The sequence below is a fragment of the Leptospira chreensis genome (assembly GCF_016919165.1).
Taxonomy (GTDB): Bacteria; Spirochaetota; Leptospiria; order Leptospirales; family Leptospiraceae; genus Leptospira_A; species Leptospira_A chreensis.
Window position 1 is genome coordinate 1 of record NZ_JAFFPS010000011.1, and the last position, 57,671, is coordinate 57,671.

Sequence of the window (57,671 nt, forward strand, 5' to 3'; positions counted from 1 at the left end):
TGGATAACCATTGGCTTGGTTCATTCGAAACACTGGCCTTTGGATGGTATTTGCTTGAACAATATGATTCCCATACCCACTCACATCCGTCCAAGTTGCGATTCCATCTCCATCATTTAATGTTAGTTGGTCAGCCTTAAACCAAAGGCGAAGGGATCCACCACCTAGAACACGTGGCGCTACCATTTGCACAGTATATTCGTTGGTATTCCCATCCACACCTTTGACAATGTATTTTAACGGTACCGCATAAGAGTTTGAAGTAACACCGCTAATTTGTTCGATACCATTCACTGTTACAGAAATACCATTCGTTTTGAAATGAGCAGTATAAGACGCAATGGAAGTAATGGTTTCAGAAGTAATAACAATTTGATTATCACGAATCAATCCCGTGATACCAAGACTGGGAATGGAATACTCTAAAATCTCTTTTGGTGTTGAAGGTAAATAGGTTTTGCCGCAAGTTTGACTGTAATCGGAAGTTGCCCATTTTACTAGCAAGTTGTTACGGAAAGTAGCTTCGTTGGGATCACATGGATTATCGGTAAGAGTATTTTTACAGGAGATGAAAAAGAGAATTACACAAAAACAAATCGGTAATGAGGATCTAAACAAATAAACAGTTGGTTTCAATTTCAATAACTCAAAAGACAAACTAACATCGAATAATGTTGAATGATTCGGAGATTTAGGTTCTATCGTCAAGTATAAAAGAGAAAATTAAATGCCGAAATCAAAATCCTCTATTTAGATAGAAGCAAATTGATCCAAAATTTCCTTTAGTTGAAATGCTTGTTTCTCCTCAATACCAGATAAACAAAAAATTTGCTCCGGGATGGCTTTTGCTTTTTCGCGCAATTGTTTTCCATTTTTTGTGAGACTAACAATCACAACGCGTTCATCATCAGGATTTCTCTTTCGTTGGATCAACCCACTTTGTTCCAATCGTTTTAATAATGGTGTCAATGTTCCCGAATCTAATTGTAATCGCTCCCCAAGCCCGCTAACAGTGTTTTCCTCCTCTTCCCAAAGAACTAACATAACAAGGTATTGTGGATATGTGAGTCCCACCGCCGCAAGTAGCGGACGGTAGATTTTCATCAATCGATGCATCGAAGAATACAACGAAAAACAAATTTGGTTCTTCAAAAGAAGAACCTCATCTGTAGGGCTCTTAACCTTGGACAAGTTTTTCAATGTCCTTTTCGATGGCTTCTGGTTTTGTAATTGGTGCATATCGCTTAACAACGTTTCCATTCTTATCGATTAAAAATTTTGTAAAATTCCATTTGATGTCTAGGGAACCAAAAATTCCTGGAGCTTGTTTTTTGAGATGTAGATAAAGTGAGTCTGTATTGGGCCCATTCACTTCAAGTTTAGAAAAAATAGGGAACGTTGTTAAAAATGTTCGTTCGCAAAATAATTTGATTTCTGCGTCCGTTCCAGGTTCCTGTTCTCCAAATTGGTTACAAGGAAATGCCAACACTTCCAAACCTTTTCCCTTCCAACGATCATAAGTTTCCTGAAGGCCTTTGTATTGTGGAGTGAAACCACACTCACTTGCCGTGTTCACAATCAAAAGAACCTTATCCTTGAACTGCTCCATTGGAACTTCTTCGGATCCTCGTTTCACCTTGATTTTGTAAAATTCATCTGACATATTAGATCTCCCTACGTAACAATTAGATTGTGCACAATTTAATTTTGTTCAAGCTTTTTATTGAAATTTTCGGGGGAATTCTTAGGTTTTTAGTAGGTGGGAGGTGAATTTATATATCCCCGCCCTGATTTGGGTGGGGAACTGGACCCGCCACCCAATACCTTCGCCTTACCACAACCAAACGAATCTGACCATCACCTTCGGGGTTCCTTCAGATTTTTTACAAAAAAGTTCTTAGTTTTGCAGAATTTACTAGCTTTCAGAGACAAATCGTTCGTAATGATACGAATTTTATTTCTCATTTCAAAAAAGATATTTGGAGCAAACAATGAAAATACAATTGGTCTTACGACCTTTGTTGGTATGCCTACTCTTCCTTTTACCGGGATTCCTAGCTGCAGAAGGGGAAATTCCAACACCCGCTGTCATCGATAAATCAGACACTGCATGGATGTTGGTTTCGTCTGCATTTGTGTTTTTTATGATCCCTGGACTTGCCTTGTTCTATGGTGGTATCGTCCGATCCAAAAACGTCCTTTCGACAATGATGCATAGTTTTGTCGCCATCATTGTAATGACATTACAATGGACAATCTTTGGATATAGTTTTGCTTTTTCTGGAGATAATCCTTATATCGGGAATTTTGATTTAGCGTTCCTAAATGGAATTGATATCGATTCGGTAAAAGGTTCTATCCCTACCTATGTGCACTTCCTATTCCAAGGTATGTTTGCAATCATCACACCAGCGCTTATCTCTGGTGCGATTGCAGAAAGAATCAAACTCTCCGCTTATGTAGTTTTCATTCTCGTTTGGTCCACGTTAGTTTATGATCCAGTGGCACATTGGGTCTGGTCTGATTCCGGTTGGTTATTAAAAATGAATGCTCTTGATTTTGCAGGAGGAACTGTTGTCCATTTGATCTCAGGGATTGCCGGGCTTGCGGCTGCGATCGTCATCGGAAAACGAAAAGGTGATGCCGGGTTACTGACTCATCCAAATAACATGACTTACACGCTACTTGGATCAGGTCTATTGTGGTTTGGTTGGTTTGGTTTCAATGCTGGATCTGGTCTTGCTGTCAATGGACTTGCTGCCAGAGCATTTTTAGTAACACTCATTGCACCCGCTGCTGCAGGAGCAAGTTGGTTACTCATTGAATGGTTACATACAAAAAAAGCAACGGCCCTCGGAGCAGCTTCTGGAATCGTAGCGGGGCTTGTAGTCATCACACCTGCTTCTGGTTATGTGGGAGTCCAAGGAGCCTTAATCATGGGAGCTTTGGTATCCCCTGTATGTTATCTAGCAATTTTACTTAAAGGTAAACTTCGTTATGACGATACCCTCGATGCTTTTGGTATCCATGGTGCAGGCGGTGCATTCGGCGCGATCCTTACTGGATTATTCGCATTGGAATTGGCAGAAGGAATGACTTTAGGAAATCAATTGACCGCTCAAGTAGTGAGTGTCATAGCAACGGGTATATATTCATTCGTAGTCTCTTATATACTCGCGCTCATTATCGAGAAGACAATTGGTTTTAGAATCGAAGAAGATAAAGAAATCACCGGACTCGATCAAGAAATCCACGGTGAAAAAGGATATGATATCAGGTAATCAATATGAAATTAGTCATCGCAATCATCCAACCACACAAACTGGAAGAAGTAAAAAACGAACTTACTAAAAACGAAATCTATCGATTGACCGTAAGTGATGTCCAAGGTTACGGCCAACAAAAAGGGAAAACTGAAGTATTTCGTGGACATGAATACCAAGTAAACCTACTCAGAAAGGTACGTTTGGAAATCGCAGTCAACGATGAGTTTGTAAAGCCCACTGTAGATGCCATTTTGAAAGCGGCGAAAACAGGGCCTGAAGGTAAAATTGGAGATGGAAAAATCTTTGTTATGCCTTTAGAAGAAGTGATCCGCATTCGCAGCGGAGAACGAGGAAACAAAGCCATTTAACAAATACTTGGTGATCCGAGGGAAACTTTCCCTCGGAGTCAAATTTCACGTTACGATTCTTTCTAGGATGTATTCCTGATTCGATTTTCCTCCAGGAACAAAAGGATACACCCCCCAACTCGAAGGGATTCTCACTTCAATCATAGCCGGCCCCTTGATTTCTAAAACCCTTTGTAGTTCTTCAGTTCCTAAACTCCAGTCCCATTCCGAATACCCAATTCCAAATGATTGGCATAACAACGAAAAGTCGGGATGAAAATGAAACTTGGATCCAGAGTGTTTACTTCCGTAAAACAAATCCTGTTGTTGTTTCACAAGACCCAAATGTTCATTATTGATTAAGATGATCTTAACATTAAGCTCCTGCTCTTTTAAAGTAGATAACTCTTGTAAATTCATCATTATGGAACCATCACCAGAAAAACAAAACACGTGGGCTTCTCTGTTGCTAAGTGCCACACCAATAGCCGTAGGAAGGCCAAATCCCATCGTCCCTTGCCCACCAGAAGTGATCCAAGATTTAGGATTTAAGAAAGGGAAATATTGGGCCACCCACATCTGGTGTTGGCCTACATCCGTCAGAATGTAGTGATCCCCTTCAGGCAAAACAGAAGCAAAATCTAAAAGTATATCTTTCATTGGATGTTCTACCGGGATTTCTCTCCAGGTTTCTATTTGTGCTAAAGCATTTTTGTTTTGAATGCAAAAGTCTTCTTCAATGAGAAATGGAAGAACTTCAGAGATATCTTTTTGTAAACTTAAAGAAACTGATTTATTTTTTCCAATTTCACGAGCATCAATATCGATATGAATGATCTTTGCTTGGTTACAAAACTTTTGAATGGCACCCGTGGCACGATCATCAAATCGAACTCCAATGGCAATGAGAAGGTCACAAACACCTAATGCTTCATTGGCAACAACGGTTCCGTGCATTCCCATCATTCCTAAATTCATGGGATCGTTTTTTTCAAAAATACCCAAACCCATTAAGGTGGTTACTGCAGGAATTTGAAAACGAGAAACAAAATCTCGTAAACGCAAATATTCTTTTTTAGCACCACCACCTAAATAAAGTAAGGGGAACTGAGAACCTTCAATCAGAGATTTAAATTCTTGTAAAAATAAATTCAAACTTTCATCTGTGATGTCTTCTTCTGATTCCTTACTCGCAAGTGATCCTTCCTTCTCCTGTAAGTTTATCGAAAGATGATCACTAGCTATCTCAATCCTTTGTGTTTGGATGTCTTTGGGTAAATCAATCCAAACGGGCCCCATTTTTCCAGAACCAGATAAATCATAGGCTTCGTCCAAAATTTCGATAATTTGATTTGCCTCTTCAATCTTATAAACCCTTTTCACAAGAGGAGATACGATACTCGCTGTTGGTAATTCCTGGAAGGCATCTGTCCCAGTTAAAGCCAAAGGAACTTGTCCAGAAAAAATCAAAATAGGAATGGAATCTCTTTGGGCATCGGCAACTGCAGTGATGAGATTGGCAACTCCTGGCCCCGAAGAAACAAATACAGCACTTACCTCGCCTGTACTCCTTGCTCTACCTTGTGCAATGAATCCGGCGCCTTGTTCATGCCGAGCCAACACATGTTCTATGTTAGACGCAGCCAAATTTTCGTATAATGGTAAGATAGTTCCACCTGGGACACCCGGTATCCAGTTGATTCCTTTAGATTCTAAAAAACGTATGATATATTGACTAACGGTAATTTGTTCCCGCATAAAAACCCTCTCTTATGTGGTTTCCCCGTCGACTTTGCTTTCTGTCGACCGAGGAAACGAGGGAGTATTATGACAGAAAGCTACGTATGTATGAGGAGACTACAACGACGACGAGGGTAGAGAGGACATAGCTAGACAATCCAAGAACGGGCATGGAATCCATGATCTCGTAGTTATTGCTTGTCTCTGTAGCCATCTCTCTCAAGATTTTTGGGATTTGTCATCGTCGTCAAGAATTTATTAGGAACCAGATCGAAATCTTTTTCCCGATGCGGGCGTCTTGCGAAGCCATTCGAGATGGTCACAAAAAAATACAAAGGATCTTGTTATTCGTTTTCTTTGGCTCGTTTGATGAGGGAATAGAAAGCTAAGAAAAACCCAAAGAAAAAACCAATGAGAAGCCAGAGAGGTTCTGTTTTCAAATATTCGTCAAGGTAGTATCCTCCCACCACAAAAACGGCGATGGAAGATACAAACTCAAAACCGGCGCCGGCCATAGCCATTGGCGACTTCTCCGGTTTTTTATCAGAAGGTTGTTTGGGTTCTTCCGTCATTGGAGGATGCGACCAATCCGATCCCACCTGACACTGAGTCTCCACAATCGGTAACGTAGAGTTCTTTCAATCCATCCGAATCTAGATTCATCGTCCCGATAACGAGAATTATGTGAGGAAAAAATCTCAGAATAATGGCATCGACGATCCAAAGACTCACCTTCAAAACGTTCAGCAATCTCTGGTCCTTTTTCTGCCAACTCTTGACCATCTTTGTATTCACAAGTGGAGTCTTTCCAATCAATAGAAAAATAAATGATGAGTGCCTTACCCAAAATATCTTCTCGTTTTACAAATCCCCAAGCGCGTGAATCGTGAGAGTCATCGCGATTGTCACCCATCACCATGTATTGGCCTTCCGGAATCTGACAACCATGCAAAAAATCACAATACTCGAAAATATGAGCACGACGATCATCTTCAAAACCTTCCAGAATGAAATGTTCGAACCCAGGTTTCACTTCTTTAAAAAGTGCTCTTTGTGTGGCTTCTAAGTTATCCAAATCAGAAAGTTCTTTTCCAATGGGGACTTCGTTTGGTGAATACGATTGAAAATCAGTAGCACCGACTTCTTTATACTCAACGAGTGCAAAGTGTACTCTTCCTCTATCTTTTGTATCGATATATTTTCTTGTGATTCGAATTGTATCTCCAGGAAGTCCCACAACTCGTTTTACGAATCTTTTGGCAAAAATTCCTGTTCTCGATTCTTCTTGGGCAAGGGCTGTTGCTGGTGGGATAAAGGTTACAATATCGCCACGTTTCGGATCATCAATGCGGAAGAGTTCCTTTTCCGTAAATGGCATACGGAACGAATACCGCATTTTATTGACGAATAAAAAGTCCCCAATTTTGAGTGTGGGGATCATCGAACCAGAGGGAATATTATTTGCATCTAATATAGATGATTTGAAGGCAAAAACGAGAACGACAATGATCCCGAAGGAAATTCCGGAAGCGGCCGCTCCCTCTTTTGGCAATTCTTTAGGTTCTTGTTTTGGTTTGGATCGGAAGACGGAGGAGAATATTCCCATAGGTTCGAAGCTAGGGAATTGGAATTTTCTGTCAAGAAAGGGGGAAAAAAAGCGCAAAAGACTTGTACTATTTTCGGGAATCGACGATACCATACATGGAGATCTTCTACTTATGGAAACATCAATCCACGTTTTACGAAAAACCTTACTGGAGATGAAAGAGAATTACTCTTTTGTCTGCATCAAAACAGGAACGGAAACCGAGGATATGGGAGAAGAGGAAATCTCCCTTCTAAAAACGATCACCGCCGGTATTTTACCTCTCTATGTCAAAATTGGTGGCCCGGAAGCCAGAAACGATATCCGGATTTGCCAAAGGATTGGAGTTTCAGGGATTTCTGCGCCTATGGTGGAGTCTGAGTATGCGCTGAAAAACTTCATCCAAACCATGAAGAACCTTCTCACTCCCTCCGAATACGAATCTTATAACAAATCGATCAATATGGAAACGATCACCGGATATCGAAACTTGATGGATATTTTTGATTCGGCATCTTTTCAAGCTTTAGAACAAGTAACAGCCGCTAGATCAGATCTAAGTGCTTCTATGGACAAAAAACCAGATGACAAAGAAGTCACAAGGGTTGCAAAAAAAATCATTTCGGAAGCAAAAAGCAGAGGAAAAAAAACTTCTGTTGGTGGAACCATCACCAAAACAAACTTCGACCTGATTGCGGACGAAATCCAACCAGATTTTATTAACTCACGTCATGTTATGGTAGATACAAAGGAAGCAATGTCTATCGGTGCGACGGACGTTGCCGAATGTATGTTGTTATTCGAAATGGATTTGTTTGAATTTTTCTCAAAGTCATTTCCGGAAAAAGGTTTTTACTATAGAAATCGAGTCGAAATCAATCGGGAACGGATCGGCGAGAGGAAGGTTCTCTACTTCATTCGTTAAGTGGTTTATTTATTTTTTTTATTCAGCTTAGTTTCTCCTTTTCTCTTTATTTCTCCTAAACACTTTCATGCCCCCTTCCAAAAGGGGGTATTTCTTTTTTTATTCCTACTCGCGATTGTTAGTTTCTGGAAAGAAAGGAAGTCCAAAACCAAATCATTTATTTTCGATTCGTTATCAGAAAAAAATATCTCTGCCCTCCCCTACTTACTTTGTATCAGTTGTATTTTATTTTCACTCGGAAGCACATACCACGCATTCCACCTAACTACAGCGATTGCTGAAGTCTTTTTGTTTCAGGATGCGGACTATATTGGCCTTTCAGATATTCTTCTCTCGATTGCGAGAGGCGAAGGTTTTACGAGTGCGTATTATTCAGAATCGGGACAAGGAAGTTTTCTCCCACACCACTTTGCACCCGGAATGGCGGTCTTATCTCCCTTTGTCAGTTTGATTCCGAACCGGTGGGGACTTGCCGTAGGAGTGTTTTTCATTTACCAATTAGGAACCATCCTATGGCTTCTTTGGGCGTACCGAATCACTAAAAAAAATCCCAAGGAGTTAGGAATCAAATTCTTAGTCTTCTGGGTTCTTGTGACCAACCAATTGTATCTCTACCGGATTGGATCCAGTTTTCATTATGAGATCCTTGTTATTCTTTTTGGATTCTTCTTTTTTTATATTTGGGAACAAAGAACAAAACTAGAGAACTCACCTTCTTCGATTCGTTGGATCTATTATAGTATTTTAATCTTATCACTTCTCCTTTATCTGATACAAAAGGAAGACATTGGGATTTACCTCTTTCTTTTTTTCCTTCCTGTATTGCTTAAGTTTTTATATGATTTTGGGAAATCGAAAAGACAAAATCTGCCTTTTCCGAAAGAAAACAAATTTCATTTATTAGTTTTCCTATTCGCCATCATATCTATATGGCTTGGGTTTGTTTTTGTCATTTATCCAAAGTTTGTTGATGTATCCAAATCAGTCACCTGGACCAAGGTTTTGACGCAAGAATACCATGTAGCATTCAAACAGGTTACGGGATTTCAAAAATCATTTCAAATTTTCCTTGAGTTGGTGGTCAGTGGCGGACTCGGAATCTTTCAAATGATACCAGAGCTTTTGGGCATCGGGTTTATATACTCAACGCATATAATATCCACAAGACCTTGGCACCATGAGGTATATACGTATTACAGTTATTCACTCATTCCTTTTGTTCTCTATACTGGAATTTTATGGCTCCAATCAGCGAAAAAAATTTCTCTATCCTTCGCGTTTTTGATTCTCGCTTGTCTATTCTGGAAAAACTCACTCGATCAAAATTTTCCCTTAAATACAAATATCAAAAGTCCATGGGCAAACCCCGCAATGGAAAAGGAAATCCAAGCGGACTTAGAGGTAGTCAATCCCCTCCTTCTCTCCCAGCTGCAAGAATCGATTTCTTTAGAGTCCAAGAAGGTAGAAAATTCTCTACAGAAAGCCAATTCTAATCAATCCATAGATACCATTGAAAACACTGAGAGAATTTTTGTATTCTCGCAGTACAACTTATCATTCTTTATCTCAGATAGAATCAAAACCTATCCACTAGAACAAATTAAGAATTCGGGATCGATATGTAAGACGAAAAATATTTGTTATGCGGTATTTGTCCCAGATTTTACTGATGAAATCTTATGGCCTAAGTCTAGAATTTTGACTTATAAAAAGGAATGGGAAGATCAAAAAGGATATTTGTTTTGGAAAGGAAAACAAGTGGAAGTCTGGAAATGGTAAGTTTAGTTTACAAAATGGAAAACTTCATAACCATTCTCTCGTCTTTCGATTCGAATCTGTCCTTCTAAAACTAATTTTTGGATGATACTGTATACCAGTCCGAGGGCTGTGGGTAAGTGACCACCATTATGGACTTTTTTTCCAATAGCCGCTTCCATAAGAATTTTAAGATCGGACTCACCTTCACGCAAACGACGAAGGACTCCTTTTTCCAGAATACTCAGTGTTTTTTTCACAAGAGTGATGGTTTTCTTAGGATCTTCTATTTCGCTTCCATGAGCAGGTAACATACGTTTGATGGGCTCTTCCAAAAGTTTAGATAGAGTAAAATAATAATCTCCCAAACTTCCATCCATTTCAGAATAAATAGCAGTGAGGTTCGCAATGATGAGATCTCCAGAAAAATAAATCCCGGTGGATGGATCTACGGGAGTGATATGATACAAATTATGACCCGGCGTATGCAAAAACCGAAAGAGCCTTCCTCCTAACTCCAAACTGTCATTATGGTCGATGGCTACATCAATTCGTAGAACGGGATCCCCTTTTTTTGTTTCATGAAATTTACTAAAGAACTGGCGCCAACCTTTACGTGATTCTTCCAAAATCCGATCGAGCTCTTCTTTATCACCAAATGCTTTATGAAATAGGTCTTCTGTGGCTTCTTCAAAGAGCATCATCGATTCCAAATAATTTCCCACTCCATCGGCCATCGAACGATACCCGTAGTAGGTCACATTTTTTGCATAGGACTTAAGCACCAAAGAAGAAGAGATATGATCTAAGTGGTTATGTGTATAAATGATATGGCGAATGTCTTTAAAAGAAAATCCCTTTGTTTTAAGGGAGGCTTGTAACATAGGAATGGATTCAATATAACCCGAATCAATGAGGGTAAGCCCATCGTTTCCTTGATACAAATAAATATTATTAGGAGCGTAAAATGGCTGAGGGAGAACAATTTTAAAGACACCATCCCCGATGTCTTCCATATCCGGAATTCGTTTGGGGATGGTAACTTTCATTGTTTCACCTTATGGTTGTTTTTTGATGATCAATCTTCTTTCGATTTCGAAGATTTTCTCTGGGATTTTTTCTTTGCCCAATTTCTTTTTATCATTTTCTTTAAGGAAAAGATCGGCACCGAATTTATCTAAAGCATCGTTTGCTTTGATATTTTTTAAACCAATGAACTGGATTTGGACTTCACCTGCAGGGATTCCGTATTCAGTTCCTTTGTCTTCAGTCGTTAGAATTCTAGAAATACAAGTTACTGTATCTCCAGAAAAAGCAGGTTGTGTATGGTATCCTTCAGTGAAACCAAGTTCCCAGATTGCATTTTCTGAAATATCACGTGATGCCATACCAGCTAACCAACCAAATACGAGTCCACCGTAAACCACTGGTTCTCCACCCATAGGGCCGGAAATTCCTGCGGAATACAATTTATCATAATGAAGTGGGTGAGTGTTTCCTACGCGGAATGTCCACTGAACGTGTTCATCGGTAATGGTTCTCCCATTTTGGTGAACATAAATTTGACCTGGTTTGAAATTTTCAAAGTATGTATGTCCCCAAGTGACATCTTTCATCTCTGTTGGAAACTTGAGGTTCGGAAGTTTGAGTGCTGGAGTTTTTGACTCTGGAAAATAGGCAGACGCATCACCAGGTTTTGGATTTCCTTTCGGTTTTCCATTGGACTGATAGATCATGATTTTACGTTCGTATTGTAAAACTACTTCATTTTTTTGGTTGAGGCAAAGAGTTCTGACATGAACGATTCCCGGTTTTTCAGGGCCTTTGTCATCGACTGCTAAAATTTTTGTGCGAGAAGAGAGAGTGTCTCCCGGATATACCGGTAATAAAAATTGTGCGTTGTAATAACCGAGATTGGCAAGCGCCTTCTCACTGTTATTTTGAACACCAATCGAAAGTGCCAAATTAAAAACCATGAGTGGGTGAACGAGTAAGTCAGCAAATCCATGTGCTTTTGCATATTCAGCAGAAAGATACAATGGGTTTGTATCCATAAACACAGTAGCAAATTCCTGAGCAAAACTTCTGTCTACTGTGAACTGGCGCGGGTGGACGTAAATATCACCAACGTTGAATTCTTCTAGGTATCGTCCGTAAATGTTCTTTTTGATATCAGATAGAGAGGCTGGTGTGCTGGGAGCTAACTCACCAAAGGGGGAGAGAGGTTTTTCGGCCATGGGAATTCCTTTTTCGAATGGGATAGGACTAATTTTCCAAGAGAGGTCCTGCAGAAAACGATTTTTCCAATTCAGCCGGTCGCGCGTTTGGCGTATTCCTCCTTCCAGGCACTATGCCAATGATACCATTCTTCTCGGACGGCCCGGTAACGAACAAGGTCACTCTGCACTTCTGCCATAAGTGATTCCAATTCTTCTACACGTCGGAAAAGTCGTAAGGTCAAAGCCTCCCACTCTTCTTTGTTTTGGTCCATCCATGGTTCCATATTTTTTATATCGGCCGATCTTTTCCGTAAAATGTTGCTTTTTTAGTCGGGTCACCATTCGATTCATGGATCATGAGCTTTGTTTTTCCTACTGAAGATTCCATTCCAGAAAAGTACCGCATCCAACCCATCCATCAAAAAGAATACCTTCTCGGTGGAGAAATCCGGATCTGGGAGGGAGAATCTCAAATTGTAAAATCTCCGATTTTTCTGAATCAGAATGGAAAATTGGAACAGGTGGTTTTAGGCTCCTACCCCAACTTTGATGCCAACCAAAGTCTACTCGCCTTAGATGCTGCCGTAAAAGCTTACAACCACGGAACAGGTGTTTGGCCCATTGCCACACCCAAAGAAAGAATCGATGCCGTTCGAAAGTTTATTGAACTCATGAAAGGCAAACGAAACCAAATCATTTTACTTCTTATGTGGGAAATTGGCAAAACGGAAAAAGATGCCACAAAAGAATTTGATCGAACCATCGAATATCTAGTCGACACCATCGAATCTTTACAAGAACTAGAAACAAGTTCTGCGAACTATATCAAAGAAGGTGGCCTCATCGCTCAAATCAAACGGTCCCCTTACGGAGTGGTGCTCTGTATGGGACCATTTAACTATCCGTTAAACGAAACATTTTGCACTCTTATTCCAGCCATCCTTATGGGAAATACCGTTGTTTTCAAACCAGCCAAATACGGAGTTCTCCTCCTCCAACCACTCCTCGAATGTTTTCAAAAAGCATTCCCACCGGGTGTGATCAACACTGTCTATGGCGATGGATCCAAAGTCATTTCTCCCATTATGGAATCTGGGAAAATTGATGTTTTTGCATTCATTGGATCCAGTTCCACTGCCAATCTCATAACCAAAAAACATCCTAAACTCAACCGCCTAAGGTCCGTTTTAGGACTAAACGCAAAGAATCCTGCGATTGTTTTACCTGATACAGATTTAAAAACAATGATTCCCGAAATCGTATCTGGATCACTCGCTTATAATGGGCAAAGATGTACAGCGCTAAAAATTCTTTTTGTTCACAAAGATATATTGGATGAGTTTACAAAACTTTATTTGGAAGAATTCTCCAAATGGAAAGCTGGGATGCCTTGGGATGCAGATGTAAATTTTACACCGCTCCCCGAAGAAGGAAAAACAAAATGGTTAAAGGAACTTTTGGATGATGCCACAACGCTGGGGGCAAAAATTCTAAATCCAGGTGGCGGTGCCATCAACGAATCCTTCATGTTCCCTGCGATTCTTTCCCCTGTATCACCAAACGCACGTTTGTATCACGAAGAACAGTTTGGTCCGCTGGTTCCCATTGTTCCTTTTTCTTCCGTCGATGAACCGCTAAATTATATTTTTCAATCCAATATGGGTCAACAAGCCAGTGTCTTTGGTAAAGATCCAAAAACAGTAGGCAAACTCATCGACATACTTGTAAACCAAGTGGCTCGTGTGAATTGGAACACTCAGTGCCAACGTGGGCCTGATTCCTTCCCTTTTTCCGGTCGAAAGGATTCTGCTGATGGGACGCTTTCGGTTTCTGATGCACTTCGCGTTTTTTCCATCCGCACTGTTGTGAGTTTTAAAGACAATGAAATGGGACGTAATCTTCTAGGGGAAGTACTGAGGGAACGATCCTCCAATTACTTGAGCCAAGAATTTCACTTGTAACTGCCTTTCTTTCTCCGATACTTGAAAAAGGTAAGTCGATTACTTGTTTTTGTTATTGGAGGGAGGGAAACATGCGCATTCATATATTTGTTTCCTTTCTATGTTTCGGTTGGTTCTTTTCTTGTAACCAAGTCAATCCTCGTGATGAACTCCTCTTCACTCTCATCAACGGCCTAAACCCTGTCACAACGACCACAACTGCAATTGGGGTTTCTTCTTCCGCGAAGATCAATGTTTCGGCAGCCAGCGTTTTACTGACTTATGGAACTCCACAAAATTTTGGGATCTCACTTGTGAAATTACCAACGGCAAATGTGACCATAACACTCACGTTTACTTCATCCAAATTGCAGGTCAATGGTTCAAACTCTCCACTAACAAACGTTTTAACATTTACTCCAGGAAATTATAGTGCTGTCCAAACAGTCAGTTTGGCATCCGCTACTCAAATTTTAGATACATCTTCGCTCAGCATCACTGCAAGTAGTACAGATACTTTTTATAACAGTGTCTCAGGAAGTATCCCCATCAGTCACAGAAATATAAATATTGTTTATACGGGTAGTTCCTTTATTTTTCAACAAAACGCAGCGGCCCCCACACTCACACCGACAATTAGCTTTTCGCATACTTCCTGTTCTGTGGCACCTCCATTGCCAAGTGGTCTCAATCTTAATACCAGCACTTGTGTGATCTCCGGGACGCCTACAAGTTCGCAAGCAGGAACGACTTATACCGTTACAGCAACCGATGGAACCAATTCTGATGGCGAAAATATCACCATTCGCATTGAACCAACGGTATACAAAGTTTTTATTACTGCAGCCACATTCAATGGGAATTTACAAGGAGCCGCAGCTAACGGTCCGACAGGTGCCGATTTAAAATGTAATGCAGACACCAACAAACCGGCGACAGGAACTTACAAAGCAATGTTAACCGATGGAGTCAATCGACGAGCTTGTTCTTCTTCCAATTGCGGTGGAGGAGTGAGCGAAAACATTGACTGGGTTTTTCAATCCGGTCGAATTTATATCAGAGCCGCCGATGCGGCTGCCTTATTCACAGCGAATACTGAAGGAATTGTGAATGCACCAGCAGCAAATATGTTGAGTCAATCTTTTGCTTCAGGAACTACCAGGTATTTTTGGACTGGATTTGCTCAATCAAGTTATTGGGAAAAAGCAACAGCTCAGTCTACCAATTCTTGCGATGATTGGACCAATGGTGGTAGTACACCAACAGCAAGTGAAGGTGGGCGAGTTGGTGCATCCGATAGCACTAGTTACTCAGCGTTTCGTTCAGGCGGTGGTCAAAGCTGCGATGCTACCTATTACCTCCTTTGTGTAGAACAATAAAAATTCTAAAAGCAGTCGTCACCTAGTCCGCTCAAACAACGCACTCACGATCATAATATCCTTATAACCCAAATGCTCGACGAAATAGAATCATCCTCAAGTTTCGCTTTGTTCTAGTGCGGGAAAACTAGACTGGATTTCAAAAGGAAGTCGATTCCGTTTTCCAGCGGCTAACTAGTTTTCCAAATGCGAGTTTTCCATCGACTTTCCTTATCCAGCTGCTTTCTTTTTTCGATGGTTTTCTACCTTAAGCGTCTCTCTTTTTGCAGTCGCTTTCCTTTTGCCCCGACGCGATTTCGAACCCCGCTGGAAAAGGTAACTCACTTACTTTTTTCACTCGCTTTCCAAGGAAACTGAGGTAAAATTTCCCCCCGTGATCCAAATCCTTATCAATTCCCTCGCCGGAAAAACAGTTTCCCTCACACAAAAGACAACCGATTCCCTACTCAAAGGCATTCAATTTTTAGTTAAGGGTAGCCTAACTAGTACAGGTGGAGGACTGGATTTACTTTCGAATGCTTTTTTTTATAAACCGGAATGGAGAGAGGCCTTACAAAAGGCAGGGGTTCAAGTCAAAGAAACTGGTCATAAATCCAATGATAGTTTACAAAAAACCATAGAACAAACCAACCAAGCTTTTGACAAAGCCCTCTTCAAAGTAGAACTGACTGCCAAACAAACAGATGATATGGTTTTTGATAATCGCATGGTATCGAGTATTTTAGGAAGTTCACACAACCAAAAGTTCAAACTCACAAAAATTGATATGAGCTTTCGAACCATTGGTAAAGATATTACTGCTAAGGAAACGATTGCCGCATTTAAGGATTCCAAAAAAACAAAATCAGTTTTATTTTTGCCAGGTCTCTTTACGGATGAAACAGTTTGGTTGGAACAAACGGTAGAATACAAAGAGAGAAAAATTACCTCTCCAGGCCTTGCCACCGATTTACAAGAAGAAGGATACTATCCTTTTTATTTACGATACAATCACGGACTTCCGATCCATGAAAATGGGAAAAAACTAATGCATCTACTAGATGTATTTTTTAACGAAGATCCCAATGCCAAACCAGATATTATTTGTTATAGTTTGGGTTGTCTCATTTTCAGGTCTTGTCTCTATCATGCAAAATTGGAAAACAAAGAGTGGATCCACAAGTTTGGAAAAATCGTACTCATTGCAGCACCAAACAAAGGTTCGTATTTAGAAAAAATTGGATTTTGGTTAGGGTTTTTATTTGAAAAAAGTCCGAATGTGGCTCTCAAGATCATTGGAATGATTGGTAACCTTCGCAGTGATGCCATCAAAGACTTATCATTTGGACTCATCCGTAAAGAGGAAAAAGGTTGGATGGAGACTATCTCTGGTTACTTTGGGGAAACTTATTTCGGTGAATTGGATGATATGGATGTCTACCAAGCCTATGCTCTGATGGAAGGAGCAGAAAATCCGTTACAGAATTTTCTGGGAGATGGGATTGTTGAGAAAAAAAGTCTCACTTACTTAACAGATAAAGTTTTTAACAAAAAAACAAATCCGGCCCTACGAACATTGGAACTGAACAAACAAAATCATTTTTCCATCATTAGCGCAAGACCCCTCATCCATTGGGTGAAGGTAGTCTTCGGTGTGGCATCTGCCGATTAACTTAGGTCGCCAAGGTTTCCAAGTGTAACTTCACCGACTCTGCTAAGGCTTGAAAATCATAACCTCCTTCCAAAAAGGAGATAAGTTTACCATTAGAATAAGTATATGCAATTTTCATCACTTCTTTGGTAAAGATTTCATAAGAGGAAGTGGGAAGGTTCATACCACCTAATGGATCACTGGCGTGAGCATCAAATCCTGCTGACACCAAAACAAACTCTGGTTGGAATTTTTCCATTTCGCGATGGATGGAAACAAAGTTAGGCAGGTATTCAAATTCACCAGCCCCACGGGCTAAAGGAAGATTGAGAGTGGTTCCAAGTCCCTTTCCCCTACCTCGCTCAGTCAAAGCCCCAGTTCCTGGATAAAAAGGATACTGGTGAAGGGAAACAAAATAAACCGAATCATCTTCATAAAACTGGTGTTGTGTGCCGTTTCCATGATGGACATCCCAATCCAAAATCAATATACGTTTGATTCCTTTCGATTGTAGATACTTTGCCGTCACAGCAATATTATTAAATATACAAAACCCCATAGCGTGATCCGACTCGGCGTGATGGCCGGGTGGACGAACGAGGGCCATTCCATTTTTTAGTTTCCCCGAAAGGACTTCATCAGCAAGGTAAAGACCGGCACCCACAGCAAGACTTGCCGCAAGAAAAGAATGGGGAGAAAAAACCGTATCCCCATCCAAATACCCAGATCCTTTTTCTTCGCAAGTTTTTCCCACCAAACGAACATAATTTGGATCATGAATGGAGGAAATAATGGAGAGTGGTGCTTCTTTAAAATCTTTTTCCCACAGAAAATTCTTAGAAGGCAAATCACTCAAATGATCTAATATAGATTCCAATCGCAGATGAGTTTCTGGATGCCCTGGGCCCGTATTGTGTTTTAAAAATTCTTCGTGGAAAGTAATTCCTGTTTTTAACGAATCCATTCATCCTCCAAAAATCACTTTATTGAAATAACATAAATCTTTCGATGTATACAATCATTTCCACAATCTCAGCGATGATGCGGTCTATCTGTTTTGTAATTTGGATTTTTTCATCAGGGGTAATGACCTTGTCCATTCCCGCGTTTCCATAAACCGCATAGAAGGTTTTGATTTCCGTGGAAAAGGTTGTATTGAACCATTCCTTAAATACCCGTTGTTTCATTTTGTATTCCGGTTTGATGGAACCACTCAGTTCCCATACAGATCCTTCGGTAAACCGAAGTCTTAGTTCAAATAAACCTCTGTCCTTTCGAATATAGGTTTCCTCGTCGACCGGTGTAAAATCGATTTTACGAAGCATGACAAGGACGAGTAAAATATTTTCTAAAAATTCGATGAGGTTCTTTTTTTCGGATCCACTGACTTTGGAATCATCACCTAAATGTTGTAAATAGGATTCACCCATTGCTTGGAAAAGGCGGGAAACTTCCACCATGCGGTCTTTAAAATTTTTGGGATCCGATAGTTCTTCTGGAAACCGACCGTAGGATTTTAAATTGAAGTCATTGGAAATTTCTAACATGCCCAAATTTTCTTGGACTTGCTTATTTTCGTCAATCGATTCGATTTGAATTTTCCGAACCAAATCAAAATCTTGTCATTACTACCATGAAACAACTCACCACTTCGATTCTCCTTCTATTCTTAATCTCCTGCCAATCAGCATCCAAGATCGAAAAGAGACAAAATTCCGATTCCTCTGGAATCACTCCCGATTTCATCGAAGGACTTTATATCAATACCAAAACCATAAGGGATAAAAAACGTTGGAGTCTCCTTTTCCAAGTGATGAAAGATGCAGGGATGAATGCAGCCGTAGTGGACATCCAACCACATCCGCCAACCCCTGAGCAGGTAGCAGAGGCAAAAGCACTTGGTTTTTATATGGTAGCGCGCGTCGTCAATTTTGAAGGTGGACTCATAGAAAAAACACCTAACACAAACCTTATGGCCTCCATCCAAAAATCCATCAGAAAGGCCTGTGAATTAGGATTCCCGGAAATCCAGTTGGATTATATACGTTATGCTGATGGTGGAACCAATTTCAGTATGAGTTATGAAAAACGTTACGAATCCATTCTTGGTATTATCAAAGATCATAAAGAAAAAACAAAAGACAGTTGTTCCAAAGACACTCGTTGGACTGCCGATGTATTTGGAAGAGTGCCTTTCATTGAAAACGATGTGATTGGTCAAAAGGTGGAACCATTTAGTGAAGAGCTAAATGGATTGTATCCTATGTTGTATCCTTCTCATTTTTACGGCCTAACCAAACGAGTGGCAGACCCTTATGGAACAATCAAAGACGGCCTGGATTTAACTGTCAAACGTGCCAAACAAGGAACCAAAGCCATCGCTTGGATCCAAGGCTTCAATATGATGGTAGGGCCAAGTAAATTAAGTTATACCGACTATATCAAAGTGCAAATGCAAGGGGCCAAAGATTCTTTGGGTCATGGATTTATTGTTTGGAATGCCGGAAATGAATACATCGATACAATGAATGCATACGAAAAATACAAATCGGAACCCACTCCAAACAACCAAAAACTAAGTCAAAACGACAAATAGGTTATCGTTACTGAACTAAACAATCCACGAAAAGACTAACAAGCGAGCGGGATTTTATTTTCCCGCTTCTTCTATATTCTTTCGCCTGATATAAGCATCTGCTTCTTCTTCGGAGCCAAGAAATTGAATTCGTAAATCTTTCAGTTTCTTTTCCTTATCTGCAGCCGAAAGATTGGCATTCTCTTTCAAAAATTCCTTCTCTTTCGCTTCATATTTGGATATAGACTCATGGAACTTAGATTCTTTTGCTCTTTCTTCTGCTAAATTATTAGCTCGTTCTTTTCCAAAATATTTAGTTTCGATACGATTGAGATACTTTTCTTTTTCCTTGGGATCAGTGATGGCATTCAAATCTTTATCACGAAGACTCATTTCCATTTGGTAGTGATCAAACTTATCTTCTCTGGATACGAGAGAATCGTAATAGGTTCCGTAAGTTTTTTTCTTTAAGTCTTCAAATTGTTTTACCCGTTGTTCTGTAGGTAAGTTTGCCGATTGTTTGATAAAATTTTGGCTCCCTTCTAAAAAGGAAACTTGCGATTCTTCCATTCCAAAAATCAAATCTGCTTTGTCGTTTAGGACATCCCGACGTTTGGCTTTGATTTTTTCATACAATTCCACAAAGGATAAATCTGTTGGTTGTTCCCATTTACGATATTCTTCTTCATATCGAAAGTAGGATAAAAACAAATCTTTTACCTTTTCTTTATCGGGAGATTCATATTCAGAATCGATATAGGCAAGGATGGTTGCATTACATTGGTCTGGTGTGTATTCGGCTTTGCACTTACGTCTGAGTGCCCAAACTTCCCAAACAAAGTTGACCTTACCCGATTTTAAATCATCTAACAACTCTAAGTAGGGTTTGGTTCTGTCTTCTCGGAAAGGAGAGATTGCTTCTTCCCAAAAACCTTCACCTGTTCCAAGGGGTGCGATTCGCTCCATGGCCATTTGTTCTTCAGGAGTTAGCGATTGTTTTGATTGGTTGGGGTTTGTGTCTTGTTTTAAAAAGTAAAGTATACCCAAGAAGAAAATAAGAAATATAATAACGATGATAATAATTTTTTTAAAATCCATTCTGACTGTACTTGAGACCTAATGAGGAATTTAGATTAGAAATTGTTTAGAAATAAAAAAAGCCGGATTTGGTATCCGGCTTTTGGAACTGATTTTTATAAACCAGCTTTTGCGTTTTTTGCGATATTTAGGTAATGACCTTGCACATCGAAGTAGTTTTGTCCGCTCCAAGCCAAGTTCGTTGCTTGTAAGTGGTCAATTCCAGTAGCAAACCAAAAAGAAGAAGGTGTTCCTTTCCATGTTCCCCATTTTTGAGAATTGAGTGGAACCACACCATCGTTACCACCACCTAGTCCATAGAAAATTCCACCAGCCCAAGTGATTGGGTGAGTGAGTGCCATGATAGGGTGTTGGATGAGATCAGCCCAAGCCATTTCACTTCCATAAGAGTAGTATTTGATTCCTGATTTGTTAGGTGAATTTGCGTTAAAAGTCTTCACGTAACTTACTGTCAGTGATTTTCCCATTGCGATTACATCTTGTGGACGACCGTCACGGTAAACTAACTTAGCAAGTAAACTGAGTGCTGAATTTGCGAAAGGTTGTAACCAACCAGGAATCACTCCCAGAACGATATCAGCCATTGGAGCCCCTTGGTGAAGGGAGTTGATAGTTGTAACCGTTTGTGTTTTTCCATTGAATCCGAGATTGGATACCATATAACGAATGACAAGTCCACCTTGGCTATGGCCCATCAAATGAACCTTAGAACAACCGTTTGCTGTCATCCAAGTAGTCACTGAAGACTGAATTTGGCTAGCACGAGTAGGAATGGAATTTGTAGCCGAACTTCCAGGAGTGGTGACTTTTGCACCTTGGCTACGAAGATAACCGTCAAGGCCTCCCCAATACTTTACGAGTCCACCAGCTAGACCTTGGGTATCATCAAAACCAAGGATTCCATGAACAAGTGCAATGCACTGGCCATCAAGAGGACCGGCAAACAGACCGGAGGTGGGGACGGAGAGGAGGGTCGCTAAAACCCCAATCAAGATTTTCTTTTTCATATTTCACCTGAACTTTCTATGTTTTTTACAATATAAACCCACAAGAATGACATGAGTCAATAACTTATGGCAATATTAAGTCAAATGTTTCGGAACAATGTTCTTAGTTGACACCGTATGTTCTCTCTTCCTGGGTCCGGTAGTAACCGCTCGCCTCCTCGTTTTCGATGATATCTGCCTCTTCTCCAAAGAGTTTCTTACGTAGGGAATCCAGTTCTCTTTCTTCTTCGGGGCTCATTCCCCCTTTTTTGGAAGAAAGTTGGGTGCGTTTCTCTGAATACTTTTGTTGATTTTGCCAAATCTTCTCCCTTTCTTCCTCCAAGGCGTCCCACCTGCTGAGGGCAGAATTGTCCATACCCATGGTGGCGCGGATCTCCCTAAGGGCCGATTTTCTCTCTCCAAAGGAAAGAACCTTTAAGTCTTTTTGAACCGAGACCATAAATCCTTCGGTGAGCTGGTCCCGTTTGTTTTCCATAAGGCGCGGGTATTCTTTTCCAAACTGTTCTTTCAGAGTTTGCGAATAATTACTGAGTTTGGCATCTAAATTTCCGGCGGGGCTTTCTTTGATTCGTTTCAAAGTATCACCAATGGTTGTCATTTTCTTTTCCATAGACCAAATTTGATCTGCCTTCTCTCCAAACAAACGATACCTTTCTTTCCAAATCATTTGCCTTCTGGCCTCATCAGACAAAAGACCCACCTTACTCATGTTTGATTCTCTAAATCGATTGTAGTTATAAAGATTCTCTGACATTCGCATCAGTTCCAAAACTTTATTTGGAAAAGCAAATCCAAGAATTTGATTTAACACACGAACCCAATCATTGGGATAAAGTTTGGGAAGGTCTTTCATAAGCTCTTCGATCATCGCAATTTGAGCCGCAGGGTTATCTATGTTCTTCCCATATTTTTCCTGCAAAATCCTTGCGATCTCCTCGACGGAGTATTCCATTAATTTGTGATCGGAATAATCTTCTGGTAAGGAAGGAAGTTCGCGGGAATCAAAAGTTTTCCCTTCGGATAAAATGGATTCGAAGTCTTTTTGGTTTTTATCTTTTCCAGAACGAAGGAAAAGAATACTAATGAAAAGAACAGATGCTGATATGAGAACAATGTATAAGATTTTTTTATTTTTTATCATAATGAAAAATGAATGGGTATTATTTGATTTTTTTGGATAAGACACCATTGGCGGCAAATGGATACCGCCAATGTATCTTACGTTAACCGCCTTTGGTTACGATAAACTCTAAGATGGATGCATAAAATTCTTCTTCGCTAAATGTATCTGGTGGAACACCTACCACATCCAAGTGATCTTGGCTCACAACAGAAGCTTTTGATGTCATTTGCGCTGATGTTGGTGCATTTAAGTTACCAACATAACCTAAACCTGTATTGACTGTAATGGTATCAAAACAAAGTGCACATTCGTTGTATTGCAAACGATTCCCCATTTGTTGAGAGTTGATTCCGACAACACCATCATCGTCACCATTTCCGCGGGTTCCGTCACCTTTCCCTGCAGCACCATCGTTATCACAATCATCGACACAATAACCATCACCATCGATATTGTAGAACCCTTCTTTCAACAAAAACAAAGCAGGGTTTGTATTCAAACTATCTTGCGCAGTGATGATGGATGCCCAATAATTTGCGGTATTGGCATCTACGTTATAATTGTTGTTAAATGCTTTCATTCCCGTAGTCACACCATCAGTGGAAGAATAATCATTATACACCAATTGTTTTGCAGCTGCGACTCCATCATTTCCAGAACCATAAATTGTATTTCCAAAAAGTTTCGCAAGGGCATCGACGACAGAAGTGACTCCAGGACCTAAGTCTAAAATGTATTTAGCAGTCGGTGATCCTCTATGAGGACTGGATACAGAAACCATGACATGAACCACTTGTCTTCCGTAACGAGCACGTAAAACTGCCGCGGCTTTTCTCGCATCAAGTCCACCTTGTGAGTGACCAATGATATTTACCTTAGTGGCTCCCGTGGAGGTCATGTAGTTTTGGATGCGGTCGGCGAGTTGTGTTCCACGCACTTCCGAAGATTGGAAGGGAGTGACACTGGCAGCTAATGCCTTTTGGCCGGAATGGATATTGCCGTTACAAGCAGTTTCCAATAACTCATCACAAGGGTCTCCGACAAAGGTACCGTAGTCGTTACCAAAGTAGTAGTATCCCAGTAAGTTGTCGAATCCGGCAAGCCCGTGAGCAAACACAACCGGATACACTGTCTTCCTTGCACCAGCATGCACACCCGTCGCAAAGACAAGGAGGGCGATGAGGCAAACAAGGTTTCTTTTTTTTTGGTTCATAAATCACCTCTGAACAATCTACAAACCAGTACGAAACGTACGGAAATTGTCAAGACAATTGTGTCAAAATGTACGCTTTGGGTGTCATTTTGAATTCATTAGCGTAAGTACCGAAGTTTTTGAAACCATTTGGACACAATCCAAGGGTTCTGCCTAAGGAGAAGGAAGGAGATTTCTGGACTTAGTTCGTCTAAAACCAAAGATGAAAATCGTTATGAGCCAAATCCAAAAATTCCATCCTATCTGGATCTGTTTGGGAATGTTTTTGGCTGTAACCCAATGCCAAAAGAAAGCAGAAGGCCAAACGACAGACGTCCTTCTCGGAACGGTACTCGCTTACCAAGCTGCAACCACCATCACTTGTACGAGTGACCAACTGAACAAAACCCAGAATGCAAGGATCTTCCAAACGAGTTTTGAATCCACCGCAGAATTTGCTTCATTCTATTCAGTTCCTTCCCCTTATCAATCTGCTGCCACCCATGGGCAAAGCACCGAACAAAAACGCACCGGTACCTATTCGCACAAAGCCTCCATTCTTACGGCAGGTCCCTCTTGTTTGTACCCTCAGAATTGTAACCATAGAGGGTATCCCACAATCCAACTCAACAAACTTCCGTCAGGTGGATTTAAGACCCCAGTTTTAATCGAGTTTTATGTTTATCTAGATATAAGTCTGCCGGGTACAGCTGATTGGTTTAGTTTTGCTACTTACTCTGCCGATCCCAGTGACCTTTGGAGGCGGGTGGTGCTTATCAATATTGATTCCAAAAATTATGCTTATTTGATGCATGTTCCCTTACATAACCAAAGCCAACACAATTACCAAAACACAGCCCTTAGTTTTCCACAGAGACAGTGGACAAAACTCACCACCTGCTTAGATTTTTCGCCTACCGGTGGAATGGCTAAGGATTGGATGGATGGAACTTTGATTTCCACAGCCAATGTTTCTGGCGGGTGCGGAGTCCTCGAACAAGCACACTTTGGTTTGTATGCTTCCCCCACTCTCAGTTCAGGTATAGTGTTTAATGATGATTTACGAATAGAGGAAGTATCAATTTGTCCATAAGTGGATAGGAAGATTGGGTTTCAAATGAAACCTAAACTCTTGAGATAAAGGGAAATACATTGGCAGTGCCAATGTGAAGATTTAAAAAAACTAAAAACCTAACTCTTGTAAGTGTTTAACAGGGGTGAGTTCTAAAGAAGAAAAAACTCCATCCACTTCTTTGAAGTTCCCTTGTGGAATGTAGACTTTGGAAATTCCAATTCCTGCGAGTTCCTTCAGGCGCAAAGTAATTTGGCCCACACTTCTCACTTCTCCGGAAAGTCCCACCTCTCCTAGAAACCCAATCTCTCTGGAAACTGGTTTGTCTTTAAAGGAGGAAGCAATGGAGGCCGCAATGGCTAAGTCAAGGCTCGGTTCGTCAATGCTAAGACCACCCGCAAGATTGCTAAAGATATCTGATTCGGATAATGGAAATCCCAAATACTTTTCGAGAACCGCGGAAAGTAAAATCACACGGCGGTTGTCGAGTCCTTCTGCCATACGACGCGCTTGTCCATAAGAGGATTTCGTAACTAACGCCTGTACTTCGACACTAATCGCGCGTGATCCTTCCATCACAGAAGACAAAACACTTCCAGAGCGTTCTTCTGATTCCGGAGAAATAAACAATCGATGGCGATCCAAAACTTGTTTTAACCCGCCAAATACCATTTCGAATATGGCAGTGTCTCCCACGGCTCCGAACCTGTTTTTAACGGCCCGTAAAATTCGATAATAATTGAATCTATCGCCTTCAAAATATAAAACCGTATCCACCAAATGTTCTAAAACTTTGGGGCCAGCAATTTGTCCGTCTTTGGTGATATGACCAATAAGAAAAATGGGCACGGAAGTTCGTTTGGCGGTTTCTAAAAAGATTTGTGAGGACTCACGGAGTTGGGTGATCGTCCCTGCTTGGTTGACTAAACTTTCTTTTAAGATGGTTTGGATGGAATCGATAAAAACCACTTTTGGTTTTAAGTCAGAAATCATTTGTGAGATATTTTCTGCATACACCTCAGAAGAAAGTAAAATGTTTTCGGAGGTGACACCCATTCGTTTGGCACGAAGTCCAATTTGAGAAGCCGACTCTTCCCCAGAAATGTATAAAACCTTTCCTTCGTTTGCAATGTTTTTGGCAATCTCGAGAACAAGAGTGGATTTTCCCACTCCCGGTTCCCCACCAACTAACACTAAACTGCCGGGAACAATCCCCCCACCAAGAACCAAATCCAATTCGCTAAATCCAGTGGTCGTACGAATGTGAGCATCACTCACCACAGAGCCAATGGATTTGGGATCGGTATACCTTCTGTCTTTTGGTTTTTGGGAAACGGGGGAATCAAACCGACCCGTTGAAGTATTTGTCACTTCATCGATTTGATTCCATTCCCCGCAGGATGGACATTTTCCTGCCCAACGACTAAAAGTATCTCCGCAGGATTTACATTGGTATTGGGGAAGTTGTTTTTTTGCCATCAGTGTTCGAAAAGATTTGGCACTTCCAAAAGATCCAATTCCACTTGAGTTTCCAAAAAGGCAAAACAACGTTCCGCAATTGCAAACCTGTTTTCACGGATCATCATCTCAGTGAGAATGGACTCGAGGGCAATTAAAAACCGAACATCTGTAGATGCATAGTCCACTTGGTCTTTCGTAAGAATCTTTTTACCCCAATCGGAGCTTTGATTTTTTTTATCGATATTTTCTTCGAAAAATTCACGGATGAGTTCTTTTAACCCGTGTTTGTCGGTGTAGGTTCTTGCGAGTTTACTTCCGATTTTTGTGCAAAATACATTTTGTACTTTGATCCCGAGCCTTGCTCGAAGAAAGGTCATATCCATTCTTGCAAAATGAAAGATCTTTGTGATGTCTTTAGATTCAAATAATTTTTGGATATGAGGAGCTTCTGTTTGTCCCGGGAGAATTTGAACGAGAGCGACTTTATTTTTGGAATCGGAAATTTGTACGACACAGAGTCTGTCCCTTCTGGGATTGAGCCCCATCATTTCACAATCCACAGCCAACCGGTCATCCTTTTTAAAGGCTTCAAAAAAATCTTCGTTCAGATCTCCTTGTAATACGACTGGTTTTATAGTTGAACGTTTTTGGGTCATAATGGCTTACTATGGAAACTACCCTAGCAAAATCATCAAATAGATTTTTCCAAGATGAAAATTCAATACAGAGTTCATAATTCCGTCACTATTTCGAACTTCCTTCCCGTTAAGGCAGGGGTTTACCAATCCGAATGTAAAAAATTCGAACTATTACTTACGTCTAGCTCCGATCCAAAAACGGGTACGGTCCTCAGTCCCAAACTCATTTGGCGGGAATCCACAAGACCCGAAGTGGGTTTTTCCGTGGACCATTTGGAACTCGACCTATCCATCCTACCGGAAGGTGGGGGTTATTCCCTTTTCCAACATGGATACCAGTCCTGGTCCATCGCAAGAAAGGTAGAAAGTACAAACGTCGACAAACCGCCTTTTTTATCTTTTTTGCAATACTCACAAGAGAATATATATTCCAAACACGAATCCAAAGTGGGTAAGTTTATCTCCGAATACTTAACTCTTGTTTTTAACAAAGAAACAAAAAATGGGATCTTGTATGCTCCTATTGAACAAGGAGAATTCGGAACCAAATTTGAAGTGGTTTTCGGAGAGTCGGCGGATGTAACGTCCGTTAAAGTTATTTATGACTTCCAGTGTTTGCCCGACCTTCGTCCGAACGCAAAACTAAGCATCGCAAAAATCAAAGTCCTCAGTTTCAAAGGAAATCCAGAAGGCAAACTCGCCAAATACTTTGAAGAACTAGGAAATAAAGAAGGCCCAGGAAACTTACCAAAAAAAGTCCCTACAGGTTGGTGTTCTTGGTATTATTATTATACTAAGATTGATCAAAAAACCATTTTGGATAATCTAACAAAAGTTAGAGAGTTGAATTTACCATTTGAATTTTTCCAAATTGACGATGGATACCAAAAAGAAATCGGAGATTGGTTGGAACCAAATGATAAATTTCCAGGAGGGATGCGAATCCTTGCTGATGAAATCAAACGAGTGGGACTAAAACCTGGGATCTGGCTTGCTCCTTTTTTAGTCAGAAAAAAATCCGAATTCTTTCGTAAATACCCAGAAGCCATTCTCAAAGACCAAAACGGAAAACCAGTTCCTGCCATCTACCAACCACTTTGGGGTAAAGGTTATACTTATGCTCTAGACATCACTCATCCGACGGCCCTTGCTTATTTGGAAAAAGTGTTTTCTACGATTGTCAAAGAATGGGGATATCCATACTTAAAGTTGGACTTTCTTTATGCAGGTCTCCTTCCTGGTGATGTATATAACAAAAGTTTGTCGCCGCAAGCCCGTTATCGAAATGCACTCGAACTCATTCGAAAAGTGGTTGGTAAAAATACCTTTTTACTCGGATGTGGGGCACCCATGTTGCCATCAGTCGGAATTTTTGACGGAATGCGAATCTCTTGTGACGTGGCACCATTTTGGTATCCGGAGAAGTTACGTATTTTCTTAAAAGATAGAAACGCACTCTGTACAAGAACTGCCCTCATCAACGACATCACTCGTGCTTCCATGCACAGACATCTTTGGTTGAATGATCCTGATTGCCTTCTTGTTCGTAAAAAAAGAAACAAAATGAACGAAGCACAAACCAAACTGATGGCCTCCGTCATGGCAGTGTCAGGTGGAATGTTACTGGTATCTGATGATCTCACTAAGTTAGAAAACGATCGTTTGGATCTTTTGAAAAAAGCCTTCCAATTGAATAGAGAATGCCAGGCTTATACACCCGTTCCGATTGGTATTTTTGAAGAAGAATTTCCGTCGGCCCTCTACAATCCAGCAGGGTATCTGGGAATTTGGAATCCTACAGAAGAAGAAAAAACCATTCGGATCACGATACCACAAGGTCTCAAAACCAAAGCGCCATTTTTAGATTTTTGGACTGGAACTACGGTAGATCTCCGGATCGTAGATGGTCAATTTGAAACCACTCTGCCGGCTTTTGGTTCCGTTGTTGTCGCTGTTTAATCGAGAAAATTAATTGACGGGTTCAAAAATGGACTTAAAATTTTTGCAATTCGTCGTAAGAGGTTTTTTATGCGTATGATCAAACATTTAAGTATCGTTTCTGTGATGGCGGTGCTAATTTCATTTAACAACTGTTCTTTCCTAGATTCTGCTTCTGGTAGCGTAAGTCGTTTGGGTGTATCAGTATCTGATTCGACATCTGCCCTTGTAAAATCTATTTCGAACAGTATCTCTTCTATTTCCGAGAGTGGAAAAGAAAAAGCAATGAACGAGTATAAAGAAGATGTAATTGCTAGTGTTGCTTTACAAATTCGTTACGAAAACCAAAAACAAGAATTGGAAAACCAACTTTCTGCGATCGCAAAATCTCACGGTGTTGTAGCTTGGAGATCTAACAGTGCTACTTACATCGCGATTGGCCAAGGACTAAAACAAGCAAAACTTTCTCCTTCAGAAATGAAAGAAGTAACAGCAGACGTAGCAAAACAAAATGCAACAGTCGCAAAACTAATCTTAAACGGGTACAATCTATAATCCAGATCGTCTTTGGGCGGGGTCAAACCGCCCATTCCTTCTTTTTTTTACTTACCTTTCTCTTCTTATTTTTTCCTTTATACTCAGAATCAAACTCTAATCCTTACGGGTTTTTATACATAGATTCCAATTCTGGTCAGTCCAGTGGAGGACATTCGGCACTCCGGTTTGGCGACCGAGTGTATCATCTCCAATATTCCTTTGAAGACAAAATCTTTCATCTGGTTCGGGAACCATGGGAAGACTTTCGATTCCAGTATGGCGTGGTTCAAAATCGTAATATAGAGTTTTATCAGTGGGAACTATCGGATCCTGCCAAACGTTTGTTACGACAAAAATGGAACGAACTCTATTTGGTGCAAGAGACCCATATCCAAAACCAAAAGAAATTAGAACAAGAATGGGAAACCTCACTTACTTCGGCAGATAAGAAACAATCTTCATTACTCATCTCAGGCTTTGGTTATTTCACAAATTTACCAGATCCCATTTCTCCAATACCTGCACTTTTTTCATTTTCCAAGGAGGAGAAAAAACGTTTGGAGCGCTCTAGTGTTAACTGGGAAGAAGTTTCCAAGCCCGATCAACTAACAAACAATAGAGAATTATTACCCAAGACCGACTCTCCCTATCGTCTCATCCACAGCATCCAAACAGATACCGAACGATTGGCAACTGCGGAAAAAAGAAGTTTTGTTCGATTGTTTCTTTTGAATCCAGTTTTACTCTACGAGCCTGCTTTTATACAATTGAATGGTACGGAGTTCCACTTAAACGAAGCAGAGATCAAAGTATGGAAAGGATACCAAAGTAGTTTAGTACAAGACTTACGATCCTGTGTTTTAGGTGCAGATTGTAACGACTGGGAAGAGATGACCCTACTCTTCCGAATTCTTTATATCAATAAATCCATTCAGGAAAAAACCATTGTTTTCCCCAAAAAGAACTTGGATGGGTTTCATTATCTTCCCATGGTCGATTTACCGGAGTCTGTTCTTTCCACCAAACAAAACGAATACGTTCAATTATTCCAATTGAAAAAAAAGATTTTTGTTTCTGGTTATCATCCTCTTCAATTTTTTAATTGGGAATCCTTTCTTGTTCGTTACCAAAGTTTTTTAGAATCCGGAGCGGCGGAGGCACAGGAAGGAATTGAATTCAATTGGGTTGGAGAAAATCCATATAAAGATCAGTTCAAAAATCGGGACTGGGTGGAAGAAACAAAGATCCAAAAAAAACAAGAGGACTATGAATCCTATACCGAAGGAATTCAAAATCTGTATTCCTATAATCTCACTCATAAAAATTGTACATCTGAGCTCTTTCGTTATATGAATGAAATGTTTCCAGAAGGAAGTATTGGATCGGAAACTTTTTGGGATCCGTTATCAAGTCATGTCATCAGTCTAAACTTCATTCCCTCCGTGGCGGCTTGGAAAATGAAATCCAATTTTGGCACCAAACAAAGAAAAGTTTATCCTTCTTACCGAAACCTAAAGAGAAAAAAAATAGCTAACTTTACGGAAAAACATTTTCAAGAAAGCTTTGTTCCCACTTCAAAAATTTATATAACCAATCCCATCGATCATCCCTTCTTATTTTTTACTGAAGAAACTATATGGAACCGTCCCCTTTTAGGTATGGCCAATGCAGTTTATGGGATTGGGTATACGGGAATGGGGGTCTTCAGTGCGCCCTTCGATAAAGGAAGTCGTTTTTCCAAAGGAACGGAATCTGTATTTTATAGCCTTCCCGAACTTATGTTTTTTAATATCCGTAAAGGACATTTTCCTTTCATCGCAGTAAAAGAAATCCCAAAAGAGTATTATTTAAAAGAATCCTTATGAAAACAGTATTTTTATACCTTCCTTATCTTTTCCTTTTAGGTTCTCAAGTTTTACCCACAAAACTCTGGTTCCTTCCGGGAGAAAAAATCGGTTATGTTTCCATTTCTATCTTTTTTATCCTCCTCCAATCCTTTGTTTTGTATGGAAAAAGAGATAACATTCATTTGGTGAATGAGTGGAGATCCGACTCTCCTCCGAATTGGATTCTAGCATTTCTTTTCTTTATCTGTTTGGTATCATTCCCCATTCGGAATATGGATTGGGGCGATGGACTCCTTCTACTCGAAACCAATCTTTTAGAAACCAAACTCTTTGGATTTCAATTCACTTTGGATGAAATTTTCGAAACTGTTCTTCATAGTCAGACCTCAAACCTACTTTCTAGTTTTGGTTTTTCGGAAGATCCAAGAATTGCTTACACTTTTTTATCTCAACTCGCAGGGATCGGAATGCTTTTTGGTTTTTTATGGACCGCTGAAAAAAATCGCAAATCCAATTCTTTATCCATCCTCATCTTACTATCATCAGGGGGAATTTTACTCACCTTTGGATACGCTGAAAACTATACATTGGTAACCGCATGCCATCTTCTTTTATATATTTTTGTTTCGAGATATGTAAAGAATCCAAAAGACAACGATCTTTTGTTATATGGTGCGACTGCTCTTGTGGCCCTTTCTATGTTGTTCCATTTGGTTTCTGGATATTTGGTGCTTCTATTAATTTACTTATGGTTTGTACATTCGCCAAAAGATAAAAAAATAAAACACTTACTCCTTTGTGGTGGTTTGGGTTTGAGTATTCTCCTTCCTTGGTTTTTATATTTTTTATTTTTGCATGATCCATCCATTGATCGCAATAGTACACATCTAATCCATCCACCTTTTTATCCAAAAAATCGACTTGTATCCCTCAATCATATCAAGGAAATCCTTGCGGTTTTGTATTGGAATGCATCGGTAGCTACTTTGTTTTTACTCTATCAGTTTTTCTTTTTCAAAAAGGAATGGAAGGCCTTTATCCAAAGGCCTGAAACCAAAACCATCTTTGTTTGTGGCTTTGCATTTTTTCTCCATGGATTTTTCCACAACCCACAATTAGGATTTCCTGCGGATTGGGATCTTATGGGATTCTACTGGTTACCCATTACCTTTCTCGCACACCAGTTTTGGATCCAATCGAAAGAGATCTCTCTGGAATGGATTCCGCCTTTTCTATTCGGAACCGTGATGGTCATCCTGTCAGCAATCACTCTAAACAAATCAAATCCCGACAAAGAAATTCTTTGGGAAGTGACCCAAACGACAATTCAAAGTTATGTGACAGAAAACAAACCATATGTAGACAGTTTACCGAAGGAAGATAAAAAGTTCTTTGCAAAGGGTGATTTTTTATTTTATAAAGGAGAAATGATCACAAAGAGGCTTTGTGATTTTCCCAAAAAGGGAGAGATCATCAATAAAATGAACGCCCACCGAAAGGAATGGAAACAAGGTTTTATGAGTGGAAGTTTTCAATCCAAAGATGTACTCGGTCAATTTTTAACCGAGGCCACCAAAACCAATATCGAATACATTAAATCTCTAGAAGCAAATAAGATATGTCATCCGACGCTTTAGAGGATGTTTCTAAATATTGGATGTAGTTTGTAATTTCTGTTTTCATATTTTCGACTCGGGTGGGCCCTCCAGGAAGTTGGATTAGAGTTTGAACCAAAGGATGGGTACTGGAAGCTAGTAACCCGTCCGAATACAAAAAGAGAATGTCTCCCGTTTCCACTTGGACTTCATTTTCTGCAAATTCCATCTCTTTCAGAATCCCTAAAATTTGACCGGACTGGTCTTGTAATATCAAAGGAGCACGACTTTCTTTTTGGAATACGAGAGGAAACGGATGCCCTCCCCTTGCGTAAGTGATTTTTTTCTTGGGATGGTCTACGACAAGACTAATCGCTGTCATACTGTGAGTACCAATTTCGTTACAAAGTTCCCGATTCAAACGAGAGAGTAAAGCAGAAGGAGAAATAGTCGTGGTTCGCACGAGTTCTTTATGAATGGTAGTCATAAGAATGGCAATAAGTCCCGAAGTCACACCATGACCTTCGATATCCCCCATCAAAATCAAAGTGCGGTCTTCATCCAAAGGTAAAACTTGAAAAAAATCACCAGATACAAAACTCACGGGTTTGATCTCAGAAAAGATTTTATGACCTATTTGAGGTAAATTCATAGTTCTCGTTTGGATTTTAGCAGCAAGACGAAGATCTCGTTTGATCGATTCGTCCATCGACTCTTTATCTTTTAGAAAATTATAATATTCAAATGCCCTGGAAATTGCCGCTTCAATTGATTTTGTATGAAAGGGTTTTAGAATAAAATCGGAAGCACGATGATAAAGTGAGGAAACAACGGTTTGGATGTCGTGTTCCCCTGTCATCATTAGAACTTGGGTTTTGGAATCGTAGGCTTTGATCTTTGGCAAAAGATCGAGTCCCGAAGTTTGTGGCATATTGACGTCTAAGAATACGATGGGATTTCGTTCCCCTTCGAAGTATTCCAAACCTTGGAGAGGATTTGTAAAGTACCGGACAAAATATCCTAATCCATTGATGATGAGCTCTAGAGTTTCGCAGATCTCTGTATCATCGTCTATGATGAGAATCTCGGGTTTAAAAGAATATTCGGACATCTACTATAGTATCGGCTTTAAGGAGGGCTATTTTGAGACCAATGTGAATTTTAGTTTTTCTTTCACTTCCTCTACTTTCTTAAAATAAGCCTCATGGAAAACCTTTTTCTCTAAATACGCATCCGTGCAGGAAATCATCTCTCCATACTTCCATTCGTAAGGTTCCCCATTTTCATAACGAACTCTGTTCTGATGGATTTGGGAGGATAAACTCCGAAGATTGGTTCCACGAAAATTTCTCACAAGGGCACGAAAGGTTCCTTCTTTTTCAGGATCAATGAAACGAAATTTTCGAGAAAACAAAACGGCATCATGAAAATACTCAGGAACATTAAAAGCGCCGGAAGTACCAAGTTTTTTAGAAAGATCACGTATAAAATCCGTGAATTCATTGAGAACATTCAGCCCTGGATATTCTTGTCCAAAGTATAATTCCTTTTTGAGATCTCCTGGTTCAAAATTAATATTTTGAGTGAGAAGCCAATCGATATAAATCATAGGAAAATGTTCGTCGTCACCTTTTAACTGAAATTGAGAAACTTTCAAACGAGTGTGAACGAGGATTTTTCTGTTCTCCGACTTCACATAAATACGATTGTCGTAATCGTTGAGAATTTCTAACTCGATAAAGGAATTATGAAACCCGCGTTTTTCAACAGCAGTGATTAAACCTGCGCTAACTAACATCTGTTCTACTTCATAATGAGTGAACCGATTGAATAATTTAGGCTCCATGTTTAATGAAGTATTTAATTCTTTTGAGACATCAACTAAAGACAAATCATCCAAATCCAACCAATCGGTCTGGTTTTTCTTTTTGTCTGTAGAAGAAAAAACTCCCATTACTTTTCACCAAACGCAGTGATTGTATTAAAATGGATTTCGACAGTATCGCGGAAGTCACGAGCGTAACCACCGGCAAGAGTCACAACGCATGGAACATTGAGTGTCTCTGCAAATTTACGAACCATCAAATCTCGTTCTTTTAATCCCTTCATGGAAATTTTTAATTCTCCAAGAGAATCATCCTCATAAGGATCAGCCCCTGCAACATAATAAATTATATTCGAATCAAAATCTTTCCGAATTTGATTTAAGGATTTTTCTAATGCAGTTAAATACTCATCATCCTTCGTATTTGGTTCCAAATCTACATCTAAGTTAGATACTTCTTTCTTAGGATAAAGATTACCTTGGTGCATCGAAAATGTGTAAACTTTGTCATCATATTGAAAAATATATGAATTACCATTTCCTTGGTGCAAATCTAAGTCAATGATGAGTGCATTTACATTGGGATCTGTTTCTTTTTGTTTCCGTATAGCAACTGCTACATCATTCAAATAACAAAATCCTTCTGCTCTATCAGGGAAACTATGGTGGTATCCTCCGCCCATATTAAAAGCAAATTGAAACTTTTTAGATAGTTCTGCTCCCATAATAGTACCACCTACCCCATACGTGAAACTTTCCACAATACTTCGATTAAGTGGAAGTTCTGAATACATAGTGCGAGATGTATGTTCGTAACTAAACAAATCATCTAAATATTCTTTTGTATGAACGAGTTCTAAATCTGCGTCTTCTGCTTTTTTAGGAAGCAAAATGTCCCAGGAAGCATATACTGGATCCCTTTTGACACGGTTATAAAGATGAGAATACTTATGGGCTGGGAAAACATGGCCCGGCAATTCGAGATTGTACGAAGAATGGTAGATAAGAGCGAGTGCATTAGATGCCATTAAAATGATATTTTTGCGAAAAATGACACAAGTCAATTCAAACCGTACAATTTACTTGCAGGAAAAAACAAAAAAGCTAAGAATAGGGTCTATGCCGGAAGACAGCAAAATCCCCAACAAACGCACTAAAATTATCTGTACCATTGGACCCGCATCTGCTAACCGTGAAACCATTCTAAATCTCATCTATTCAGGAATGGATTTGGCAAGAATGAACTTTTCTCATTCCACCCACGAATACCACAAAGAAATCTTTGAGTTGTTACGTGAGTGCGAGCAGGAGTCCGGCAAGTCCATTGGTATCCTTGCTGACTTACAAGGTCCAAAAATCAGAACCGGAAAATTGGGAACGGGGCCATTAGAACTCAAAACCGGAGACCAAATTGCCATTAATAATAAATCCGATTTTCTGGGAACTGCAGAAGAGATCGGCTGCACCTATCAGTACATTTTAAACGATATCGATGTAGGACATAAACTCCTGATTGATGACGGCAAACTCTCGTTTGTTGTAAAATCCAAAACAAAAGAAAAAGCAGTTTTGGAAACCGTCATTGGAGGAACCTTAAAAGATAATAAAGGAATCAACCTTCCAGGAACTCCCATTTCAGCACCGGCCCTTTCTGAAAAAGACATTGAAGACTTACAATTTGCTTTGTCACTGGGTGTGGATTATATCGCACTTTCGTTTGTAAGACGAGCCAGCGATTTGGAAATGGCACGCCAATTTATGAAAGATAGTTATGCAGGCCTTATTGCCAAAATTGAACGACCAGAAGCCATCCAAAACATTGAAGAGATCATCGATAATTGTGATGGGATCATGATTGCTCGGGGAGATTTGGGTGTGGAATTAGACACTCAATATGTTCCTATCATCCAAAAAGAGATGATTACAAAACTAAACCAACAAGGAAAACCAGTCATCACCGCCACACAGATGTTAGAGACGATGATTGACAATCCACGTCCCACTCGTGCAGAAGCGAGTGACGTTGCAAACGCTGTTATGGATGGAACCGATGCCGTGATGTTGTCCGGGGAAACTGCCTCAGGAAAGTATCCGATTGAAACTGTCCGAACAATGACAAGTATCATCCAAGCCGCAGAAGAGTCGGAAATTTATTTATCCCATCTTCGTAGTATGGACCGTTCCGAGTTTGAAGTGGAACGAACGGCTCTCGGCAGTGCAGCAGAAGCCATTTCCAGGTCCATCAATGCAAAGGCCATCATCAACTTTACAAGATCTGGATACTCTTCTCTTCTCTCTTCAGAGTTTCGGCCCCTAAAGCCGATCTACTCCTTCACACCTTTTTTAGGTACGGCAAGAAAGATGCAATTGTATTGGGGTGTGGAAACCTATGTGATGCCTATGATGGATAAGTTTCCCGATATGATTGCTTTTATGAGTAAAACGTTAAAGTCGGAAGGAAAATTAAAATCGGGAGATACAGTGGTAATTTTATCCGGTGCACCGGGTTCTGTGGCACAAACTGTAGATTTCATTCAAATCCATAAGATCAAGTAACTATTGTTTTACGAATGCCTCGGGCTGCAATTGTCGCCGTAGTCCAGGCATTCTGAAAATTAAAACCACCTGTAATTCCATCTACGTCAATCACCTCACCAGTAAAATAAAGACCAGGACAATGTTTACTTTCCATCGTTTGGAATTGGATGTCCTTTCTAGAAACACCTCCTGCTGTCACAAACTCTTCTTTAAAAACTCCTTTAGCAACCATTCGAAGTTTGGTTTGTGTTAAAGAAAGACTTAAAACCCGAATCTCTGCCTTAGAAATATCCGAATAACGTTTATTAGATGGAATTTTCGATTCTTTTAGAATCCAATCCCAAAATCGGGATGGCAATTTCCATTCGGGATCGGGGCTGAGTTTTTCTGCCGGTGTTTTTTCTTTTTTCGATAAATAATCTTCTTCGATGCTTTGTGTTGATTTTCCACCAATCCAGTTGACGGAGAGGTCCACTTTGTAATCGGCTTCAAAGAGAGTGCGAGCCTCCCAAGCAGACAACCTAAGGGCAGAGGGTCCACTGAGCCCCCAATGGGTGATGAGCACGGGTCCCTTCTGCGGTTTGCCTTTGGGTAATACTTTGATTTCGGAATACGGAACCACAAGGCCTGTGAGTTCGATGAGATCCGTATTTTCTAAAGTGAGAGTGAATAGAGAGGGAACTGGATTGACGATGGTATGTCCGAGTTTTTCCAAAATACTCCAAACCTTTCGGTTGGAACCAGTAGCTAAGATTACAAGATCAAATGATTCTTCCAAGCCCCCTTCCCATAAAACGCGAAAGTTTGGTGTTTGGTCTGCACCCTGATTGGAATATATACCAACTAATCCTTGTTCAAAGTGAATAGGGATTTTTTTAGATTTGAGTTCGTTTAAAAAACATTGGATGATGGTATCAGAACTGTCTGTTGTGGGAAACATTCGTCCATCGGCTTCGGCTTTGAGTTTGACCCCTCTTTTTTCAAACCATAGGATTGTGTCTTTCGGTTGGAAACTTTCGAATGCCCAACGAAGTTCTTTATTCCCTCTGGGATACCTTTCCGAAAGAAGTTCTGGATCAAAGAGATTATGAGTGACATTACATCTCCCACCACCGGAAATCCGAAGTTTCGATAAAGGTTCTTTTGATTTTTCAAAGATTTGAATCTCACATAACCCTTGTAATTCGTCATGGATTTGCAGAGCGGCAAAACAACCAGAAGCACCGGCTCCAATGATTGCAATTTTGGGTTTCTTTCCCAAGTCCTACCACTCACCTGTATTTGGCATAGAAGTCCAAGGTTCCGATAAAGGTAAAGGGTTCCCTTTCTGAAGCAGTTCTATGGAGATTAAATCGGGAGACCTAACAAATGCCATACGACCATCGCGAGGGGGACGGTTGATAACAACTCCCATCTTTTGAATCCGCGCACAAGTTTCATAAATATTTTCTACTTCGTAGGCAATGTGACCAAAATTCCTTCCCGTAGTATAAGGATCGGTTTGTCCCCAATTGTAAGTGAGTTCTATCTCTGGGGCATCGTCTTCCCCAGTAGACAAAAACACCAAAGTAAATTTTCCTTCTGGATGTTCGTTTCTTCTAGTTACTTTAAGCCCAAGGATCTCCACAAAAAAATGGAGGGCCTTGTCCAAATCTTTCACCCGGATCATTGTATGTAAATATTTCATCTTCTTTTACTATACGAAAAAATAGACCAAAAGCACAAACCAAGAAATATACTTGGGAATCTCAAAACGAAGCCAGTTTTTCTTTCCTTCCAAAAGCCTACCTAAAGCAACGAAAGAAAAAACCAAAAGTACAAATACAGAAGCGATCTCACCGATTGCAAACAAATGCATCCGTTTCAGAAAAAACAAAGTGAGTGCAGTCGGAACCAAAAAAGAAAAGAGAAGAAACAAACGATACATCGTATTTCCTGTTTTACGTCTGTATTGCGGTTCACGAGATTTTTGATCAATCGCCCATTTGTGATGAGACAACCAAACTTTGGGATCACGCACTCCGCGATCCATTGGATTCTGCAAATCATCTGGCCTTACAGAAGGATAAGAGAAAAAGGAAACAAGCCCTTGCCATTTGTTTTTTGTATGGATCAAATCCGAAAACAAATCTCGAAACACATGGAGTTCTGCTGTGACTGGATCATACGTATTCAATTGCGAAACAAGACCATACCGAGGTTCTTTCTTTTCTTCACAAAACGTTCCAAAGATACGATCCCAAAAAATAAACACTCCGCCATAATTGCGATCAATGTATTCTGGATTCATAGCATGGTGAACACGATGGTGAGAAGGTGTGACCATAATGTATTCAAACCAAGCCGGTAGTTTTCCAATGGCCCGAGTGTGAACCCAAAATTGATAAGTGCGATTGAGTGCATCAATGATCAAATACGATTCCACCGGAAACCCAAGAAGAGCCAAGGGTAAATAAAACAAACCAATTCCGATATTACGAACAAAAGATTGTCTGAGTGCTACAGACAAATTGAACTCTTCGCTGGAATGATGCACTACATGAGAGGCCCACAAAACTTTGATTTCATGACTATAACGATGAGCCCAATAAAATAAAAAATCGAGTAGTAGAAATAAGACAATCCAGTGTAAGGGGGACGATGTGGATAAAAAAGCTTTAGAAAGAAACTCTACACCCCAAGAGATTTGGTACAACTCGTTGTAAACAAAAACGAGTCCAAGAAGGATCATCCCGTCAAAGATTCGGCTAAGAACACCCAAACTCAAATCGGCCAAAGAATCTTCGTAAAAATAATAATCCTGTTTTTTGAATCGAGTGTAAATTATCTCGAGTAACATAAGGACAAAATAAAAAGGTGCGATGGATTCAATGAGTCTCATGATTCATCCTTTAAGTTCCAGTTATTGATTCTGGTTTCATCTGAAAAGCAACTTCGTTTCTAAAAAATTTTACAAAAATCTCCTTTAAAAAAACACAACCACGTTATGTGTTACTGGATCAGGAAAACTTTCCCCGACCCATAGAACTATTTTAATTTTTGGCTCAAATCTAAATTCAATTCATTGAATGTATTGGTAAGTCCCAAATTCCAACCAAGGACCAAAGCTTCCGGTTCCTTTTTCTCAATGGACTGGATTTGCCTGTATGTCTTTCTAAAAACAGGAGTAGAGACCGAATCTTTATCTTCATAAACAACGATTTCAAACTCAATCACGGCTTTGGGTTCTTTAGTGCGGAAGTCTCCATACATTTGTGTTAGATTTAATTCTATAAAATGAGTTACGCTAACTCTTGTATGGATGCTGGCATCCCATTCAAAATTTCCGGACTTCAAAAGGGAACGAACAAATTCTTCTTTGAAGTTATGGGCCGGAGGAATAAAAAATCCATTATAATAATCGGATTCATAGACCGCATTGTCTTTGCGATAGACAAACTCTTTTCCTTCAAACCTTTGGGAGATGAAAACCTTACGCACAACAAAGGCTCTCGGCTTTGTTACAGAAAACAATTGTTTGGTTTCACCAGTTTCGATTAAATAAAACTTTTTTTCAGGAAAGGTTTTACTCACACCAAAACACTGGCTAAGAAAAAAACTGAGCCCAAAAAGTATTAAGAAACGGTATAAGGTCTTCATTGTATTTATTTCCAGAGTTTAGATTTGTTGGGAGCTTCTCCAAAGAGAAACTGAGAGGGATATTTTTTTGCATTCGCTGTGACTTCTTTTAAGTCTTCGGATGCAATTCGTAAGTTTTCGATCGATGTAGAAATATCTCCTTGGTTCGAAGCAAGAAGTGTGTCGAGTCGTTTGAGAGTGGTTTGTAACTGAGTGACAGAGGCATCCAATTTTTTAGGTAATCCTTGTGTTTCGGGACTTGCGATCAGAGCTTTGACTTCGGCATTGGTCTTTCTCAGATCAACAAGTAGGCCTGTGGATTCACGTGCCAGGTCTCCAAGTTTTGCTTCTTGGATGGTTTGGTTTAGGTTACGAATGAGTTCCCCTACACCTAAAAGAATTTTATCCACATCTGCCTTTTCTACTTTTTCAAAGAATTTATCTACAGAAGCAGTAAACCTAGAGATGGTACTGGGGGCTGAAGGAATGTAAATGGTTTTTGGTTCCCATTCAATGGAGAGAGGTGGGTTTTTTTCAGGATTTAAATAATCTACTTCCAAATAAGCGGTTCCAGTTAACCCTTGTGAGGCGAGCCTGACACGAAGCCCACTTTGGATCATTCTCTGAACGGTTCTTTTTAAATCATCACCATACACACCTTTTACAAAGTCAGGAACAGACATTTTAATCAAAACATATCTTCCATAACGAAGTTCCGTATCTTCTGTAAGTTTATGTGAATATTCATTTTGTACAAAGGTGATTTCTTGGACGGTTCCCACCTTAACCCCGCGGTGTTTGACGGGAGATCCAATGTCCAAACCTTGCACTGATTCATCGAAGTAGGTTTCTAAACTTACCGATCTTTGAAAGATATTTCCGGCAGTGAACACGATCAAAAACAAAATGAGTGTGAAAAAACTAACAAGTACGAAGATCCCAACTTTAAAATAGATTTTACTCGATTGGTTCATAACGGGGAACTCTCCTGTGGAATACGATTAAAGAATTGTTTTACAAATGGATCTTTTGACTTTTCTTTCAAATCTTTTGGTTTGCCTTCGGCGATAATTCCTTTTTTGGATTTATCTAAAACAATCACACGGTCAGCCATTGTAAACACAGAAGGCAATTCATGTGTCACAATCACAAAAGTAACTCCCAGAGTTCTCGACAAACGGATGATTAGGTGGTCGAGCTCCACACTGGTAATGGGATCAAGACCCGCACTGGGCTCATCTAAAAATAAAATTTCAGGATCCATAGCCATAGCTCTTGCAATCGCAGCACGTTTTTTCATACCACCCGAAAGTTCCGCCGGATACAGATGGGCGAAAGGAAAAAGACCAACCATTTTTAATTTGGTCATAGCAATTTCATTCATGATGGGAATTGGTAGGTTTGTAAATTCTTCCAAAGGCAATCGGATATTTTCGAGTAAGGTCATGGAACCAAAAAGAGCACTTTGTTGGTACATCACTCCGATACGATTCCAGATTTCGATTTTTTTCTTTCCTTCTGCCAGAACGATATCATCTTCATCGATCCATATACGACCGCTAAATGGAGATGTTAAGCCAATCATATTTTTTAAAACTGTAGACTTCCCACAACCAGACCCACCGAGGATTCCGAAAATTTCGCCTCGGTTCACCTCAAAAGAGATATTTTCCATAACCACAGTATGGCCGTATCCTGTTGTTAGATGTTCGACTCGAATGATTGGTTTATCTTTCATATCTTTAGGTAAAAGTATAAGACGGAAAAAATTCCATCCAGTATGGACACAAGTATAATGGAACCAACCACAGCAGAAGTGGTCGATTCCCCAACGGCACCAGCTCCCGATGCCGTTTTTAATCCCCGATAACAACCAATAGACGCAATGATCATTCCAAAAAAATAAGATTTTAAAAGCCCACCTAATATATCGGAAAGACCCACCGCAAGATTCACTTGGTTGATAAAGGTAACCAGAGGAAATCCAAAACTAATCAAAACAACAGCTCCACCAATGAGACCAAACAAATTAAATACTATGGTGAGAAGTGGAGTCATTAAGAGCGACGCCACCAAACGAGGAATGATGAGAAACTGAACTGGAGGAAGACCCATAGTAGTGAGTGCATCAATTTCTTCGGAAACCTTCATCGTTCCAAGCTCTGCGGCAAAGGCAGAGCCTGACCTACCCGATAGAATAAAAGCAGTCATCAGAGGTCCAAGCTCTCGAAACAAAGAAAGACCAACAAGGTTTGCCACAAAGATCTCTGCCCCGAACCTTCGCATAGGAATAGCGGATTGAAAAGACATGATAAGACCAAGTAAAAAGCCAATCATGGCAATGATGGGAAAGGCATTGACTCCCATTGATTCCGCAACACGGAAGGTATCTTTCCAACGAATTTTGGAAGGATGTAAAAAAGAACGCCAAAAAGAAACGGTAAGTTCGCCCGTAAAGGTAATTAGGTATTTAAACTCTAACAACGAATCAATGGTTAGCTTCCCAATTTTTTCTGATCTTCTAAGAGAGTTCGCTAATGTTTCTTTGTTTCTTTTGCTATCATCATCAGAGATACTCAATCGGTATTGGAACTGTTCACCTAATCCAAATAATACGAATTGGATCCGTCTATTTTCACATTCCAAACGGATAAGTTTTAAAAGGGAAATTCCAGAGGAATCGGATTCTTCCAAATTGCCTGCATGAACGGCTACTTTACGAGGAGGGCTTTTTTTTACGATTTCGAAAAAGGAAGTCCAATCCTTACCTGTTTCTGCGGCAGTGAGCGCCGCCGGGAGGTGGATTTCTAAGGTGCTACCTTCCCACAAAAAGGAGGATTGTCGATGAATGGTATCCACGTTTCATACGTAATTCTAATTCAGAACGAACCCGAGGCAAGTGATTTTATTTTACAACCCAAACGATTGATTAAAAGATGAACATCAATGTGGAATCTAAATAGTCATTTGATTGGCTTTTCTGCGGGGCTTTCTCTCCTTTTTGCTTGGGGAGAATTCCTTAGAAAAAACGCTACAGGACAGACAAAAGTACAAGGATTATTATTTCTCTTTGCGGCTATGTTCCAGGCCCATACTTTTTTTACATGCACCGGTATTTACCAATCTTTCCCTCATTTGTATCTCACCCACTTACCATTCACGGCTTGTATTGGTGCTCTTCTCAAAAGGTACTTTGCAGAACTTTGGGATGAAAGTCCCAAGAGAAACCAGTTTTCTTTTTGGGAACTTGTTCCAGCAGTCATAGTCATTGCATTAATGATTCCATTTTACATTTCTTCTGCAGATGAAAAAATCGCCATTCACACAAACTATCTAAAAGAAGGTGTTCCACTTATCTTTCAAATCACGATCCTTATCGCCGTTTCACCCATATTTTACGCTGCTTTTTACGTTTTTTCAAATATGGCAAGATACATTCGATTGGAGCGATTTAAAAAATCAGCTCATCTTCGTTTGGTGGGAATCGTGGTTGGAATTGGGGCTTTTTCCAGCTTAATCGGAATTTATACTTTGTTTTTTCACCAAAGACATGGATTAGAGATTGTTTCCACTTTTATCGCCTTACTACTGATCGGTGTTTATCTATTACGCCAAAAAAGTCCTGAGTTATGGGGTGAAGTCCAAAGGATTGTCATCGAAGAAAAGAAATACCAAACCTCACAACTGGGCGGATTCAATCTGGAAACTCTTCAGAACCAACTAAGACAACTCATGGAAGTGGAAAAGATCTACCGAGATGAAAGTATCAATTTAGAGAAGTTGGCCAAAGAAATGGACCTTTCCGAACACCAACTCTCTGAATATTTGAACCTCCACCAAAAAAGAAGTTTTTTCCACTTGGTCAATCACTACCGGATTCGAGAGGCCAAAGAATTATTTTCACTTCATCCCGACAGGAATATCCTCACCATCGCTTATGATGTGGGTTTCCCATCCAAGTCTACTTTCTATGATGCTTTCAAAAGAGAAGTAGGGACAAGTCCTAGTGATTATCGAAAATCTCTTGGGACCTAATCCGGTTGGGTCAAACCGGAATCTTTTTTTATTCCGGCTTTACCGATCCGGTCGATTTGGTTTTTAATTTTTGTTAGAATGGATTCATTCGAAGGTCGTCTTTAGGAGAGTTCTATGTTTGGTGGACCAGTTCAGTGTGAATTAGTAATCGATTGTATTACCAAAATTGGTTTTGCACAAGGGATTTTGAATTTTGTGCGTTATTATCCTATAGCCGGATTGGCATTCCTTTTATTCTATGTTTGGCGAAAGGATTTTTTCGAAACCTATCGCATCCAAAAAGTATATCCCAAAGCAGAAAAGGTTTGGAAAGAATTTCGCCAATCGGCAGTCACACTTGTGGTCTTTACTCTCGTTGCTGTGACCAACATCACGCTTATGAAAGCAAAAATTGTTCCTAGTGCCGTTTACTTCGGGCCTGTTTCTGGATGGTCTGGGGTCGGATATATTTTCTTAAGTTTCGCCCTCATTACTGTTTGGCATGAGACTTGGTTCTATTGGATGCATAGATTTGCTCACTTAAAAAAAGTTTACCCGCATGTTCACTCAGAACACCATCAGTCAGTGAACCCTTCGCCTTTGGCAGCTTACCGATTTCAAGCCACAGAAGCATTTTTAGAAGCTATCTACATTGTTCCTTTTGTGATGTTTGTTCCGATTCATTTCTATGTTTTAATCTTTCATACTTTCTATGCGATGGTTTTGAATATATGGTGGCACCTAGGATACGAATTTTTTCCTAAAGGTTGGGCATCCCATTCGATCACCAAATGGATTAACACCTCCACACACCACAACCAACACCACCAAAAGTTCCAAGGAAACTATTCTCTCTATTTCAATGTCTGGGATCGTTTGATGGGAACGAACTTTCCCAATTACGAAGCATACTTTGACCAAGTCACAGAAGAAAGAGACAGGAAACGAAAAGAACAAGAATCAAAAACTAAAGCGGATGTGGAAGTTTTAGTTACGTAATGAAAATGGGATTATATGTGAATCACGATTATAATCCCATTGTATAAAACTGCAAAAGATTCTCATCATTTACAAAACACGCTAATAGAAAAACACGAATCAGAATAATTTTGTATTTTTCAATATAAAGTTCTTTGGTAGATAATCGATATAAATCATAATTATCAACCAAGGCATTCTTGTGAAACTAAGTTTGACTCTATTAATTGCTCTGTTTTTTGTAAGCTCTATATCCGCTCAATGGAAAAATCAATCCGACAGATCCGAATGGAACAAGGAAGTTGAAAAAAAATGGAGCCAAAAAAATACTCCCGAATTCAACGGTGCGCCATATATTAATGATCTAATTACTCTGGATACGTATATTGATCCATTCTCTCAAGATATGGCAGAGGGAAGGTATGGAACTAAGTTCTATTTCAAATACTACAGCTTTAAACTTCCGGCAGAATTCAAAAAAGGAGACCATCTTCATTTAAGAATTACCGAAGTAATCAATCCACTTGATTTTTATTTAAGCAGACTGAATCTCACATATAACAATCATTCCATTTTTGAATCGGGTGGAATGTTTCGAATTGATGCATTTTATAAAGGTAGACCAGTCCTTTTAGATGGCCCTGGTATTGAGGTGCAGTTCCCTGTAAACAATCCAGTTAATGAGTATAACCTATATTCTTATCAGAACAACCTATGGACAAAAAAACAAGATAGTAAAGATATAAAAACATCAGCAGATACTACCGAATCAGTTTCTGAAAATCTTGAGTTCTCCACAAGTGCAATCAATAAGTTTGTCAGCGGTATCAAAGGATTTCTTTGGTGGAATTTCGATGTTCCGCGTAATGACATGACATGCATTACTGGACGGGTAAAACCATCTAATGTAAAATATTCAATTACAGTTGTTGGTATTAGTAAGTTAGGGGCAACCACAGGATATTCTGACACTGAAGAATTTAAGATTAATTATTTGCAGGATGTTACGGTTAAGGTTATCATTGAGACAAATAATGATATGTTGGGTGCATCAAATAATATTCTAACCAATACCGTTGATAGCTACTTTTATAGTGATGAAAACAAGAAAGGCAAATGTCAAAACATTGGTGAGATTAATATCGAAAAAGTGAGTCCCGAATTAAAAAAAGACCGCGGACAACTATTAAAATACCTTGGCCTTAACGATATTCGATAGAATATTTACAGTTAACTAAATAAAATTCAAATTTAATTCTACGTTAAGGTAAATAAGTCCCGGAGACTCCATCGAGCAGGAAGGACTCCTGTCTGGTCGAAAGGTCACTGGCAGAACTCGGATTTTAGATCCATAGCCCGCGGCAGGGATCGAGCGGAAATCCCTCCCCTATATTTTGTTTCCAGATATCATACAATGGAAAAGCCCTGGGGAGGATTGGAGGGAGAGCCCGTCACTGTTTGTGTAACTTTTTGGTTTTAGAAACCAATTGGGGCCGCCCAAAAAAAAATCACTCAAAGGTGACATAAAATGCTTTAGGGGGAAGAAAAACCGGTCGAAGGGGAATGTAGAGAGGAAGAGAAATATGTTTGAAGCAACACATTTCATGAAAACTCAAGACCTTTTGGAACGGGGCCTAAGTGCATCCACCCAAAGGCGGAAAGTGATTACTGATAATATCGCCAATGCGGACGTTCCTAATTTCAAACGTTCGGAAGTGGTGTTCGAATCTATGCTGAAACGTGCCATTGAATCGGAAAAAATTGAAAAGGACAAGGCTGTCCCGACTAAGATCACTAACGACCGTCATATTGAATTTTTTAAACCATTAGATTACCGGGATGCCAAACCCAAAACCAATTTGGATTATCTGACTACGATGAGACCCGATGGAAACAACGTAGACATTGAAAAAGAAGTGGTCGATGCCAATCAAAACCAAATGAGTTACAGCCTCATGGTGGATCGCTTAAACCAAAACAACCGCCTTCTCAATATTGTGATGAGAACCAACTAAGGAGTAAGTTATGGGAATGTTTGATTCCATTAATATATCAGCAACAGGGCTTTCGGCCCAAAGACTCCGAATGGATGTCATTTCGAATAACATTGCTAACTCGACGACAACGAGAAATACCAATGGAGATGGTCCTTTTCGCAGGGATCGTGTCATCCTAACACCGATTAATCTCCGAACCAATTGGAAAAGTCCTGTGTATCCTTTTGGTGTGGCTCCCGGCGAAGGCAAAGGAGTGAAGGTGATGAAAATCGAAAAGGATATGAGCCCTCTTCGATTGACTTATGATCCGACCCATCCCGACGCCATCCAAACCGGCCCTAAAAAAGGATACGTGGAACTTCCGAACATCAATATCGTTACAGAGATGACGGATATGATTTCGGCTTCTCGGTCTTATGAGGCCAATGTCCAACTCATCAATGGATCCAAAGCCATGATGAACAAAGCCATGGAAATCGGTCGGGCTTAAACGTCTGGCCGTATCCGGCTTCTTTTCGCTTTTTTTAATGTGACATAATTTTTTTCTTTAGGTTTCCCAGATTTGGCCGATGTTTAGATTGAGGAAACACCCATGGCCATTGATCGCATTTCCAATATGAGTTCCCAAACCTACAAACCCCATTCCCTTCTCCCACAAGGTGACAAGGTAGGTATCTTTCGTTCCGATGAACGCCACTATGGAAAAACCAATGAAGCCAAGTCCCCTGATGAAGTCGCAGGAACTTTTGGGGATGCTTTGAAAAAAGCCTTTGAACAAGTCAATGACCAACAAGTAGAAGCAGATGAACTCACACAAAAGATTGTTTTTGATCCAAACTCAGTGGAACTTCACGATGTAATGATCGCTGCGGAAAAAGCGAGAATCTCTTTGACATTCGCAAAAACAATGTCCGATGGATTTGTAAGAGCTTATCGCGAGTTAACAACGCTTAGATAAAAGCTAAATCGCTGGATCGGAATATTTCCATAGATACATTTTCTTTGAAATCATTTCGGTTCACTCCAATGGGTCATGGCGTAGGGCGACCAAACACGCGCTCTACGGCCTCGTATCGGATCTCAATTTTGTCACTCGGACTCACACGAACACCACGTTTCATTTGAACCCCATCCACCCTTTCTTCATTCACATACACCACCCAACCCGCTGTCCAGGAATTTGATTTTCCATTCACTTCCATAATTTCTTCTGTGCGGGTTGTAGAAATAAAACGCATAGAGGGATCTTCCTTTTTAGATAATTCCGCAAGGATCAGAAGTAAATCCTTCGATTCGAACATGGAAGATGGAATGGACTTTGTTTCTTCAAAGTCTAGAGAGAGAAAATGAATTTGGATTTGTGGGTCTTTGGATTTTTTAGATTTGGATAGATGTGAACATTGAAGGATGAACCCGAATCCAATAATTCCGAGAACAAAAACAAACCTCATAACAAAAGATACGGACCTTTGATTCAAAGAAGTTTTTCCCTTATCCTTTGGACTTAGTCTTTTCGAAGGCATACACCAACCCTTGTGCGTTTAGATTTACATCCAGATGTAATAACTTCCAATCGGATGCGGTCAGAGTAATGGAATGTTTTCTAGCAAGTGTTTGGATCATGGCTTTTACTTTTGATTCCATAAAAGGGAGTCTTTCTTCTTTGGTGACACTTTCCAACTCGGAGATGGCTTCCTCGCAAAGAGTGAGTCCTTCTTTTAAATCGGAGGCATTTTCTTTTAAGTCTCCGATAGGGCCGAAATGGGTTAAATACGCTACCTCTGCTCCCGTGTCTAAAATTCGATCGAGGGAACGAATGGCTTCCGTCGAATCAAAGTCAGTGGGTGTGGTTGTGGGGAAAATAAAACGTTTTCCATTTTCTAAATGAGGATAGGATATTCCAAAGGAATCTCCCGTATAGATCCCATTTGTTTTTTTATCATAAATACAAAAGTGATGATTAGCATGTCCCTTGGTGTATAAAAATTGAAAGGAGTGCCCTTCCCATTCTAACCACTCCCCATCTTCCATTACACGAATTCTTTCTTTAGGAATAGGTTTGATCTCACCATACAATGAATCAAAATTTTCTTTTCCATACACTGAGGTCGCACTTTTGATGAGTAGACTCGGATCCATCAAGTGTTTGGCGGTTTTTGGATGAGCGAGTAAAGTTGCACCTGGACAGGCTTCAAGAAGGGCCCAGGCTCCACCAGCGTGGTCCAAGTGGACATGGGTGACAATCACATAATCTAAGTTTTGTGGCCCTACCCCACGCGACTCCATTGCTTTCAAAATTTTGGGAATGGCGTGAGTTGTATTGGTTTCGACAACAACCCCTCGGCCCTCTTCTTCTATAAGATAGGCCGAAGCCACCTGATGAAAGTTTGCATACTCCGTATCAATGGTTAAAACTGTGCCCATAACTAAAGATACAATAGCAAAGAGGAAATTGTCAGCCGAAATTCTTAAACCAGAAAGAATTCAAACAGGTAATTTTAAAACTTTGTAAATGGCTTCTGTTTCTGTTTGTTTCTTTTCTTCTGACCAATTCCATTCGGTGGCGACAACACCAATGATGGCCTTCATAATTTCATCCGAAAGGATCCCCAAGGTCCCGAGCCCTGTCCTTCTTAAAAAGATATCGGATAGGGATTTTGCCATCTCATAACGAATCGCATAAACCACTTCTGCGAGGATCTCTCCATCTTGATTGAGAACGGCACCTAGGTTTTTTGTCTTTCTGGCAAGATCCAAAATGATTTCGTATTGAAGACCATAATGGCGAATCAAGTAATCAATGGTTTTTTCAGAAAAGTCCGTATTCTGTTTCTTTGCCCCTTCAATGAATATTTCAACGTTCGGGATTTGTGAGGCGTATAAATGCTGTTTTGCGGAGATATTCTCTGTTGGTTTTTTTGTTAGTTTCTTTTGGATTCTTTTGAATATCGACTCTGCAAAATGTCTACTTGTTGTATACTTTCCACCGGCCGCTGTAATGAGACCTTGGATTCCATCCCGGGCGTGGTCATACAATTCAGATCTTCTCGATGCCGAATAAGTATCATCGGAGCTTTCAATCAAAGGACGAAGCCCCCCATAAGCAAAAATCACATCATCAATGGTTAACTTTTCTTTTAAGTGAGAAGTTTCATTGATATAGTCAATGAACTCTGTGATACTTTCACGAGTGAGTTTCCAATCTTCTACATTTCCAAAATAAGACTTTTCTGTTGGCCCAATCATCGAGTGGCCTCGCCAAGGAGCAAAACTAAAATGACCTTTGTCTCCTACATAGAGAGTCATTAAGTTTGTTAATTTTTTGGTGATGATATAAATTCCTTCCGATCGTTTTTTGGGAAGTGGTTGTTCGGTTTTCGGAGATTTAGAAAGGATATGATGAGTCCAAGGTCCAGAAGCATTGATGGTTACTTTGGAACGAATTTGGGATTCCGCATTGGTCAGTGCATCGCGAACTCGAATCCCAACGACAGTTTTGTCTTTCCAAAGTAAGTCTTCAACGACAGTATAATTCGAAAGTTTGGCACCGTAAGCCGCGGCTGATTTTAAAAAACTAAGAGTCAATCTTTCGGGGCTCAAACAAATCGCATCATAAAAATAAGCGGCGTCTTCAAAGTCTCCGAGATTTTTTTCTAAAAGTTCCTTTCGTTTGAGGTATTTGTGATTAGGGATTTGTTTGGATTCGTCCCAAGTCCACTTACTATCAAAAGATAAAAGGTCATAAACAAAAAGTCCAATCCGTGCAATGAGTCCAGGTTTCGGAAGTACCATAGGGTAAGGATAAACCAAATTGGGGGCAATGTTGGAAAGGATTCGCCTTTCTTTCAAAGCTTCCCTCACAAGACCAATTTCAAATTGTTTGAGATAACGAAGGCCCCCGTGAATGAGTTTTCCTGTGGCCGCAGAGGTAGCTCCGCCAAAATCTTTTTTTTCGACGAGAGCCACCGTATAACCACGACTTGCCACTTCGTATGCCAAACTGGCTCCGGTAATTCCTCCGCCGATGATGGTGACATCGAACTCTTCCCCATCATAAGATTCGATAAAACGATCCAGTTTTAAATTCATACACGGCCACCACTAGCAACCAAACGACTGATTTGTGACTTCAGATTTTCTCTTTCGCTTTCTATATTCCAAAGACCCAAACGAAGTAGGAGTGCTGGCAACCTCCAAGCTGCAATTTCTGCATCCGTGACCCCACTTAAGATTTTATAAGCCTTAAGATAACCACCAAGGATGAACTTTCGGATGATGGTATAAAAAATGATTTTTAGTTTGGGGGTTCCTGGCCAAAGTTCTGCATCGGTAAAAAGTAATACAGTGAAAGCAACATCGGCAGCGGAATTTCCTTTGGCAGCCGTCATCCAATCGATAATGATTTCGTCTTTCCCTTCGACAATTACGTTCTCTGGATGAAAGTCCAAATGAAGAATGGAATTTCCATTCGGTAGTCCGCTAATGTAAGATTCGACCTTTTCTTTTTCTTCTGCATTCAAAAAGGAAAGTGGTTCCGATAACAAACAATGATTCAAAATTACTTTTATGTCTTTGTATTTGTCCGATGTAATTTGATGCACACCGTAATGCAAACGAGCGAGTGTTCCTGCAATACGAAAGAGTTCCAAAGGGTTTTTGTCAGGAAGTTTTGTCAGAGAAATCCCTGTGATTCGATCAAATATAATTCCGAATCGATTTCCAACTTTTGCTTTGCCGTAACATTGCATCTTAGAAGCACCTTTTCGATTTGCCTCTACCGTATTTTCAACCTCTAAATCTATTTCTGATTCTTTTGCATCAGGGAAAAATAGTTTCAGAATTTTATCCTCTGGTAAAAGAAATAAATCTGCCGATCTTCCGATGGTAAAAGGTTTACCTAAACTTTCCTTTGTGTACTCTATGTTTTGTTTGCTCATACCATGTTCCCGAATTTATGAATTTAAAATTGCAAAATTGTTTTGATTACTTTTATAAAGATTTTTGAAGACCGAAAAGTTTCGATCATATATTTTCTTATGTTTTAAATTGGGCGTCCATCTGTCTTGAATGGGTATCATTGATTTGATATCTTCAAATTTTGGAATCATTCCAAGTCCATAAGCTACAATGGCTGCGGCTCCCATCGCACCGACATTCTCTGGATGGACAACTCGCTCAATGGTTTTTCCTGTAATGTCAGCTAACACTTGACAGATAAATCCAGAACGTGCCACCCCACCCACAAATCGAATGGTATCGGATGTAGGTATTTTCTTGTTGGAAAGTTCTAAGATCCAACGTTTGTGAAAGAGAATTCCTTCGACAACGGAACGAATGAGAACTCTTTTTCCCGTATGCAAACTAATATTAAAGAACATCCCTCTGGCTTTAGGATCTTCAAAAGGACAACGGTTTCCATGAAGCCATGGTGTAAAGATCACACCTTGCGAACCTGGATCTGTGTCTTTGATAGAATCAAACATAAACTCAAACAGACTTTCATAAATGGCTTCTGGGCCATCAGTGATTTTCTTTTTTTCTAAATATAAATCAATTTCATCTAAGGCCAAATGGTCTTTAACCCATTGTAAACATTTACCAGAAGTTTCTTGTTCTCCAAAATAATTATAATATCCTTCTCTGGCGCCAACGATGGAAGCAATCCTTGCTCCTATATCAACCGTTCTTTTTTTTGTAACAGTGGAAATCCAACCAGAGGTTCCCGCATAAATATGAGTGTCTCCTTCCGCAACGGCACCAGCACCCACACCAATCAGAGAGGCGTCACCACCACCACCAAACACCGATATGTTTTCTTTTAAACCAAGAAACTCTGCGGCTTCTTTCGTGAGTCCTCCCACACGATCAGAGGAATTCACAATCTTTGGCAAATGATCCAAACGAACTCCAAACAATTTACAAAGTAAGGGACTCCAATTTCCTTTTTCCACTCGTGAGTTGTATAAAAAGGTAGCGAAAGCAGAATCCCGGGTCATCACTGCTTCCTTTGTACAACGAGCGATGAGAAATTCTTTTACATCCAACCACCACTTCACTTTTGAGAAAACTTCTGGTTCATTTTTTTCGACCCATTTGTATTTCCAAATGGGATCTTTCACACTGGCGGCCACAGCCCCCGTGATCCAAAGAGATAACAATAGTTTCACAGCATTGATCCCTTCGATTTTAAAACCGTGAAGAATGCCTTCCTTCATTTCACGAGTGGCCCTTTGGTCCATATAACTCATTGCAGGACGAACCACTTGGAAATTCGAATCCACAAGCACAAGACCTTGCATCTGGGAACAAAAGGAAATTCCTTGGATGGAACTTGGATCGGTATTCGATTGGCTTAAAACTTGGGCGGTTGTTTCCTTCAGGGCCGACCACCAATCCTCTGGATTTTGTTCGGCACCCCCGTTTTCTAAAAGTTGGATCGAATATTCCAAACTGGCTGACCGCACAAGCTCCAAAGCCTGCGACATCCGAAAGAGGCAAGTTTTGACCCCGGTTGTGCCAATATCATAAGTCAGTATGTATCCAGATTCCATGAAAACTCCGCTATCCGCTCGCGCTGGTTTTGGTTTGTTCCACTCTCGATCCACCGCCAGCCAGGATGCTTCGTTTTTCTTCCTAACCAGGAAAAAAGTGAGTGATCACTCACAAAGATTTAGAATCATCAGCTCGGATGGCAAATCATTTTCCTTCGGCATCCTCCCCTTGGGGAATTTATTCCGAACGAGTGATTCCAAGCCCAATCCGTAGATTTGATTTAAGGGGACGAAAATGAGCCAAAACCCACCAAAACTGTATACCTATCGCTGGGTCGTGCTTTTCGCATACATTGTCATTACAGCAACGATATGTTTGCAATGGTTGACCTATGCACCCATTGCCCGAGATGCCAAAGAGTTTTATCATGTTAGCCCCATCCAAATTGATTTACTCTCTTTAGTTTTTCTCGGAGTTTTTGTATTCATCGCGATCCCTGCCTCTTACGTGATTGATACCTATGGAATCAAAAAAGGAGTGGGATTTGGTGCCATACTAACAGGAGTTTGTGGGTTACTCAAAGGAATCTTTGCTGCCGATTATACCATTGTACTCTTATGCCAAATTGGTTTGGCGGTGGCCCAACCTTTTCTTCTCAATGCAGTGACTAAAATCAGTGTTTTGTGGTTCCCGATTCAAGAAAGAGCGACTGCTGTTGCCCTCGGAACCCTCGCGCAGTTCTTAGGAATCATTCTTGTAATGATCCTCACACCAATCCTACTCCAATCAGGAAACACGATTCCCGATGTGATGATGATTTATGGCATTGGCTCTGTGGTCTCTGCGATTCTTTTTCTCCTCCTCATCAAAGAAAAACCACCAACATCACCCAGTACCCACGGGGAAGACAAAGAACTCCCCTTTTTGGAAGGACTTCGTTTTTTATGGAAACAGAAAGATATGAGAAAGATTCTGTTTTTATTTCTGATTGGTCTTGGTGTTTTTAATGCAGTGAGTACTTGTATCGATCAAATCTGTGAAATCAAAGGGCTCAATATCGACGAATCAGGTCTTGTTGGTGGAGTGATGTTGATTGCAGGAATCATCGGTGGGATCATCATTCCTCCTATCTCGGACAAATTACAAAAACGAAAACTATTTCTCATCATTGCAATGGCAGGATTTTTAGTGGGACTTAGTTTATTTGTATTGTTCCAAGGTTTTATCTTCTTACTCATTGGTTCGATTGTGATTGGATTTTTTCTTTTGGGAATTGGAGCACCAATTGGATTTCAATACTGTGCGGAAATTACTTCTCCCGCACCAGAATCCACTTCCCAAGGATTGCTCCTTCTTGTGGGACAAGTCTCAGGAATTATCTTCATCTTAGGACTCAACTTTTTGGGAATGATTTCCTTTTTATACATCCTTCTCTTTTTATCCATAGTGAATTTTGTTATGGTATTTTGGTTAAAAGAATCTCCGTTTATGGAATCTTAACCTAAGATGATACTAGGCTTATCTATGTTTGTAGGCTAAATTAGACTCAAAGATATCAAAATCAACACTAGCAAGGTCCTTAGTTGCTAGTGTTTTTATTTCAGTTTACTTGTTTTAATATCCTGTAAAATTTCCCCAGTCACCTGAACTAAATTGTCTTCAATTTGTTTAGAGAGTTTATCCAAATCATTAAAGTCGGGACTCGCAAGCAAAACCGTTTCAAGAATGGAATATTGTGGTTTGGTGGTTCTGTTTTTGTTCCACTTCGTATTCTTAAAATACTCCCAATATCTTTCTTGAATGGGAATGGTCTGACCTAAAAGCCAAACTTCAAATTGCATTTTCGGATGGTTTAAAACAAGACCCATTTTCAACTTTCTATCTTTCAAAAACTTGTTCGAGTAATAGAAATAAGTATAATCCATGTATCCCTGGAAAAGACTTCCAAACGAATAACTTTTAGAAAGGTTCTTGGATAAAGTTGTACCAAGTTTGGTTATATATTTCACAAGGCCAGCGTAGGCAATTTGGATCTCCCCGATTTGGAGCTGTTTTTTGTATGAATTTACGGAATCTTGAAAGTCTTTCATTGTTTTATCTTATATCTCATTGGCTACCACGAGTAATCACTGGGTTCATATCAAAATTGAATTGATTCTCATATTGATAGTATATAATAAATCAAATTAATCAATTATTCTAAATATTCCATACACAATGAATTTCCTTTTCTATATAGAGAGTAAATGTTTTTATATTTTTTATCAATATGGGCATCTTCGAAATCAAACTTTATACATTTCTCTTTCGTAGCCAATTCGGAAGTTCCAATATTTTTTCGAATATAAAAATTACCAAAATAGAAAACCTTTCCATAGAAATCAGGATGCTTCATGAACTTATTCTTCTCTTTATCGTAAGTAACTTTCTCTTCTAATGAATAATTATATTTTTTACTATCCCTTGTTTCACTGCTAGTCATACAAGAAACACAAGATATCATCAAAATTATTATTGGAACCGAAACTGCGTTATTTATTATTCTCATATTTTATCAGATAACCTGTTATAATATATTGGTCGGAATTGGTTTGCACATAAATCAAGCCAGGCGTTGGAACAATATAAATATGTGTTTCATCCTTAAACGCAGCATTTTGATAAACGGTGAGCTCTTCTATTTCATCGTATTCAAACACACTTTCTACTGGAAAAAGTACACCTTGAATATCAACTCTAGATTTACCAATTAATTCTTTTCCCAAAATTTGCAATAGATCCTGTGATTTTTCGTCTATCTTTTCATCTAATCGGAATTGGATTTTGAATGGAATTCTTGTTCTCCATTCTATTTTTTTCTCCTTACGCTCAAGTATAACAAACGGAATACTTGCTCGGCATCCCGTAACCGTAACCAGAACTATAAAACAAAATGAAATTAATTTCATTGTATAACCCCCAAATTTCCATTATCGAATTATTTGCTCAGACATTAAAGTGGGACAACGATTACAAAACCAATTTTCAATCCTGCACCAATTATTTTTCGGTAATATTTCTAAGAATCTAGAAAAGAATTAAAAAATTGAATTCCACATTTACCATTAAGCGAGATTTAGGAAAAAGCGAAGTTGCCGTTTTTATCTAAAGATTTGCTCATAAATCAAATAATTCTCTATATCTATAAAACTCCGAACAAAGGCAACGTTTCCTTTCTGGAAATAACGAATATGCCTATCATCATGAGCAATCCCCAAAAAATGAAATCCAAACTGACTCGCCGATTCATAATCCGCCGGAGAATCACCTATATATACAATTTCATTCTTATTGATATTTT

The 57,671-nt window shown here is 39.8% G+C and carries 57 protein-coding genes and 1 pseudogene (1 of these 58 running past the window's edge); 22 read left to right on the top strand and 36 right to left on the bottom strand.

What is annotated here, in order from left to right:
- From JWG41_RS03985 to JWG41_RS03995, 3 genes and pseudogenes are all read right to left on the bottom strand, one after another.
- Window positions 1-504, bottom strand: a pseudogene (locus JWG41_RS03985) (DUF5018 domain-containing protein); the annotation flags it as partial.
- A 246-nt stretch (window positions 505-750) separates the two neighbouring features.
- Window positions 751-1,104, bottom strand: a complete 354-nt coding sequence (locus JWG41_RS03990; protein WP_015680804.1) for a MarR family winged helix-turn-helix transcriptional regulator — start codon at window positions 1,102-1,104, stop codon at window positions 751-753.
- A gap of 73 nt (window positions 1,105-1,177) precedes the next feature.
- Entirely contained in the window at window positions 1,178-1,663 is a 486-nt protein-coding gene (locus tag JWG41_RS03995) for a glutathione peroxidase (RefSeq protein ID WP_205268659.1), read from the bottom strand.
- A 328-nt stretch (window positions 1,664-1,991) separates the two neighbouring features.
- Here JWG41_RS03995 and JWG41_RS04000 point away from each other — a divergent pair, with 328 nt between their 5' ends.
- Both JWG41_RS04000 and JWG41_RS04005 read left to right on the top strand, forming a co-directional pair.
- Complete coding sequence (locus tag JWG41_RS04000) at window positions 1,992-3,281, top strand: ammonium transporter (protein WP_205268660.1); 1,290 nt, start codon at window positions 1,992-1,994, stop codon at window positions 3,279-3,281.
- 5 nt (window positions 3,282-3,286) lie between these two features.
- Window positions 3,287-3,634, top strand: coding sequence for a P-II family nitrogen regulator (locus tag JWG41_RS04005; RefSeq protein WP_002975072.1), 348 nt, complete (start codon window positions 3,287-3,289; stop codon window positions 3,632-3,634).
- Between the two features lie 45 nt (window positions 3,635-3,679).
- On the opposite strand, the gene ilvB is transcribed toward JWG41_RS04005, so the two are convergent.
- The 3 genes from ilvB to lepB form a co-directional block, all read right to left on the bottom strand.
- Window positions 3,680-5,371 (bottom strand): biosynthetic-type acetolactate synthase large subunit, encoded by a 1,692-nt coding sequence (ilvB, locus tag JWG41_RS04010; RefSeq protein WP_205268661.1) that lies wholly within the window; start codon window positions 5,369-5,371, stop codon window positions 3,680-3,682.
- 326 nt (window positions 5,372-5,697) lie between these two features.
- Window positions 5,698-5,925: an AtpZ/AtpI family protein gene (locus tag JWG41_RS04015; RefSeq protein WP_205268662.1), complete on the bottom strand. Its 228-nt coding sequence runs from the start codon at window positions 5,923-5,925 to the stop codon at window positions 5,698-5,700.
- A complete protein-coding gene (lepB, locus tag JWG41_RS04020; RefSeq protein WP_408611717.1) occupies window positions 5,922-6,959 on the bottom strand; it encodes a signal peptidase I in 1,038 nt (345 codons plus the stop codon). The genes JWG41_RS04015 and lepB overlap by 4 nt, the downstream gene beginning before the upstream one ends.
- Window positions 6,960-7,071: 112 nt before the next feature.
- Between lepB and JWG41_RS04025 the strand changes: the two genes are divergently transcribed.
- The gene (locus tag JWG41_RS04025) at window positions 7,072-7,863 is read left to right on the top strand and encodes an aldolase (RefSeq protein ID WP_205268664.1); all 792 of its coding nucleotides are present in this window, start codon (window positions 7,072-7,074) and stop codon (window positions 7,861-7,863) included.
- On the top strand, window positions 7,864-9,642 hold the full coding sequence (locus JWG41_RS04030) for a DUF2079 domain-containing protein (RefSeq protein WP_205268665.1): 1,779 nt from the start codon (window positions 7,864-7,866) through the stop codon (window positions 9,640-9,642).
- A gap of 2 nt (window positions 9,643-9,644) precedes the next feature.
- On the opposite strand, the gene JWG41_RS04035 is transcribed toward JWG41_RS04030, so the two are convergent.
- From JWG41_RS04035 to JWG41_RS04045, 3 genes are all read right to left on the bottom strand, one after another.
- Window positions 9,645-10,667, bottom strand: a complete 1,023-nt coding sequence (locus JWG41_RS04035) for an MBL fold metallo-hydrolase (RefSeq protein WP_205268666.1) — start codon at window positions 10,665-10,667, stop codon at window positions 9,645-9,647.
- Window positions 10,668-10,676: 9 nt separating this feature from the next.
- Window positions 10,677-11,855, bottom strand: a complete 1,179-nt coding sequence (locus tag JWG41_RS04040) for a MaoC family dehydratase (protein ID WP_205268667.1) — start codon at window positions 11,853-11,855, stop codon at window positions 10,677-10,679.
- Between the two features lie 71 nt (window positions 11,856-11,926).
- Window positions 11,927-12,109, bottom strand: a complete 183-nt coding sequence (locus JWG41_RS04045) for a hypothetical protein (RefSeq protein WP_205268668.1) — start codon at window positions 12,107-12,109, stop codon at window positions 11,927-11,929.
- A gap of 84 nt (window positions 12,110-12,193) precedes the next feature.
- On the opposite strand from JWG41_RS04045, the gene JWG41_RS04050 reads away from it, so the two are divergent.
- The 3 genes from JWG41_RS04050 (at window position 12,194) to JWG41_RS04060 (ending at window position 16,807) form a co-directional block, all read left to right on the top strand.
- Complete coding sequence (locus JWG41_RS04050; RefSeq protein ID WP_205268669.1) at window positions 12,194-13,798, top strand: NADP-dependent glyceraldehyde-3-phosphate dehydrogenase; 1,605 nt, start codon at window positions 12,194-12,196, stop codon at window positions 13,796-13,798.
- Window positions 13,799-13,869: 71 nt separating this feature from the next.
- A complete protein-coding gene (locus JWG41_RS04055; protein WP_205268670.1) occupies window positions 13,870-15,156 on the top strand; it encodes a DUF1554 domain-containing protein in 1,287 nt (428 codons plus the stop codon).
- A gap of 373 nt (window positions 15,157-15,529) precedes the next feature.
- Entirely contained in the window at window positions 15,530-16,807 is a 1,278-nt protein-coding gene (locus JWG41_RS04060; protein WP_205268671.1) for an esterase/lipase family protein, read from the top strand.
- Window position 16,808: 1 nt separating this feature from the next.
- On the opposite strand, the gene JWG41_RS04065 is transcribed toward JWG41_RS04060, so the two are convergent.
- Together JWG41_RS04065 and JWG41_RS04070 are read right to left on the bottom strand one after the other, a co-directional pair.
- On the bottom strand, window positions 16,809-17,750 hold the full coding sequence (locus JWG41_RS04065) for a histone deacetylase family protein (protein WP_205268672.1): 942 nt from the start codon (window positions 17,748-17,750) through the stop codon (window positions 16,809-16,811).
- A 19-nt stretch (window positions 17,751-17,769) separates the two neighbouring features.
- Window positions 17,770-18,333 (bottom strand): hypothetical protein, encoded by a 564-nt coding sequence (locus tag JWG41_RS04070; protein ID WP_205268673.1) that lies wholly within the window; start codon window positions 18,331-18,333, stop codon window positions 17,770-17,772.
- A gap of 86 nt (window positions 18,334-18,419) precedes the next feature.
- On the opposite strand from JWG41_RS04070, the gene JWG41_RS04075 reads away from it, so the two are divergent.
- Window positions 18,420-19,382, top strand: a complete 963-nt coding sequence (locus JWG41_RS04075) for a putative glycoside hydrolase (protein WP_205268674.1) — start codon at window positions 18,420-18,422, stop codon at window positions 19,380-19,382.
- A gap of 54 nt (window positions 19,383-19,436) precedes the next feature.
- On the opposite strand, the gene JWG41_RS04080 is transcribed toward JWG41_RS04075, so the two are convergent.
- The 4 genes from JWG41_RS04080 to JWG41_RS04095 all read right to left on the bottom strand — a co-directional run bounded on the left by JWG41_RS04080 (window position 19,437) and on the right by JWG41_RS04095 (window position 23,802).
- Complete coding sequence (locus JWG41_RS04080; protein ID WP_205268675.1) at window positions 19,437-20,459, bottom strand: lipase secretion chaperone; 1,023 nt, start codon at window positions 20,457-20,459, stop codon at window positions 19,437-19,439.
- A 95-nt stretch (window positions 20,460-20,554) separates the two neighbouring features.
- Window positions 20,555-21,466, bottom strand: coding sequence for an esterase/lipase family protein (locus JWG41_RS04085; protein WP_205268676.1), 912 nt, complete (start codon window positions 21,464-21,466; stop codon window positions 20,555-20,557).
- Window positions 21,467-21,569: 103 nt separating this feature from the next.
- Window positions 21,570-22,607, bottom strand: coding sequence for a hypothetical protein (locus JWG41_RS04090; RefSeq protein WP_205268677.1), 1,038 nt, complete (start codon window positions 22,605-22,607; stop codon window positions 21,570-21,572).
- Between the two features lie 82 nt (window positions 22,608-22,689).
- Window positions 22,690-23,802 carry an esterase/lipase family protein gene (locus tag JWG41_RS04095; protein WP_205268678.1) on the bottom strand — a complete coding sequence of 371 codons (1,113 nt, stop codon included), beginning with the start codon at window positions 23,800-23,802 and terminating at the stop codon, window positions 22,690-22,692.
- Between the two features lie 214 nt (window positions 23,803-24,016).
- Between JWG41_RS04095 and JWG41_RS04100 the strand changes: the two genes are divergently transcribed.
- Window positions 24,017-24,874: a polysaccharide lyase gene (locus JWG41_RS04100; RefSeq protein WP_232373668.1), complete on the top strand. Its 858-nt coding sequence runs from the start codon at window positions 24,017-24,019 to the stop codon at window positions 24,872-24,874.
- A 90-nt stretch (window positions 24,875-24,964) separates the two neighbouring features.
- Here the strand turns inward: JWG41_RS04100 and radA are convergent, their stop codons facing one another.
- Entirely contained in the window at window positions 24,965-26,332 is a 1,368-nt protein-coding gene (gene radA, locus JWG41_RS04105) for a DNA repair protein RadA (RefSeq protein ID WP_205268680.1), read from the bottom strand.
- Window positions 26,332-26,970 (bottom strand): ribonuclease D, encoded by a 639-nt coding sequence (locus JWG41_RS04110; protein ID WP_205268681.1) that lies wholly within the window; start codon window positions 26,968-26,970, stop codon window positions 26,332-26,334. The genes radA and JWG41_RS04110 overlap by 1 nt, the downstream gene beginning before the upstream one ends.
- Before the next feature lie 54 nt (window positions 26,971-27,024).
- On the opposite strand from JWG41_RS04110, the gene JWG41_RS04115 reads away from it, so the two are divergent.
- From JWG41_RS04115 to JWG41_RS04130, 4 genes are all read left to right on the top strand, one after another.
- Window positions 27,025-28,911, top strand: a complete 1,887-nt coding sequence (locus tag JWG41_RS04115; RefSeq protein WP_205268682.1) for a glycoside hydrolase family 36 protein — start codon at window positions 27,025-27,027, stop codon at window positions 28,909-28,911.
- Between the two features lie 75 nt (window positions 28,912-28,986).
- Entirely contained in the window at window positions 28,987-29,445 is a 459-nt protein-coding gene (locus JWG41_RS04120; protein WP_205268747.1) for a putative lipoprotein, read from the top strand.
- Window positions 29,446-29,624: 179 nt separating this feature from the next.
- A complete protein-coding gene (locus tag JWG41_RS04125; RefSeq protein ID WP_332461277.1) occupies window positions 29,625-31,292 on the top strand; it encodes a hypothetical protein in 1,668 nt (555 codons plus the stop codon).
- Window positions 31,289-32,911 (top strand): glycosyltransferase family 39 protein, encoded by a 1,623-nt coding sequence (locus JWG41_RS04130; RefSeq protein WP_205268683.1) that lies wholly within the window; start codon window positions 31,289-31,291, stop codon window positions 32,909-32,911. The genes JWG41_RS04125 and JWG41_RS04130 overlap by 4 nt, the downstream gene beginning before the upstream one ends.
- Here the strand turns inward: JWG41_RS04130 and JWG41_RS04135 are convergent.
- Genes JWG41_RS04135 through JWG41_RS04145 form a run of 3 tightly spaced genes read right to left on the bottom strand, consistent with a single transcriptional unit; the run spans window position 32,868 to window position 35,722 of the window.
- Window positions 32,868-33,980 carry a SpoIIE family protein phosphatase gene (locus JWG41_RS04135; RefSeq protein ID WP_205268684.1) on the bottom strand — a complete coding sequence of 371 codons (1,113 nt, stop codon included), beginning with the start codon at window positions 33,978-33,980 and terminating at the stop codon, window positions 32,868-32,870. The two genes, JWG41_RS04130 and JWG41_RS04135, sit on opposite strands and share 44 nt — an antisense overlap.
- Before the next feature lie 27 nt (window positions 33,981-34,007).
- The gene (locus JWG41_RS04140) at window positions 34,008-34,823 is read right to left on the bottom strand and encodes a hypothetical protein (protein WP_205268685.1); all 816 of its coding nucleotides are present in this window, start codon (window positions 34,821-34,823) and stop codon (window positions 34,008-34,010) included.
- On the bottom strand, window positions 34,823-35,722 hold the full coding sequence (locus tag JWG41_RS04145) for a histone deacetylase family protein (protein ID WP_205268686.1): 900 nt from the start codon (window positions 35,720-35,722) through the stop codon (window positions 34,823-34,825). The genes JWG41_RS04140 and JWG41_RS04145 overlap by 1 nt, the downstream gene beginning before the upstream one ends.
- A gap of 91 nt (window positions 35,723-35,813) precedes the next feature.
- Between JWG41_RS04145 and pyk the strand changes: the two genes are divergently transcribed.
- On the top strand, window positions 35,814-37,250 hold the full coding sequence (gene pyk / locus JWG41_RS04150) for a pyruvate kinase (RefSeq protein ID WP_205268687.1): 1,437 nt from the start codon (window positions 35,814-35,816) through the stop codon (window positions 37,248-37,250).
- Here pyk and JWG41_RS04155 read toward each other — a convergent pair.
- From JWG41_RS04155 to JWG41_RS04185, 7 genes are all read right to left on the bottom strand, one after another.
- Window positions 37,243-38,493, bottom strand: coding sequence for a BaiN/RdsA family NAD(P)/FAD-dependent oxidoreductase (locus JWG41_RS04155; RefSeq protein WP_205268688.1), 1,251 nt, complete (start codon window positions 38,491-38,493; stop codon window positions 37,243-37,245). The two genes, pyk and JWG41_RS04155, sit on opposite strands and share 8 nt — an antisense overlap.
- Before the next feature lie 3 nt (window positions 38,494-38,496).
- A complete protein-coding gene (locus JWG41_RS04160; RefSeq protein ID WP_205268689.1) occupies window positions 38,497-38,919 on the bottom strand; it encodes a VOC family protein in 423 nt (140 codons plus the stop codon).
- Window positions 38,920-38,928: 9 nt separating this feature from the next.
- Window positions 38,929-40,113, bottom strand: coding sequence for a sterol desaturase family protein (locus JWG41_RS04165; RefSeq protein ID WP_205268690.1), 1,185 nt, complete (start codon window positions 40,111-40,113; stop codon window positions 38,929-38,931).
- A gap of 146 nt (window positions 40,114-40,259) precedes the next feature.
- Entirely contained in the window at window positions 40,260-40,871 is a 612-nt protein-coding gene (locus JWG41_RS04170; protein ID WP_205268691.1) for an ABC-type transport auxiliary lipoprotein, LBF_0736 family, read from the bottom strand.
- A 5-nt stretch (window positions 40,872-40,876) separates the two neighbouring features.
- On the bottom strand, window positions 40,877-41,824 hold the full coding sequence (locus tag JWG41_RS04175) for an MlaD family protein (RefSeq protein ID WP_205268692.1): 948 nt from the start codon (window positions 41,822-41,824) through the stop codon (window positions 40,877-40,879).
- Window positions 41,821-42,588, bottom strand: a complete 768-nt coding sequence (locus tag JWG41_RS04180) for an ABC transporter ATP-binding protein (protein ID WP_205268693.1) — start codon at window positions 42,586-42,588, stop codon at window positions 41,821-41,823. Before JWG41_RS04180 ends, JWG41_RS04175 begins: the two co-directional genes overlap by 4 nt.
- Window positions 42,585-43,709 carry an MlaE family ABC transporter permease gene (locus tag JWG41_RS04185; RefSeq protein ID WP_205268694.1) on the bottom strand — a complete coding sequence of 375 codons (1,125 nt, stop codon included), beginning with the start codon at window positions 43,707-43,709 and terminating at the stop codon, window positions 42,585-42,587. The genes JWG41_RS04180 and JWG41_RS04185 overlap by 4 nt, the downstream gene beginning before the upstream one ends.
- An 87-nt stretch (window positions 43,710-43,796) precedes the next feature.
- Between JWG41_RS04185 and JWG41_RS04190 the strand changes: the two genes are divergently transcribed.
- From JWG41_RS04190 to fliE, 6 genes are all read left to right on the top strand, one after another.
- Window positions 43,797-44,885: an AraC family transcriptional regulator gene (locus JWG41_RS04190; protein ID WP_205268695.1), complete on the top strand. Its 1,089-nt coding sequence runs from the start codon at window positions 43,797-43,799 to the stop codon at window positions 44,883-44,885.
- Between the two features lie 114 nt (window positions 44,886-44,999).
- The gene (locus tag JWG41_RS04195; RefSeq protein WP_205268696.1) at window positions 45,000-45,863 is read left to right on the top strand and encodes a sterol desaturase family protein; all 864 of its coding nucleotides are present in this window, start codon (window positions 45,000-45,002) and stop codon (window positions 45,861-45,863) included.
- 181 nt (window positions 45,864-46,044) lie between these two features.
- Entirely contained in the window at window positions 46,045-47,061 is a 1,017-nt protein-coding gene (locus JWG41_RS04200) for a hypothetical protein (RefSeq protein WP_205268697.1), read from the top strand.
- A 364-nt stretch (window positions 47,062-47,425) separates the two neighbouring features.
- Complete coding sequence (gene flgB, locus JWG41_RS04205; protein ID WP_015680998.1) at window positions 47,426-47,857, top strand: flagellar basal body rod protein FlgB; 432 nt, start codon at window positions 47,426-47,428, stop codon at window positions 47,855-47,857.
- Between the two features lie 10 nt (window positions 47,858-47,867).
- Window positions 47,868-48,329: a flagellar basal body rod protein FlgC gene (gene flgC / locus JWG41_RS04210; protein WP_002975027.1), complete on the top strand. Its 462-nt coding sequence runs from the start codon at window positions 47,868-47,870 to the stop codon at window positions 48,327-48,329.
- Window positions 48,330-48,431: 102 nt separating this feature from the next.
- Window positions 48,432-48,797 carry a flagellar hook-basal body complex protein FliE gene (gene fliE, locus JWG41_RS04215; protein WP_015682354.1) on the top strand — a complete coding sequence of 122 codons (366 nt, stop codon included), beginning with the start codon at window positions 48,432-48,434 and terminating at the stop codon, window positions 48,795-48,797.
- A gap of 73 nt (window positions 48,798-48,870) precedes the next feature.
- Here the strand turns inward: fliE and JWG41_RS04220 are convergent, their stop codons facing one another.
- From JWG41_RS04220 to JWG41_RS04240, 5 genes are read right to left on the bottom strand one after another with little or no spacing between them, the layout of a single operon-like run.
- Complete coding sequence (locus JWG41_RS04220; RefSeq protein ID WP_205268698.1) at window positions 48,871-49,362, bottom strand: hypothetical protein; 492 nt, start codon at window positions 49,360-49,362, stop codon at window positions 48,871-48,873.
- Window positions 49,331-50,263, bottom strand: a complete 933-nt coding sequence (locus JWG41_RS04225) for an MBL fold metallo-hydrolase (protein ID WP_205268699.1) — start codon at window positions 50,261-50,263, stop codon at window positions 49,331-49,333. The genes JWG41_RS04220 and JWG41_RS04225 overlap by 32 nt, the downstream gene beginning before the upstream one ends.
- A gap of 60 nt (window positions 50,264-50,323) precedes the next feature.
- On the bottom strand, window positions 50,324-51,928 hold the full coding sequence (locus JWG41_RS04230; RefSeq protein ID WP_205268700.1) for a glycerol-3-phosphate dehydrogenase/oxidase: 1,605 nt from the start codon (window positions 51,926-51,928) through the stop codon (window positions 50,324-50,326).
- Window positions 51,925-52,776 carry an aminoglycoside phosphotransferase family protein gene (locus JWG41_RS04235; RefSeq protein WP_205268701.1) on the bottom strand — a complete coding sequence of 284 codons (852 nt, stop codon included), beginning with the start codon at window positions 52,774-52,776 and terminating at the stop codon, window positions 51,925-51,927. Before JWG41_RS04235 ends, JWG41_RS04230 begins: the two co-directional genes overlap by 4 nt.
- Window positions 52,777-52,791: 15 nt before the next feature.
- Window positions 52,792-54,390: a xylulokinase gene (locus JWG41_RS04240; protein WP_205268749.1), complete on the bottom strand. Its 1,599-nt coding sequence runs from the start codon at window positions 54,388-54,390 to the stop codon at window positions 52,792-52,794.
- A 101-nt stretch (window positions 54,391-54,491) separates the two neighbouring features.
- Here JWG41_RS04240 and JWG41_RS04245 point away from each other — a divergent pair, with 101 nt between their 5' ends.
- Window positions 54,492-54,629 (top strand): hypothetical protein, encoded by a 138-nt coding sequence (locus JWG41_RS04245; RefSeq protein WP_205268754.1) that lies wholly within the window; start codon window positions 54,492-54,494, stop codon window positions 54,627-54,629.
- A complete protein-coding gene (locus tag JWG41_RS04250) occupies window positions 54,626-55,831 on the top strand; it encodes an MFS transporter (RefSeq protein ID WP_205268702.1) in 1,206 nt (401 codons plus the stop codon). Before JWG41_RS04245 ends, JWG41_RS04250 begins: the two co-directional genes overlap by 4 nt.
- Window positions 55,832-55,926: 95 nt before the next feature.
- Here JWG41_RS04250 and JWG41_RS04255 read toward each other — a convergent pair whose 3' ends face one another.
- The 4 genes from JWG41_RS04255 to JWG41_RS04270 all read right to left on the bottom strand — a co-directional run.
- A complete protein-coding gene (locus tag JWG41_RS04255) occupies window positions 55,927-56,421 on the bottom strand; it encodes a DUF7000 family protein (protein ID WP_205268703.1) in 495 nt (164 codons plus the stop codon).
- Between the two features lie 104 nt (window positions 56,422-56,525).
- Window positions 56,526-56,879 carry a hypothetical protein gene (locus JWG41_RS04260; RefSeq protein WP_205268704.1) on the bottom strand — a complete coding sequence of 118 codons (354 nt, stop codon included), beginning with the start codon at window positions 56,877-56,879 and terminating at the stop codon, window positions 56,526-56,528.
- Window positions 56,863-57,279 carry a hypothetical protein gene (locus tag JWG41_RS04265; RefSeq protein ID WP_205268705.1) on the bottom strand — a complete coding sequence of 139 codons (417 nt, stop codon included), beginning with the start codon at window positions 57,277-57,279 and terminating at the stop codon, window positions 56,863-56,865. The genes JWG41_RS04260 and JWG41_RS04265 overlap by 17 nt, the downstream gene beginning before the upstream one ends.
- A 192-nt stretch (window positions 57,280-57,471) precedes the next feature.
- A protein-coding gene (locus JWG41_RS04270) for an HAD family hydrolase (RefSeq protein WP_205268706.1) crosses the window boundary here: on the bottom strand, window positions 57,472-57,671 show its 3' end. The gene runs 457 nt beyond the window's last position; only the last 200 of its 657 coding nucleotides appear in the window; its start codon lies off the right edge, out of view; the stop codon is at window positions 57,472-57,474.

Bases quoted from the DNA above. Each gene is read 5' to 3' on its own strand.
- JWG41_RS03990 (WP_015680804.1), bottom strand. From the start codon at position 1,104: ATGAAAATCTACCGTCCGCTACTTGCGGCGGTGGGACTCACATATCCA.
- JWG41_RS03995 (WP_205268659.1), bottom strand. From the start codon at position 1,663: ATGTCAGATGAATTTTACAAAATCAAGGTGAAACGAGGATCCGAAGAA.
- JWG41_RS04000 (WP_205268660.1), top strand. From the start codon at position 1,992: ATGAAAATACAATTGGTCTTACGACCTTTGTTGGTATGCCTACTCTTC.
- JWG41_RS04005 (WP_002975072.1), top strand. From the start codon at position 3,287: ATGAAATTAGTCATCGCAATCATCCAACCACACAAACTGGAAGAAGTA.
- ilvB (WP_205268661.1), bottom strand. From the start codon at position 5,371: ATGCGGGAACAAATTACCGTTAGTCAATATATCATACGTTTTTTAGAA.
- JWG41_RS04015 (WP_205268662.1), bottom strand. From the start codon at position 5,925: ATGACGGAAGAACCCAAACAACCTTCTGATAAAAAACCGGAGAAGTCG.
- lepB (WP_408611717.1), bottom strand. From the start codon at position 6,959: ATGGGAATATTCTCCTCCGTCTTCCGATCCAAACCAAAACAAGAACCT.
- JWG41_RS04025 (WP_205268664.1), top strand. From the start codon at position 7,072: ATGGAAACATCAATCCACGTTTTACGAAAAACCTTACTGGAGATGAAA.
- JWG41_RS04035 (WP_205268666.1), bottom strand. From the start codon at position 10,667: ATGAAAGTTACCATCCCCAAACGAATTCCGGATATGGAAGACATCGGG.
- JWG41_RS04040 (WP_205268667.1), bottom strand. From the start codon at position 11,855: ATGGCCGAAAAACCTCTCTCCCCCTTTGGTGAGTTAGCTCCCAGCACA.
- JWG41_RS04045 (WP_205268668.1), bottom strand. From the start codon at position 12,109: ATGGACCAAAACAAAGAAGAGTGGGAGGCTTTGACCTTACGACTTTTC.
- JWG41_RS04050 (WP_205268669.1), top strand. From the start codon at position 12,194: ATGAGCTTTGTTTTTCCTACTGAAGATTCCATTCCAGAAAAGTACCGC.
- JWG41_RS04055 (WP_205268670.1), top strand. From the start codon at position 13,870: ATGCGCATTCATATATTTGTTTCCTTTCTATGTTTCGGTTGGTTCTTT.
- JWG41_RS04065 (WP_205268672.1), bottom strand. From the start codon at position 17,750: ATGGATTCGTTAAAAACAGGAATTACTTTCCACGAAGAATTTTTAAAA.
- JWG41_RS04070 (WP_205268673.1), bottom strand. From the start codon at position 18,333: ATGTTAGAAATTTCCAATGACTTCAATTTAAAATCCTACGGTCGGTTT.
- JWG41_RS04075 (WP_205268674.1), top strand. From the start codon at position 18,420: ATGAAACAACTCACCACTTCGATTCTCCTTCTATTCTTAATCTCCTGC.
- JWG41_RS04080 (WP_205268675.1), bottom strand. From the start codon at position 20,459: ATGGATTTTAAAAAAATTATTATCATCGTTATTATATTTCTTATTTTC.
- JWG41_RS04085 (WP_205268676.1), bottom strand. From the start codon at position 21,466: ATGAAAAAGAAAATCTTGATTGGGGTTTTAGCGACCCTCCTCTCCGTC.
- JWG41_RS04090 (WP_205268677.1), bottom strand. From the start codon at position 22,607: ATGATAAAAAATAAAAAAATCTTATACATTGTTCTCATATCAGCATCT.
- JWG41_RS04095 (WP_205268678.1), bottom strand. From the start codon at position 23,802: ATGAACCAAAAAAAAAGAAACCTTGTTTGCCTCATCGCCCTCCTTGTC.
- JWG41_RS04100 (WP_232373668.1), top strand. From the start codon at position 24,017: ATGAGCCAAATCCAAAAATTCCATCCTATCTGGATCTGTTTGGGAATG.
- radA (WP_205268680.1), bottom strand. From the start codon at position 26,332: ATGGCAAAAAAACAACTTCCCCAATACCAATGTAAATCCTGCGGAGAT.
- JWG41_RS04110 (WP_205268681.1), bottom strand. From the start codon at position 26,970: ATGACCCAAAAACGTTCAACTATAAAACCAGTCGTATTACAAGGAGAT.
- JWG41_RS04115 (WP_205268682.1), top strand. From the start codon at position 27,025: ATGAAAATTCAATACAGAGTTCATAATTCCGTCACTATTTCGAACTTC.
- JWG41_RS04120 (WP_205268747.1), top strand. From the start codon at position 28,987: ATGATCAAACATTTAAGTATCGTTTCTGTGATGGCGGTGCTAATTTCA.
- JWG41_RS04130 (WP_205268683.1), top strand. From the start codon at position 31,289: ATGAAAACAGTATTTTTATACCTTCCTTATCTTTTCCTTTTAGGTTCT.
- JWG41_RS04135 (WP_205268684.1), bottom strand. From the start codon at position 33,980: ATGTCCGAATATTCTTTTAAACCCGAGATTCTCATCATAGACGATGAT.
- JWG41_RS04140 (WP_205268685.1), bottom strand. From the start codon at position 34,823: ATGGGAGTTTTTTCTTCTACAGACAAAAAGAAAAACCAGACCGATTGG.
- JWG41_RS04145 (WP_205268686.1), bottom strand. From the start codon at position 35,722: ATGGCATCTAATGCACTCGCTCTTATCTACCATTCTTCGTACAATCTC.
- pyk (WP_205268687.1), top strand. From the start codon at position 35,814: ATGCCGGAAGACAGCAAAATCCCCAACAAACGCACTAAAATTATCTGT.
- JWG41_RS04160 (WP_205268689.1), bottom strand. From the start codon at position 38,919: ATGAAATATTTACATACAATGATCCGGGTGAAAGATTTGGACAAGGCC.
- JWG41_RS04165 (WP_205268690.1), bottom strand. From the start codon at position 40,113: ATGAGACTCATTGAATCCATCGCACCTTTTTATTTTGTCCTTATGTTA.
- JWG41_RS04170 (WP_205268691.1), bottom strand. From the start codon at position 40,871: ATGAAGACCTTATACCGTTTCTTAATACTTTTTGGGCTCAGTTTTTTT.
- JWG41_RS04175 (WP_205268692.1), bottom strand. From the start codon at position 41,824: ATGAACCAATCGAGTAAAATCTATTTTAAAGTTGGGATCTTCGTACTT.
- JWG41_RS04180 (WP_205268693.1), bottom strand. From the start codon at position 42,588: ATGAAAGATAAACCAATCATTCGAGTCGAACATCTAACAACAGGATAC.
- JWG41_RS04190 (WP_205268695.1), top strand. From the start codon at position 43,797: ATGTGGAATCTAAATAGTCATTTGATTGGCTTTTCTGCGGGGCTTTCT.
- JWG41_RS04195 (WP_205268696.1), top strand. From the start codon at position 45,000: ATGTTTGGTGGACCAGTTCAGTGTGAATTAGTAATCGATTGTATTACC.
- flgB (WP_015680998.1), top strand. From the start codon at position 47,426: ATGTTTGAAGCAACACATTTCATGAAAACTCAAGACCTTTTGGAACGG.
- flgC (WP_002975027.1), top strand. From the start codon at position 47,868: ATGGGAATGTTTGATTCCATTAATATATCAGCAACAGGGCTTTCGGCC.
- fliE (WP_015682354.1), top strand. From the start codon at position 48,432: ATGGCCATTGATCGCATTTCCAATATGAGTTCCCAAACCTACAAACCC.
- JWG41_RS04220 (WP_205268698.1), bottom strand. From the start codon at position 49,362: ATGCCTTCGAAAAGACTAAGTCCAAAGGATAAGGGAAAAACTTCTTTG.
- JWG41_RS04225 (WP_205268699.1), bottom strand. From the start codon at position 50,263: ATGGGCACAGTTTTAACCATTGATACGGAGTATGCAAACTTTCATCAG.
- JWG41_RS04230 (WP_205268700.1), bottom strand. From the start codon at position 51,928: ATGAATTTAAAACTGGATCGTTTTATCGAATCTTATGATGGGGAAGAG.
- JWG41_RS04235 (WP_205268701.1), bottom strand. From the start codon at position 52,776: ATGAGCAAACAAAACATAGAGTACACAAAGGAAAGTTTAGGTAAACCT.
- JWG41_RS04240 (WP_205268749.1), bottom strand. From the start codon at position 54,390: ATGGAATCTGGATACATACTGACTTATGATATTGGCACAACCGGGGTC.
- JWG41_RS04250 (WP_205268702.1), top strand. From the start codon at position 54,626: ATGAGCCAAAACCCACCAAAACTGTATACCTATCGCTGGGTCGTGCTT.
- JWG41_RS04255 (WP_205268703.1), bottom strand. From the start codon at position 56,421: ATGAAAGACTTTCAAGATTCCGTAAATTCATACAAAAAACAGCTCCAA.
- JWG41_RS04260 (WP_205268704.1), bottom strand. From the start codon at position 56,879: ATGAGAATAATAAATAACGCAGTTTCGGTTCCAATAATAATTTTGATG.
- JWG41_RS04265 (WP_205268705.1), bottom strand. From the start codon at position 57,279: ATGAAATTAATTTCATTTTGTTTTATAGTTCTGGTTACGGTTACGGGA.